Below are 56070 nucleotides of genomic sequence, written 5' to 3'. Positions count from 1 at the left end.
GGTTGGAGCTGAACGGGTTGTTGCCCGGTGCTCCGCGCCCGGGCAACAACCCGTTCAGCTCCAACCAGGGCATGGGCCGTCGCCCCGCCCCGTCCGCCCCGCCCGCCGGCGGTGCGCCGGCCGGTGGCGCAGGTGCCGGTGACCAGCGTCCGCCGCGGCCCCCGGCCGCGCGCGACGGTGGCGCCCCGGGTCGTCCGGGCATGCCCCGTCCGAACCCGGCGATGATGCCGAAGTCCCCGGCCGCCTTCGGTGGTGGCCCCGGCGGCCGTCCCGGCGGTCCGGGTCGTCCCGGTGCTCCGGGTCGTCCCGGTGGCCCCGGCCGTCCGGGTGCTCCGGGCCGTGGTGGCCCGGGTGGCGCCGGTGCCGGTGCTCCGGGTCGTCCCGGCGGTTTCGCCGGTCGTCCCGGTGGCGGCGGCAACCGCCCCGGCCAGCGTGGCCAGACCCAGGGTGCGTTCGGTCGCCCCGGCGGCCCGTCCCGTCGTGGTCGCAAGTCGAAGCGGGCGCGTCGTCAGGAGTTCGAGGCCATGCAGGCCCCGACCATCGGCGGCGTGCGCGTCCGGAAGGGCGACGGCGAGACCGTGCGCCTGGCCCGTGGCGCCTCGCTGACCGACTTCGCCGAGAAGATCGGTGTCGACGCCGCACAGCTGGTGCAGATGCTGTTCAGCCTCGGCGAGATGGTCACCGCGACCGAGTCGGTCAACGACGCGACGCTCGAGCTGCTCGGCGAGGAGCTCAACTACGTCGTGCAGGTCGTCTCGCCCGAGGACGAGGACCGCGAGCTGCTCGAGTCCTTCGACCTCGAGTTCGGTGAGGACGAGGGCGACGAGGCCGACCTGGTCGTGCGACCCCCGGTCGTCACGGTCATGGGTCACGTCGACCACGGAAAGACCAAGCTCCTCGACGCGCTGCGCAACGCCAACGTCGTCGACAAGGAGGCCGGTGGCATCACCCAGCACATCGGTGCCTACCAGGTCGGCGCCGAGGTCGACGGCGAGCTCCGCCGGATCACGCTCATCGACACCCCGGGTCACGAGGCGTTCACCGCCATGCGTGCCCGTGGTGCCCAGGCCACCGACATCGCGATCCTCGTGGTCGCGGCCGACGACGGCGTCATGCCGCAGACGGTCGAGGCGCTCAACCACGCCAAGGCCGCCGGCGTGCCGATCGTGGTCGCGGTCAACAAGATCGACAAGCCGGAGGCGGACCCGACCAAGGTCCGTGGCCAGCTGACCGAGTACGGCCTGGTCCCCGAGGAGTACGGCGGCGACGCGATGTTCGTCGACGTCTCGGCGAAGTCGGGGCTCAACCTCGACAGCCTCCTCGAGGCGGTCGTGCTGACCGCGGACGCCTCGCTGGACCTGCGGGCGAACCCGAACCAGGACGCCCAGGGTCTCGTGGTCGAGGCGCACCTGGACCGCGGTCGCGGCCCGGTCGCCACCGTCCTGGTCCAGCGCGGCACGCTCCGCGTGGGCGACTCGATCGTCGCCGGCCCGGCCCACGGCCGTGTCCGCGCGATGCTCGACGAGCACGGCAACGAGCTCACCGAGGCCACCCCGGCGCGTCCGGCGATGGTCCTGGGTCTCTCCGCCGTGCCGGGTGCGGGCCAGAACTTCCTGGTCGTCGAGGACGACCGGATGGCCCGTCAGATCGCCGAGAAGCGCGAGGCCCGCGAGCGGGCGGCCATGCAGGCCAAGCGCCGCGTCCGCCGCACGCTCGAGGACTTCATGGCCTCCATGGAGAAGGGCAAGAGCCAGGAGCTCAACCTGATCCTCAAGGGCGACGTGTCCGGCTCGGTCGAGGCACTGGAGGACTCGCTGTCGCAGATCGACGTCGGCGACGAGGTCACCCTGCGGGTCATCGACCGCGGTGTCGGTGCGATCACCGAGACCAACGTCGACCTGGCCGCCGCCTCCGACGCCATCATCATCGGCTTCAACGTCCGCCCGCAGGGCAAGGCGACCGAGATGGCGGACAAGGAAGGCGTCGAGATCCGCTACTACTCGGTCATCTACCAGGCGATCGAGGAGATCGAGGCGGCGCTCAAGGGCATGCTCAAGCCCGAGTACGAGGAGTCGACCCTCGGCCAGGCGGAGATCCGCGCGATCTTCCGCTCGTCGAAGATCGGCAACATCGCGGGCTGCATGGTCACCTCCGGCACGATCCGCCGCAACGCCAAGGTGCGCGTCATCCGTGACGGCTCCGTGGTGGCCGACAACCTCGACCTCGCGTCGCTCAAGCGCGAGAGGGACGACGCGTCCGAGGTCCGCGAGGGCTTCGAGTGCGGTCTGGTCCTGCGCAACTTCCAGGACATCAAGGAAGGCGACGTCGTCGAGGCGTTCGAGATGCGGGAGATCCCCCGCAGCTGATCACGACCGGGTCGGCGGGTCCCCTCCTTCGGGTGGGGACCCGCCGACCCGCCGTTTCGGCACCGCCCGCAGGTCGGCCCGTCCCGGCCTGCGACCCGTTCTGAGAGAGTGAGAGACATGAGTAGTCCCCGGGTGCGCAAGATCGCCGACCGGATCCAGGTCCTCGTGGCCGAGATGCTCGAGCGGCGGATCAAGGACCCGCGGCTCGGGTTCGTCACCGTGACCGACGTGCGCGTCTCCGGTGACACCCAGCAGGCGACGATCTTCTACACCGTGCTCGCCGGCACCGGCGAGGGCGCGCAGGACGACGAGACCGCGCTGGCCGGCACCGCCGCGGCGCTGGAGTCGGCCAAGGGCCTCATCCGCTCCGAGGTCGGCAAGCAGCTCGGCATGCGCCACGTCCCGACGCTGACCTTCGTCGCCGACGCGCTCCCGGAGTCCGCCCGCCACCTCGACGAGGTGCTCGCGCGGGCCAAGGCGCTCGACGAGGAGGTCGCCGCGCGCCGGGTCGAGGCGTACGCCGGCGAGCCGGACCCCTACAAGAAGCCGCGCGACGCCGACGAGGAGGCCGCCGACGCCGCCGAGGCCGCCGACCCGGCCGCCCCCGCGCAGCCGATCGACCCCGTCGACCCGGACGAGGTGTGAGCGCACCCGCTCAGCGACACCCAGTGCGCCCGGGCCTCGTCGTCGTCGACAAGCCCGGCGGGATGACCTCCCACGACGTCGTGTCGCGCGTGCGCCGGCTCGTCGGGACGCGCAAGGTCGGCCACGCCGGCACGCTCGACCCGATGGCCACCGGCGTGCTGGTGCTCGGCGTCGACCGGGCGACCCGGCTGCTCGGTCACCTGATGCTGACCGACAAGGGGTACGCCGCGACCGTCCGCCTCGGCGTCGCCACCACCACCGACGACGCCGAGGGCGAGGTCGTCTCGACCTCCTCCGCGGCGGGGCTGGACGAGGAGACCGTCCGCTCGGTGCTCGGCGAGTTCGTCGGCGAGCTGCAGCAGGTGCCGACCGCGGTCTCGGCGATCAAGGTCGACGGCAAGCGCGCCTACCAGCGGGTCCGCGACGGCGAGCAGGTCGAGCTCCAGGCGCGCGCGGTGACCGTCCACGAGCTGCACGTGCACGACGTGCGCCACCTCGGTGACGTCGTCGACGCCGACATCAGCCTGCGGTGCTCGAGCGGCACCTACGTCCGGGCCGTCGCCCGCGACGCCGGCGCCCGCCTCGGCGTCGGCGGCCACCTCACCGCGCTGCGACGCACGGCCGTCGGCCCCTACGACCTCGAGGCCGCCCGCACCCTCGAGCAGCTCGCCGAGGACGTCGAGGCGGGTGGGGGAGTGCTGCCGATCGCCGACGCGGCCCGGGCGGCGTTCCCGGCCCGCGACCTGGACGAACGCGCGGCCGCCGACGTCCGGGTCGGCCGGAGCCTCGAGGTCGAGCTCGCCGGCACCACCGCGGTCTTCGCCCCGACGGGGGAGTTCCTCGCCCTCTACGAGCCCCGCGGCCCCGTCGCCCGGCCCGTCGCCGTCTTCGTCTGACCAGCGCACCGGCCGGTCGGTCGAGGAAGGCGCGCAGCGCGTGTCTCGAGGCCGGGCGTCGACAAGACCCGGTGACCGTGGTCGTGGCCCTGCGCCCGTCACCGGGTTTCGACACGCTCAGGCCGCGAGACGGCCTTCGCTGCTCAACCAGCGGGGCGCGGCCTTCGCTGCTCGACCAGCGCAGGAGGCTGCGGGGGCACCGTCTAGGGTTCCTCCGTGCAGATCTGGCGCTCGCTCGACGAGGTCCCCGGCGACCTCGGCCGCACCGTGGTGGTGATCGGCAACTTCGACGGCGTCCACCTCGGGCACCGGCAGGTGCTGGCCCGGGCGCACCAGATCGCCGGCGAGCTGGGCGGGCTGCCGGTGGTGGCGGTGACCTTCGACCCGCACCCGATGGCGGTGCTGCGCCCCGAGCACGCGCCCACGACCCTGACCACCATGGAGGTCCGCGCGGACCTGCTGGGCGAGGCCGGCGCGGACGGCGTGCTGGCCGTGCCCTTCGACCGGTCGGTCGCCGCGTGGAGCCCGGAGGAGTTCGTCCGGCGGGTCGTCGTCGACGCGCTGCACGCCCGCGCCGTCGTGGTGGGTGCGAACTTCCGCTTCGGCAGCCGCGCCGCCGGTGACGTCGCCACCCTCGCCGAGGCCGGTCGCGCCCACGACTTCACGGCCGAGGGGATCCCGCTCGACGGGGGACCGATGGTGTGGTCCTCGACGTACGTCCGCACCTGCCTGGCCGCGGGCGACGTCGCCGGCGCCGCCGAGGCGCTGGGCCGGCCGTACGCCGTGCGCGGCGAGGTGGTGCGCGGCGACCAGCGGGGCCGCGAGCTCGGCTACCCGACCGCCAACGTGCCGACGACCGGCCTGCTCGCCGCCCCCGCCGACGGTGTGTACGCCGGGTGGTTGCGCCGGCTCGACACCGGCGAGACGTTCCCGGCGGCGATCTCGGTCGGCACCAACCCGACCTTCGACGGGGTGCGGGAGCGCCGGGTCGAGAGCTACGTCCTGGACCGCACCGACCTCGACCTCTACGGCGTCGAGGTGGAGGTGTCGTTCGTGGACCGTCTCCGCGGGATGACCGCCTTCGAGTCCGTCGAGGCGCTCGTCGAGCAGATGGACGACGACGTCCGCCGCGCCCGCGAGCTGCTCGTCCCGTGAGCCTGGGACACCAGCAGGCGGGTCGGTCCGCGGCGCCGGACCCGCTCGCCGCGACCGAGGCGTGGTTCCTCCAGCACGGGCTGGCCTACTTCGTGCCCGAGCAGCGGCGCCAGGCCCGGGAGGCGCTGCGGCCGCGGCGGTTCCTGCCGCTGGCCGTGCTCACGGTGGTCGTCGCCCTGGCCGGCGGCGTCGCGGTGGCGTGGCTGTCCGACGAGGTGACCGCCGCCCCCGCGCTGCTGCTGACGATCGGCGTGCTGGGCGCGGCGGCGTACGCCCTGACCGCGCTGCGGACCCGCCCGATCGTCGTGTGGGCGCTGCGCCGTGGGGTGGGCAGCCTGCGCACCCTGCTGCCGATGATGAGCCGGGCGCTGCCGCTGCTCCTGCTCTTCGTGACGTTCCTCTTCGTCAACGCCGAGGCGTGGCAGCTCTCGGCGAGCCTGTCGACCGGCACGCTGTGGCTGGTCGTGCTGCTCTTCAGCCTGCTCGCCGTCGCGTTCCTGCTGGTGCGCCTGCCCGAGGAGGTGGACCGGACCGACGACGACGTCGACGACGACTTCCTGCTCAGGGCCTGTGACGGCACGCCGCTGGAGGAGGAGTGCCGCGCGCTGGTCGACGACCCCAGCGCCGACCCGGCGGCGTACGCCACGGTCGCGGGCTTCGAGCGGTGGAACCTCGTGCTCGTCCTCGTGGTCATCCAGGCCGTGCAGGTGCTGCTGCTCGCCGCGACGGTGCTCGTGTTCTTCCTGGTCTTCGGCGGCCTGGTCATGGACATCGAGGTGCAGTACGCCTGGACGGGCATCGAGGAGGGCGAGATCCGCAACCTGCCCTACCCCGACCAGGTGTCGGTGCCGCTCTTCCAGGTCTCGCTGTTCCTCGCCGCGTTCTCGAACCTCTACCTGACGGTCTCGACGGTCACCGACGAGACCTACCGCGAGCAGTTCTTCGGCAGCGTGCTGCGCGAGATGGAGCGCGCCGTCGGGGTGCGCGCGGTCTACCTGGCCCTCCGCGACCGCCTGCGCTGAGGTCGCGCACGGTTTCCTCGTCCGTCCGGACGGGCACCGGGTCCCTCGACCTGACGTCACCCCTGCGACGTCACCTGAGAAAGGACAGTCATGGGCTACGGACTCGGAGTCTTCCTCCTCGTCGTCGGACTCATCCTCGCGCTCGCCGTCGAGGACGCGATCAGCGGCGTGGACCTCACGATGGTGGGCTGGATCATGACGATCGGCGGCATCCTCGTGCTCGTCCTGACCGCCGTCACGCTCAACAGCCGCCGCGCCCGCGGTGGCGCGGTCGCGACCACGACGCACGCCGACGGCTCGCAGACCGTGCAGCGCCAGGAGCCGCCGGCGGTCTGAGCACGACCCGGCACCATCCAGCAGGCAGCACCCGGCACGACCACCGGGACACCCGGTCGGCCCCCGCCGACCGGGTGGTCCGCGTTTTGGGGGCGGTCCGCGCCCCGCGGTAGTCTGCTCCGGTTGCCCGAAGGAGGGCGACCGCCGTCAGAACGGCCGCGGAACCATAGTGCCCGGGTGAACAGGCCCCGGCGCGCCGCGCAGCGACCAGGCCCTCGTGGCCGGAAGGAGCCCGCATGTCGATCGGTACCGACGCGGAGACCAAGAAGCGGATCATCGCCGAGTACGCCACGACCGAGGGCGACACCGGCTCGCCCGAGGTGCAGATCGCGCTGCTCAGCCACCGCATCTCCCACCTGACCGAGCACCTCAAGCAGCACAAGCACGACCACCACAGCCGGCGCGGCCTGCTGCTGCTGGTCGGCCAGCGCCGCCGCCTGCTGAACTACCTGCAGAAGACGGAGATCGACCGCTACCGGTCGATCGTCGAGCGTCTCGGCCTGCGCCGCTGACTCGGAGAGGGCCCACCACTGGTGGGCCCTCTTGCTTTTCCGGGGTCCGCCCCGGGCAGCGCGGCCACGCGGCCGCCCTGCGCTAGATTCTCCAACTGAACACCTCCACCAGGAGCGACCCGCCGTTCTGGCCCGGTCCTCGGTAGTGGCCCTCAGGAAGGACGCCCCGCGGGGCGCGCCTGCGGGCCTCGATCGAAGATCGGCCTTCTGAAGCGGGACGCTGCGGATCGCTCCGCGACAGACAAGGGACACACCTCTTGACCGACCCCGTCATCTCCGCCGTCGAGACCGTTCTGGACAACGGCACGTTCGGCACCCGCACCGTCAAGTTCGAGACGGGCCTGCTGGCCCGCCAGGCCGCCGGCTCCGTCACGGCGTACCTCGACGACGACACGATGCTGCTCTCGGCGACCACCGCCGGCAAGCAGCCCAAGGACCACTTCGACTTCTTCCCCCTGACGATCGACGTCGAGGAGCGGATGTACGCCGCGGGCAAGATCCCCGGCTCGTTCTTCCGGTCCGAGGGCCGCCCGGGCGAGGACGCGATCCTCACCTGCCGCCTCATCGACCGCCCGCTGCGCCCGACCTTCAAGAAGGGTCTGCGCAACGAGGTCCAGGTCGTCATCACCGTCCTCGCGCTGAACCCCGACACGCCGTACGACGTGCTCGCCATCAACGCGGCCTCCATCTCCACCCAGCTCTCCGGCCTGCCGTTCTCCGGCCCGGTCGGCGGCGTGCGCGTGGCCCTGATCGACGGCCAGTGGGTCGCCTTCCCGACGCACAGCCAGCTCGAGGACGCCGTCTTCGACATGGTCGTCGCGGGTCGCGTCACCGACACCGGCGACGTCGCGATCATGATGGTCGAGGCCGAGGCCACCGAGACGACCTTCGCGAAGGTCCAGGGCGGTGCCCAGGCGCCGACCGAGGAGGTCGTGGCCAGCGGCCTCGACGCCGCGAAGCCCTTCATCAAGCAGCTGTGCGAGGCCCAGGCCGAGCTGGCCGCCGCCGCCGCGAAGCCGGTCCAGGACTTCCCGGTCTTCCTCGACTTCGAGGACGACGTCTTCGCCGCCGTCGAGTCCGCCGCCAAGGCCGACCTCGCCGCCGCGATGAAGATCGCCGACAAGACCGAGCGCAACGACCGCACCGACGAGCTCAAGGACTCGGTCCTCGAGAAGGTCGGCGCGCAGTTCGAGGGCCGCGAGAAGGAGATCGGCGCCGCGTTCCGCGCGCTGAACAAGCAGCTGGTCCGCGAGAGCATCCTGCGCGACAAGATCCGCATCGACGGCCGCGGCCTGGCCGACATCCGGCCGCTGCACGCCGAGGTCGGCGTGATCCCGCGCGTCCACGGCTCGGCGCTGTTCGAGCGCGGCGAGACCCAGATCCTGGGCGTCACCACCCTCGACATGCTCAAGATGGAGCAGCAGCTCGACACGCTGTCGCCGGAGAAGTCGCGCCGGTACATGCACAAGTACGTCTTCCCGCCGTTCTCCACCGGCGAGACCGGCCGCGTCGGCTCGCCGAAGCGCCGCGAGGTCGGCCATGGTGCGCTCGCGCGCCGCGCGATGCTGCCGGTGCTGCCGGACCGCGAGGAGTTCCCGTACGCCATCCGCCAGCTGTCGGAGGCCATGGGCTCCAACGGCTCGACCTCGATGGGCTCGGTCTGCGCCTCGACGCTGTCGCTGCTGCAGGCCGGCGTGCCGCTGAAGGCGCCCGTCGCCGGCATCGCGATGGGCCTGGTCTCCGGTGAGGTCGACGGCAAGACCGAGTACGTCGCGCTGACCGACATCCTCGGCGCCGAGGACGCCTTCGGCGACATGGACTTCAAGGTCGCCGGCACCCGCGAGTTCGTCACCGCGCTGCAGCTCGACACCAAGCTCGACGGCATCCCCGCCGACGTGCTGGCCGCCGCGCTGAAGCAGGCCCGCGACGCCCGCCACACCATCCTCGACGTCATGGCCGAGGCCATCGACGCCCCCGAGGAGATGTCGTCCACCGCGCCGCGGATCATCACCATCAAGATCCCCGTGGACAAGATCGGCGAGGTCATCGGCCCGAAGGGCAAGGTGATCAACCAGATCCAGGACGACACCGGCGCCTCGATCTCCATCGAGGACGACGGCACCATCTACATCGGTGCCACGAACGGCGAGGCCGCCGACGCCGCCCGGTCCGCGATCAACGGCATCGCGAACCCGACCATGCCCGAGGTGGGCGAGCGCTACCTCGGCACGGTCGTCAAGACGACCAACTTCGGTGCGTTCGTCTCGCTGCTGCCCGGCAAGGACGGCCTGCTGCACATCAGCAAGCTGCGCCCGCTCGCCGGCGGCAAGCGCGTCGAGGCCGTCGAGGACGTCCTGTCGGTCGGCCAGAAGATCCAGGTCGAGATCGGCGAGATCGACGACCGGGGCAAGCTCTCGCTCGTCCCCGTCGTCGAGGAGACCGAGGGGTCCGCGGACACCGAGGGCGCCGACACCGAGGCGACCGAGGAGGACTGACCTCCATCGTGGCTCCACGGACCACGGCGACCGGCCGGCAGACTCCTGCCGGCCGGTCGTGCCGTTCTGACGACACTGCTGAGGCCACCGGCCCCAGCGCCCGGACCGAGACCCTGCAGGTGGTGCGCGACGCCGCCGGCCAGGTGACCTCGACCGTGCGGCGTACCGTCCTGCCGGGCGGGCTGCGGGTCATCTCCGAGGAGATGGCCGGCGTCCGCTCCGCCGCGGTCGGCGTGTGGGTCGGGGTGGGCTCGCGCGACGAGTCCGCGACGCTGCACGGCTGCTCGCACTTCCTCGAGCACCTGCTGTTCAAGGGCACCGCCGAGCGCTCGGCGTTCGACATCTCGATCGCGCTCGACGCGGTGGGCGGGGAGTTCAACGCCTTCACCGCGAAGGAGTACACCTGCTTCCACGCGCGGGTCCTCGACGAGGACCTGCCGCTGGCCGTCGACGTCCTCGGCGACATGATCACCGGCTCGCTGCTCGCCGACGACGACGTCGAGGCGGAGCGGGACGTGATCCTCGACGAGATCGCGATGCACGACGACGACCCCGACGACGTCGTGCACAACCTCCTCGCCGCGCAGGCGTGGGGGAGCGACGCGCCGCTGGGCCGCGACATCGCCGGCACCGAGGAGTCGATCACCGCGCTGACCGCCGACCAGGTGCGGGCGTTCTACGCCGAGCACTACCGCGCGCCGCGGATGGTCGTCTCGGTCGCCGGCGCGGTGCAGCACGACGTGCTGGTCGCCCAGGTCGCCGAGGCGTTCGGCCGCCACGGCTTCCTCGACGGCGACGACGAGCCGGTCGGCGCGCGCGCCGCCGAGCCGTGGCTGCCGGTCACGCCGGGCACGGCCAGCACGACCCGGCCCTTCGAGCAGGTCAACGTCGTGCTGGGAATGGAGGGGCTCGGTCGCAACGACGACCGTCGCTTCGCCCTCGGGGTGCTCAACATCGCGCTCGGCGGCGGCACGTCCAGCCGGCTCTTCCAGGAGGTGCGCGAGCGCCGGGGCCTGGCGTACTCGGTCTACTCCTTCGCCAGCAGCCACGCCGACTCCGGTCTGGTGGGCGTCGCGGTCGGCTGCCTGCCCGCGAAGTACGACGAGGTGCTCGCCACCGTGCGCGCCGAGCTGGCGCGCGTGGCGGCCGAGGGGATCGACGCCGAGGAGCTCGCCCGCGGCAAGGGCCAGCTCCGCGGTGGGCTCGTGCTGGGCCTGGAGGACTCCGGCTCACGGATGTCGCGGCTGGGCAAGGCGGAGCTCGTCTACGACGAGCTGCTGTCCATCGACGAGGTGATGACCAGGATCGACGCCGTCACCCTCGACGACGTCCGCGCGGTGGCTGCCGAGGTGCTCACCCGCCCCGAGGTCCTCGCCGTCGTCGGGCCCGCCTGAGGTCGGCCCCCGGAGCGCCGGCCCGCGGGCCGGCGCTCCGGCGCTCCGGGTGGGGTTCCGGGTCGGGCTCAGAGGCGGACGAGCACCACGACGGCCGCGCACGCGGCTGCCCACAGCACCGAGGCGAAGGTGCCGATGATGAACCGCTCCGCCGTGCCCTCGCCCTGGGTCTTCAGCTCCGAGTAGCGCCCCAGCCCCTTGAGGGCCAGCACCACGGCCAGGCCCTCCGGCCACCCGGCGACGAGCGTGGCGTAGACCGCCGCCCGCTCCAGGGCGCCGATCCACGCCCCGCCGCGCAGGACGGCACCGGCGCTGCGTAGCGACGCCCCGGTGTCCTCGCGGTCGACCAGCGTGAAGACGCGCGCGGTGACCGGTCCGCCGCCGGCGACCGCCAGGACGCCGGCGAGCAGGACCAGCAGCGCGGTCTCGGTGTGGTTCTCGATGACGACGTCGGTCGGCACGGCGGCCAGGACGGCCGTGACCGCGAGCAGGAGTGCGGTGACCGGCACGAAGACGCGCTCGCCCGGGCGCGTCCACCCGGCCAGCGCGGCGGCCGTCGCGAAGGCGACGAGCACGACGACCAGGTGGCCGAGGTCCGCCCCGCTCACGCCTGTGCCTCCGGCCCGAGCGCCCGGTCGGCGAGGGTCGCGACGAGCTCCTGTGCGCGCCGCGACTCGACGATGCCGGCGGCCTGGGCGCGCTGGCTCACCGCGGACTGGCTGATGCCGAGGCGCCGGCCGACCTGCTCGTAGGTCAGCCCCTCCGCCACGAGGTCGGCGACCTCCCAGCCCCGCTGGGTACGCCGGGCGAGGACCGCCGCCCACAGCCACAGCGTGGTCTCGAGCGACCGGGCGTCGGGGTGGTCGCCGACGACGCGGAGCCCCCAGGGACTGTTCTTCGCCGCGGTGACGGCCTCCCGGGCGCAGAGGTACGCCGGCCCGCGACCGGCCCGGGCGCTCGGGGGCAGGGGCTGCTCCACCGGACCGAGCCCGATGCCGACGTACCAGCCGTCCTGGCGGAGGAGCGCGCCGGCGAGGGCGGCGAGGGTGGCGGGGCGGTCGACGACACCCTGGAGCTCGTCGCCGGCGGTGCGCTCGAACGGCCGCAGCAGCGGCGCGTCGTCGAGGGCCTCGACCGCGGCGAGCAGCTCCGGGACCCGGTCGACGCCGGCGCGGCTGCGCTGCTGGTCGATCGTGAGAACCGCGACCGTCTGCGCCATGCCCGGAGCCTACATTAGGGAATTGCCTAATGTCGACCGGTCATCAGGCCACAGCCTTCAGCCACGCGTCAGCGGCGGCCGATGATCCCCACGACGGCCGGCTGCTTCTGCTCGACGACCGAGACGCGGAAGCCGACCTCGGCCAGCGACGCGGAGGCCTTCTCGATCATCTCGGGGACCTGCTCGGGGAAGCGGACCTCGTAGAAGAGGAAGACCGCGCCGCCGGGCAGCAGCCGCTCGTGCAGCAGCGCGACCTCGTCGTGGCAGGAGCGGACCCAGAAGAGGTTCACGTTGAACGCGAAGACCTTGTTCAGCCGCTTGACCGGCACGCGGAGCGTGGCGAGGTCGATCTGCCGCACCGTGAGGCGGCCGGCGTCGACGTGCTTCTGGTTGCGCCGCTTGGTGCGGTCGACGCCGGACTCCGAGCGGTCGATCGCGAACATCTTGCCGGACTCGAGCTTGCCGCAGATCGCCTCGACGCCGGCCCCGGGTCCGCACCCGATCTCCAGCACGTGGTCGGAGGGCTGGACGTCCATGAAGTCCACAGCCCAGCGGATACGCGCCGGGATCGCCTGCACAGCCATGTGGCCAACCTTGCCAGAACGGGCCGACCGGTGGGTGCGCCGGTCGGTCCCACTAGCGTGGACGCGTGAGCAAGGACATCGAGGTGGGCGTGCAGGTGGGCGTGCTGGGGGCACGCGGCAAGGTCGGCGCGGAGGTGTGCCGGGCCGTCGAGGAGGCGCCCGGGACCGACCTCGTCGCGCAGGTCGACGCGGGTGACGACATCCGCGCGCTGGTCGACGCCGGCGCCGAGGTGGTCGTCGACTTCACCCACCCCGACGTGGTCATGGACAACCTGCGGTTCTGCATCGAGCACGGGATCCACGCGGTCGTCGGCACCACGGGCTTCGACGACGAGCGCCTCGAGACGCTGCGCGGCTGGCTCGACGACGCGCCCGGCGTGGGCGTGCTCATCGCGCCGAACTTCTCGATCGGGGCGATCCTGATGATGCGGTTCGCGGCGGCCGCCGCCCCGTTCTACGAGTCGGTCGAGATCGTCGAGCTCCACCACCCGGACAAGGCCGACGCGCCGTCCGGCACCGCGCGGCGTACGGCGCAGCTCGTCGCCGCCGCCCGCCGCGATGCCGGGCTGGGTCCGGTCCCGGACGCCACCAGCACCTCCCTCGACGGCGCCCGCGGGGCGGACGTCGACGGCATCCGGGTGCACGGGCTGCGCATCCGCGGGCTGGTCGCCCACCAGGAGGTCGTGCTCGGCGGGGTGGGGGAGACCCTCACCATCCGCCACGACTCTCTCGACCGCTCCTCCTTCACCCCCGGCGTCCTCGCCGGCGTCCGCGCCGTCGGCGACCACCCCGGCCTCACCGTCGGCCTCGAGCACTTCCTCGACCTGGCCTGACCGTCGGCTGGTTCCTCGCTGGTTCCTCGCTGGGTCCTCTCGGTCCTCTGGGTCCTCTGGGTCCTGGTCCGGGGGCCGGTGCCGCTGTAGTCCGTGACGTTCGGGTGCTGATCCGGGCACGAACCCCTGCGGAACGTCACGGACTATCCCGCCACCGCCCCGCCGGCTGTGGATGAGTGCGACCCGGGCGGCGCGCGGGTCAGGTGAGCAGGCGGGCGAGGGCGGCGACGAGGGCCGAGCCGAAGACGACCAGCAGGAACGGCGCGCGGAGGACCAGCAGGACCACGGCCGCGCCGAGGCCGACGAGCCGGGCGTCGGCGACCAGCGACCGGCCGTCGCCGACGACCTGGACCGCGACGAGGGCGGCGAGCAGGGCGACCGGGATGAGGTCGGCGACCCGGGCGACGACCGGCCGGTCGAGGACGCTCGCGGGCACGGACAGGCCGGCGAGCTTGAGCAGGTAGCAGCCGATGCCCGCCACGAGGACGGCGGCCCAGACGGTCACCGGCCGACCTCCGGACGCTCGACGCGGGTGCGGAGCACGCCGGCCAGCAGGGCGACACCGGCCGCGACGAGCACCGGCACGCCCGCGGCCGTGAGCGGCACGGCGCCGATGGCGACCGCGGCTGCCGCGACGGCGACGACGCGGTTGCGCGTCGTGTCGAGCCGGGGCCAGAGCAGCGCGAGGAACGCCGCGCCGACGGCCGCGTCCAGGCCGTAGTCGCGCGGGTCGCCGATCACGGTGCCGGCGAGCGCGCCGACGAGGGTCGCGAGGTTCCACAACAGGAACACCGAGCCGCCGGTGACGAGGAACCCCAGCCGCGCGGCCGGCCGGCTCTCGCGGGTCACCGACATCGCCGTCGACTCGTCGATGACCAGGTGCGCCGCGGCCGCGCGGCGCCACCCGGCGTACCCCAGCAGCGGGGCGAGCCGAAGGCCGTAGAGCGTGTTGCGGGTGCCGAGCAGCAGGGCGGTCAGGGCGCCGGACATCGGGGCGCCGCCGGACGCGACCACACCGACGAGCGCGAACTGCGAGGCGCCGGTGAACATCAGCAGTGACAGGACGCAGGTCTGCCAGACGTCCAGGCCGGCCGCCACGGAGACGGCGCCGAAGGACGTGCCGTACGCCCCGGTCGCGATCCCCACGCCGAGGCCGTCGCGGACGATCCCCGTCCGCTCGGCCGGGTCGAGCTGCTCGGCCACGGTGCCCTCAGTCGAGCCGGGTGTGCAGGCGGACCTGCTTGACCGTGGTCGTGCCGTCGCCGTCGAGGTCCAGCTCGCGGTGCGCGCCGTCGGCCGCCCACCCCGCCGAGGTCAGGAACGCCCGCAGCCGGTCGTCGGAGGCGACCGACCACAGCACGGCCCGGCCGAACCGGTCCGCGCGCATGGTGTCGACCGCCGCCTGGAGCAGCCGGGACCCGTGGCCGCGGCCCCGCTCGGCCGGGTCGACGGTCAGCTCGGCCAGCTCGGCGTCCGCGACGGGATCGCAGTCCGGGTCGCCCGCGGGGCCGGTCACCGCGAAGCCGACGACCCGGTTGTGCTCGAGCGCGACGAGCGCCCGGTGGCGGGCATCGGCCGGCCGGGTGAGCGAGGCGTGCCAGGCCGCGGCCGCCTGCTCGACCGCCTCCGGGCCGGAGGGGAACGCGTTGGGCGGCAGCACGGCCGCGTACGTCTCGGGCCAGGTGCGCAGCTGCAGCGCCGCGATCGCCGCGGCGTCGTCCGCCCACGCGACCCGGACGCTGACGTCGGCCGTGCTCATGCGCGCATCCTCGCAGCCCGCCCGTCGTGTGACACCGCGGACGTCGAGGTGCTGTGACCTGTCACACATCGGTGCTAGCGTGCCGGCATGGAGCCGGCCACCGACCGCAGCGCGACCGTGGAGCCGCGCGACCCGATGCCGGACGGCTACCGGCGCACCCTGGTGCGGCAGATCGCCCAGCACGCGCACTCCGAGATCATCGGCATGCAGCCCGAGGGGGAGTGGATCGCACGCGCGCCCAGCCTGCGGCGCAAGGCGATCCTCATGGCCAAGGTGCAGGACGAGGCGGGCCACGGCCTCTACCTGTACGCCGCCGCCGAGACGCTGGGGACGCCGCGCGAGGAGCTCCTCGACGCGCTGCACACCGGCCGGCAGAAGTACTCCTCGATCTTCAACTACCCGACGCTCACCTGGGCCGACGTCGGCGCCATCGGCTGGCTCGTCGACGGCGCCGCGATCGTCAACCAGGTCCCGCTGTGCCGGTGCTCCTACGGGCCGTACGCCCGCGCGATGGTGCGGATCTGCAAGGAGGAGTCGTTCCACCAGCGGCAGGGCTTCGAGATCCTGCACACGCTCAGCCACGGCACGCCCGCGCAGAAGGCGATGGCGCAGGACGCCGTCGACCGGTTCTGGTGGCCCTCGCTGATGATGTTCGGCCCGCCGGACGCCGACTCGCCCAACACCGTGCAGTCGATGGCGTGGGGCATCAAGCGGTTCACCAACGACGAGCTGCGCCAGCGGTTCGTCGACATCGCCGTGCCGCAGGCCGAGGCGCTCGGCCTGACGCTGCCCGACCCCGAGCTGCGGTGGAACGAGGAGCGCGGCCACTGGGACTTCGGGACGCCGGACTTCGCCGAGCTGGCCGAGGTCGTCGCCGGCCGGGGCCCGTGCAACGCCCAGCGGCTCGCGCACCGCGTCCGGGCCCACGAGGACGGCGCGTGGGTGCGCGAGGCCGCCGCGGCGTACGCCGCCAAGCGGGCCGCCCGCACCCCGACCCGGGAGCCGGCGGCATGACCACGCGCGCGGAGTGGCCGCTGTGGGAGGTCTTCGTGCGCGCCCGGCGCGGGATGGCGCACGTGCACGTCGGCTCGCTGCACGCCCCGGACGCCGAGATGGCGCTGCGCAACGCCCGCGACGTCTACACGCGCCGCCAGGAGGGCGTCTCGTTGTGGGTGGTGCCTGCGACCGCGGTCGTCGCCTCGACCCCGGACCTGCAGGGCGCGTTCTTCGAGCCGGCCGCCGACAAGGACTACCGCCACCCCACGCACTACTCCGTACCCGAGGGGGTCGACCACCTGTGAGCACCCCACCGCGTTCTTCACCTCCCCCGCTGCGCTGCTCCGGCGAACAACGCGGCGAGGGCCCCGCTGTCGCAGGCGGGACGACAGAGCTTCTCGTCGGGCTCGCCGACGACGCGCTCGTGACCGCCCAGCGGCTCGGCTGGTGGGTCAGCCGCGCCCCGGAGCTCGAGGAGGACGTCGCGCTCGCCAACATCGGCCTCGACCAGCTCGGGCAGGCCCGCGGGCTCTACGCGGTCGTCACCGACCTCGAGGGCCTGGGCCGCACCGAGGACGACCTGGCTTACCTCCGCGACGCCCCCGACTTCCGCAACGTCCTCCTCGTCGAGCGGCCGCAGGCCGACTTCGCGGTGTGCGTCGTCCGGATGCTGCTCCTGGCCGCCTGGCAGTCCGAGGTGTACGCCGTGCTGGCGGCGCGCGAGGGCCCGGCACGGGGCGTCGCGGCGAAGGCGGTCAAGGAGGTGGCCTACCACCTCGACCACGCCGCGCAGTGGGTGCTGCGGCTCGGTGACGGCACCGAGCTCTCCCACGAGCGGGCCCAGGCCGCGCTCGACGCGGAGTGGCCCTACCTGCCGGAGCTGCTTGAGCCCGACCCGGCCGCGGCGGTCGACCCGGCCGCGCTCCGCGACGCGGTCCTCGGGCGCGTCCGGCCGGTCCTCGACGAGGCAACCCTCGTCGTCCCCGGGCTGCCCGCCGACCCGCCCACCGGCGGCCGCGCGGGTCGCCACACCGAGCACCTGGCCGCCCTGCTCGCCGAGATGCAGCAGGTGGCCCGAGCCCACCCGGGAGCGGCCTGGTGAACGACCTGACCCTGCGCCCGAGCCCGGTCCGCGCGCGCAGCGCGTGGGAGATCGCGGCGGCCGTGCCCGACCCCGAGCTGCCGGTGGTGACCATCGGCGACCTCGGCATCCTCCGCGACGTCACCGAGAACGACACCGGCTGCGTGCACGTGCAGATCACGCCGACCTACTCCGGCTGCCCGGCGGTGGAGACGATCCGGGCCGACCTCGTCGAGCGCCTCACCTGTGCCGGCTTCCGCCGGGTCGACGTCGAGCTGGTGCTGTGGCCGGCGTGGACGACCGACTGGATCACCGAGCAGGGCCGGTCCCGGCTGGAGGCGCACGGCATCGCGCCGCCGGCACCCGTGCGCACCGCCGCGCCCGGCACGACGGGACCCGTCGACGTCGAGATCGCCGTGCGCTGCCCGCGGTGCGGCAGCCCGGACACCCGCGAGGCGAACCGGTTCGGGTCGACCGCCTGCAAGGCGCTGCGGGTGTGCCGGTCGTGTCGCGAGCCGTTCGACCACGTCAAGCCGATCTGAGGCGCGAGTGCCCTTCCACGCACTCGAGGTCGCCGAGGTCGAGGAGCTGACCGACGAGGCCGTCGCGATCAGCCTCCGGGTGCCGCCCGACCTGGCCGGCGCCTACGCCGCGACCCCGGGCCAGCACGTCTCGGTCCGCACGCCCGGCGACGCCGAGCGCCGCTCCTACTCGCTCTGCACGCCCCCAGGGCCAGACCTGCTGCGCATCGGGGTCAAGCGGCTGCCCGGCGGTGTGTTCAGCGACGGCGTCGTCCGGAGCCTCAGGCCGGGCGACCGGCTGGAGGTGATGACGCCGACCGGGCGCTTCACGGTCACGCCGGACCCGGCCGCGCAGCGGTGGTACGGCGCGGTCGCGGCCGGCTCCGGCATCACGCCGGTGCTGCCGATCGTCGCCGCGCTGCTCGAGGGGGAGCCGCGCTCGCGGGTGACGCTGGTGCGGGTCGACCGGACCCAGCGGTCGGTGATGTTCCTCGACGAGGTGCACGACCTCAAGGACCGCTTCCCCGACCGGCTCCAGGTGCTCCACGTGCTGACCCGGGAGGAGCAGGACGTCGAGCTGCTCACCGGCCGGCTCGACGCCGACCGGACGAGGCGACTGGTCGACGCGTTCGGGCTGCACGACGTCGAGGAGTGGTTCGTGTGCGGGCCCCAGCCGCTGGTCGCCGACCTGCGGGCGGTGCTGCCGGGTCGGGTGCACGCCGAGCTGTTCCACGCCGACGCGCCACCGCGGGCACCCGTCGCCGCGCCGGCCGTCGCGGGCGCGGCACGCGTCGTCGTACGACGGGACGGGCGCAGCACCCAGCTCGACCTGCGCCCCGACGGCCCGCCGGTGCTCGAGGCGGCGCTCGCGGTCCGCGGCGACCTGCCGTGGGCCTGCCGCGGGGGAGTGTGCGGGACCTGCCGGGCCCGGCTGGTCGAGGGCACCGTCGCGATGGACGCCGACTGGGCGCTCGAGCCCGAGGAGGTCGCCGCCGGGCACGTGCTCACCTGCCAGGCGCACCCGACCTCGGACCGGGTGGTGCTGGACTTCGACGGGTGACCCGGTCGTCCGGCGGCGCGGTGGGTACCTTCGCGCCATGGAGATTCGCAACCTCGGAGCGAGCGGCCTGAAGATCTCGGCCATCTCGTACGGCAACTGGCTCACCCACGGCTCCCAGGTCGAGGAGGACGCCGCGCTCGCCTGCGTGCGGCAGGCCCTCGACGAGGGCATCACCACCTTCGACACCGCCGACGTCTACGCCAACACCGCGGCCGAGACGGTCCTCGGCAAGGCGCTGGCCGGCGAGCGGCGGGAGGGCCTGGAGATCTTCACCAAGGTCTACTGGCCCACCGGCCCCGGCAAGCACAACGACCACGGCCTGTCCCGCAAGCACATCATGGAGTCGATCGACGGCTCGCTGAAGCGGCTCGGCACCGACTACGTCGACCTCTACCAGGCCCACCGCTACGACTACGAGACCCCGCTCGAGGAGACGATGGAGGCCTTCGCCGACGTCGTCCGCTCGGGCAAGGCTCTCTACATCGGCGTCTCCGAGTGGCGTGCCGAGGAGATCCGCGCCGCCCACGCGCTGGCCCGCGAGCTGCGGATCCCGCTGGTCTCCAGCCAGCCGCAGTACTCCATGCTCTGGCGCGTCATCGAGGCGGAGGTCGTCCCCACCTGCGAGGAGCTCGGCATCGGCCAGATCGTCTGGTCGCCGATCGCGCAGGGCGTCCTGACCGGGAAGTACCAGCCCGGCCAGGCCCCGCCGGAGGGGTCCCGCGCGACCGACACCAAGGGCGGCGCCGACATGATCGGCCGCTGGATGCAGGACGACGTGCTCACCCGCGTCCAGCAGCTGCGCCCGATCGCCGACGACGCCGGGCTGTCGATGTCGCAGCTCGCGATCGCCTGGGTGCTCCAGAACGACAACGTCTCCTCCGCGATCATCGGCGCCAGCCGGCCCGAGCAGGTCACGGAGAACGTCAAGGCCGCCGGGGTGTCCCTCGACGACGCCGTCCTCAAGGCGATCGACGAGGTCCTGGACCCGGTCGTCGAGCGGGACCCGGCGAAGACGCAGTCGCCGCCGCGCCGGCCGTCCTGATCCCGGGCCGCCCGTCCTGCTCCGCACGACGGCGGGGCGCCGCGAGCCACGCGGCCCCCGCCGTCGCCAGCACCAGCCCGGCCGCGACCGCCGCGCCCCAGCCGTCGCGGACACCGTCGCCGAGCAGCAGCACGCCGACGAGCGCCGGCACGAACGTCTGGCCCACGATCATCGGCGCGGTCGTGGCCGACACCTCGTCGGAGTGCAGGCCCAGGCTGTAGAGCCAGAACGCGACCAGGCTGTACGCCGGCACGGCCAGCGCCGCCGCGACCACCGCGAGGTCGAGCGGGGTGCCGATGCCGCGCACCGCGACCGCGGACCCGGCGTACCCCAGCCCGGCCAGGGTGCCCAGGACACCGCCGGCCAGTGCGCCACGACCGAGCCGGCGGCCGACCAGCGCCAGCAGGGCCAGCGCTGCGACACCGGCCCAGACCAGGGCGACGAAGGCCCCGGAGGTGACCAGGCCGCCGGGCTCGCCCGAGCCGACGCCGAGCAGCACCAGGCCGGCGGTCACCACCGTCACGGCACCCCAGCCGGCGGGGCCCAGCCGCTCGCCGACCAGCGTCGAGGCCACCGCGGTCACGGGGAACGACATCGCGGTGACGGCCTGCGCGAGGTAGAGCGGCAGCAGCCAGATCGCCACCGCGTGCAGCACGAAGCCGGCGAGGTACGCCGCCACGACCCCCATCGTCCACGGGTCGCGCACGGCGAACCGGACGAAGTCGAGCAGGTCGTCGGGGCGTTGTGCCCGGCGGCGTACGCCGGAGGCCTGGGCGACCGCGCCGAGGCCGAACAGCACCGCCCCGGCCAGGCCGGCGACCAGCCCGAGCCAGCTCACCGGCTGGTCACCGGGCGCTCACCGGGCGCTCATCGGGGGCTCATCGGTACTGCTCGGGGAGCTCCTGGCCGATCTTCACCTGGGCCTTGGGCAGCCGCATGAACTTCATCTGCATCGCGCGGGTCACGGCGTAATACGTCGTGCCCTTCGTGCTCTCGTCGGGGAAGCGGCGCGCGAGCTCGCGGCGCAGCCGGAACCGCAGGAACACCATGTCGAGCACGACGAGCAGCACCGTGCCGAAGAGGATCGAGTTGCCGATGCCGGCGAGACGCTGGTTGCCCGAGTAGCCGAGGACCATCGTCACGATGAGCAGCGGGATCATCAGCTCGATGATCGAGAACCGGGTGTCGACGAAGTCGCGGACGAAGCGCCGCACCGGGCCGCGGTCGCGCGGGAGGTAGTAGCGCTCGTCGCCGGCCTTCATCGCCGCGCGCACCTGCTGGCTGGACTCGGCCCGCGCCTTGCGCTGGGCACGGGCCATCTCCCTGCGGGTGCGCGGGACCTTCGCCCGGGCACGCGCGGCAGCCTCCGCCTCCTTGCGGGTGGGCGTGGGACGGCCCTTGCCGCCGACCTTGGTCGGCACGGGCTCGGGGGAGACGACGGTCTCGGGCTTGCTGCGACGGAACACGGGGGACACGGGGGCCTTTGCGTACGACGGACGGGCGGACCCAGCCTACCGGCGCCCCGCCTGGCCTCGCGGGCGGTTGCCGTCGAGCCGTAGGGTGAGGGACACACTGCAGGTCGTCCCCGAAAGGCCGTACCCGATGAGCTTGATGAAGCGCCTGAGCATGATCTTCCGCTCGAAGGCCAACACCGCCCTCGACCGCGCCGAGGACCCCCGCGAGACCCTGGACTACAGCTACCAGCGCCAGCTCGACCTGCTGTCCAAGGTCCGCCGCGGCGTGGCCGACGTCGCCACCAGCCGCAAGCGGGTCGAGCTCCAGGTCAACCAGCTCGAGCAGCAGGCCGCGAAGCTGCAGGGCCAGGCGCAGAAGGCCCTCGACATGGGCCGCGAGGACCTCGCCCGCGAGGCGCTGACCCGCAAGTCCGCGCTCTCCGGCCAGATCAACGACCTCAAGACGCAGCACGCCCAGCTCCAGGGCGAGGAGGAGAAGCTGACCCTCGCCCAGCAGCGGCTCCAGGCGAAGGTGGAGTCCTTCCGCACCCGCAAGGAGACGATCAAGGCGACGTACACCGCCGCCGAGGCGCAGACCCGCATCGGCGAGGCGATGTCGGGCATCGGCGAGGAGATGGGTGACGTCGGCCTGGCGATCCAGCGCGCCGAGGACAAGACCGCGAACATGCAGGCCCGCGCCGGCGCCATCGACGAGCTCATCGCCTCCGGTGCGCTCGACGACGCCAGCTCGCTGAACCGTGGCGACGACATCAGCCGCGAGCTCGAGGCGATGAGCTCGCAGTCCGACGTCGAGGCCGAGCTCGCCAAGCTCAAGGGGCTCTCCGCGCCGTCGCAGCCGCAGGCGCTCGAGGGCGGCGACATCCTCGCCGCCGAGCCGGAGAAGACCGCCGAGCCCGGCAGCGAGGGGACCCGATGATCGTCCGCATCCTCGGCGAGGGCCAGCTCGACGTCCCCGAGAGCGCCCTGGACCGGCTCAACGAGCTCGACGCGGCCGTCGAGGCGGCGGTCGAATCCTCCGACGAGGCCGGCTTCGCGACCGCGCTGGCCGCGCTGCTCGACGGGGTCCGTGAGGTCGGCACCGCGCACCCCGCCGACGCGCTGGACGAGTCCGACATGATCCTGCCGCCCGCGGACGCCACGATCGACGAGGTGCGGGCCATGCTCGGCGACGACGGGCTGATCCCCGGCTGATGGCACGCACTCGGTTCGTCCCGGACCGCGGGCTGACCACGCGGATGACGCTGGTCATGTTCCTGCTGGGGGCGCTCTTCGTCGCACTCATCGGCGCCCTGATGGGCATCTTCGCCCAGTACGGCGGACCCGGGCTGGCGGTGCTCATCGGGATCGGCGGCCTCGGCGTCGTCTGGTACCAGTGGTGGTCCTCCGACAAGGTCGCGATGCGCGCGATGCGGGCCCGCGAGGTGACCCCGGAGGAGGCGCCCGAGCTGCACGGCATGATCGACCGGCTCTGCGCCCTCGCCGACATGCCCAAGCCGCGCGTGGGCGTCGCCGACATGGCGATCCCGAACGCGTTCGCCACCGGCCGCTCGCCGGACCGCTCGGTGGTCTGCGTGACCACCGGCATCCTCGGGACCCTCACCGCCGAGGAGCTCGAGGGCGTCCTGGCCCACGAGCTCTCCCACGTCGCGCACCGCGACGTGCTGGTGATGACGGTGGCGTCCTCCGCCGGCATCGTGGCGGGCATGCTCGCCTCGGGCTCGCGGTACGGCGCGTTCCTCGGTGGCAACCGGCGCGACAACAACAACGCGCTGCCGCTGTGGCTGGTCGTGATGCTGGTCAGCCTGATCACCTACGCGATCAGCTTCGTGCTGCTCAAGGTGCTCTCGCGCTACCGCGAGCTGGCGGCCGACCGGGCCGGTGCCTACCTGACCATGCAGCCGCAGGCGCTCGCCTCCGCGCTGCAGAAGATCACCGGCGAGATGAACGCCATCCCGGACCGCGACCTGCGCGCCTCGAAGTCGATGAACGCCTTCTTCATCGCCCCGGCGATCAAGGGCGTCTCGCTGCGCACGCTGACCTCGACCCACCCGTCCCTGGAGCAGCGCCTCGAGCAGCTCGCGCGGATCCAGGCCGAGCTCGGCCGGCCGGGCGCCTGATGGGGTTCCTCGACTCGATCCTCGGTCGCTCCAAGCCGAAGCAGGCCAACCTCGACGCGCTGTTCCTCGTGCCGAGCGCCGCGATCACGCTCCAGACCACGCTCGGCCTGACGCCGACCGGCGACGGCTCGGTCTGCTACCGCGCCGCCGCCGGGGCCGGGTTCTCCCAGACCCAGGGCGACGTGCTCGAGCTGCTGCGGGACGCCGCCGACGCGCCCGAGGTCGAGGTCAGCAGCGACTCCTTCGGCTTCACCTGGCTCCAGGTCCACCGTGACGCGAGCGACACGAGCGGACTCTGCACGGACCTGCACGCGGTCAACACCGGCCTCGAGGCCGAGGGGTTCGGGCCGGCGCTGCTGTGCTCGCTCGTGCCCTTCGCCGACCCGACCGGGCGCCGCGTCGGGCTGGTCTACCTCTACAAGCAGGGCACGTTCTACCCGTTCGCGCCCCAGCCCGGCGGCGCGCAGCAGCGCGACAACCTGCTGGAGATCCAGGTGCGCGACGTGCTGGCCGCCGAGCTGCCCGTCGAGCGGGAGATGTCGCGCTGGTTGGCGATCTGGGGCGCTCCGGGGTTGTGAGCAGCCCGTGACCGGCGAGACACGGCACACGACGTCACCTCGGCCGGTGGTCGGTCGTTGTCCCGGCGACGGCCGGTCCGGGAGCAGCGCCGTACGACCCCCCACCCCCACGAAGGAGAGCCGCGCGGTGACCGCCACCCACGAGACCGACGAGGTCCGCGTCGCCCAGATCGGCGAGTACCAGGTCATCACGCGGCCACCCCGCAGCGACCTGGTCGCGCTCGTCGAGATCGCAGCGCAGGTCGCGCAAGTGCCGCTCGCGACGATCAACCTGATCACCGACACCCACCAGCACCAGATCGCGACCGCGGGTTTCGACGCCGCGGTCTGCACCCGCGAGGACTCGATGTGCAACGCGGTGCTGCACGAGCCGGCGCCGGTGATCCTCGAGGACGCCAGCAAGGACCCGCGCTTCGCCGACAACCCCTTCGTGACCGGCGAGATCGGGGAGGTGCGGTTCTACGCGACTCACCAGCTGCGCACCCCCGCGGGCGTCGTGATCGGCACGCTCTGCGTCTTCGACACCGAGCCGCGGACCATCACCGACGACCAGGAGCACGCGCTGAAGGCGCTGGCCGACCGGGTCGTCGACCTGCTCGAGCTCGAGCTGCGCACCCGTGAGCTCAGCGCCTCGGTGCAGCGGCTCGAGGAGGTCCAGACCGAGCTGCGCCGCTCCAACGAGCAGCTGGGCGCCTTCGCCGGCCAGGTCAGCCACGACCTGCGCAACCCGCTCACCGCGGTCACGATGGCGCTGCGGATGCTCTCCGACGAGATCGCCGACGGTGAGGAGGAGCGCGAGCCCGGGCTGCAGTACCTCCTCGCCCGCGCCATCAGCGGCGCCGGCCGGATGCAGTCCCTCATCGACGACCTACTCGCCTTCGCCCGGCTCGGCGGCGAGCTGCAGCGACGCCCGGTCGACCTCGACGCCACCATGCGCGAGGTGGCCGAGGACCTCACCACCGCGCTCGAGGGCGCGACGCTGGTCGTCGACCCGCTGCCGGTGGTCACCGGCGACCCCGTGCAGCTGCGGGCGGTGCTGCAGAACCTCGTCGCGAACGCCGCGAAGTTCGCCCGGCCGGGCGAGAAGGCGCACATCACCGTCTGCGCGCACCAGCGCGCCGGCAAGTGGCGGATCGAGGTCGTCGACCGTGGCATCGGGGTCCCTGCCGAGCAGCGCAGCCGCGTCTTCCAGCCCCTGGCCCGCGTCGACGAGTCGGTCGAGGGCTCCGGCATCGGCCTGACCACCTGCCGCCGCATCGTCGAGGCCCACGGCGGCCGGATCGGCCTCGACGAGTCGCCGTACGGCGGCACCACCGCGTGGTTCGAGCTCCCTGCCGCCGGCTGAGCGGGCGGAGGTCTCGGGACGGTTGCCGGCGCAGCCTCCTCGCCCGGCCGGACAGCTAGCGGGCGGGGAGGGCGAGCATCCGCTCGAGGGCGACGAGGGCCCACTTCTCGGTCTCGGGGTCCACGGTGATCTGGTTGGGGACCGTGCCGGCGACGAGGGACTCCATCGCCCAGACGAAGTGCGGCAGGTCGATCCGGTTCATCGTCGAGCAGTAGCAGACCGTCTTGTCGAGGAAGACGATGTTCTTGTCCGGGTGGGCGTTCGCGAGCCGCTTGACCAGGTTGAGCTCGGTGCCGATCGCCCAGCTCGAGCCGGCCGGGGCCGCTTCGATCGTCTTGATGATGAACTCCGTCGACCCGACCAGGTCGGCCTTGAGCACGACCTCGTGCTGGCACTCGGGGTGGACCAGGATGTTGATGCCGGGGATGGTCGCGCGCAGCTCGTCGACGACGGCGGGGGAGAAGCGGCCGTGGACCGAGCAGTGGCCCTTCCACAGGATCATCCTCGCGTCGCGCAGCTGCTCGGGGGTCAGCCCGCCGTTCGGTCGCAGCGGGTTCCACACGACGCAGTCGTCGAGGGTGAGCCCCATCTTCTGCACGGCCGTGTTGCGACCGAGGTGCTGGTCGGGCAGGAAGAGGATCTTCGCGTCCGGCTTCTGGTCGAAGGCCCAGCCCAGCGCGACCTCGGCGTTGCTGGAGGTGCACACCACGCCGCCGTTGCGGCCGCAAAAGGCCTTGATGTCGGCGCTGGAGTTCATGTACGTCACCGGGACGACCGAGTCGACGACGCCGGCGTCGGCCAGCGCGTCCCAGGCGTCCTCCACCTGGGCGAGGCGCGCCATGTCGGCCATCGAGCAGCCGGCGGCGAGGTCGGGCAGGATCACCTTCTGGTCCGGGCCGGTGAGGATGTCGGCGGACTCGGCCATGAAGTGGACGCCGCAGAAGACGACGAACTCCGCCTCCGGGCGGGCCGCCGCGTCGCGGGCGAGCTTGAAGGAGTCGCCCGTGACGTCGGCGAAGGCGATGACCTCGTCGCGCTGGTAGTGGTGGCCGAGCACGAACACCCGGTCGCCGAGCGCCTCCTTCGCGGCGCGGGCGCGCGCCACCAGATCCGGGTCGGAGGGCGCGGGCAGGTCGCCCGGGCACTCGACGCCCCGCTCGGAGGTGCGGTCCACGCCACGGCCGAGGGGGAGGAGGGGGAGGTCGACGGTCGTCATGGGCCGAATCCTATTCGCGCGAGGTGTCAGCGCTCACAGGAGCGCACCCGAGTGGACGTACGGCGCCGGGGGCCTCATGCCACGCAGGGCGAGGTAGCCCTCCTGGTGCAGCTCGAGCCCGGCGGCCAGACCGACGTCGATCGCCCACTGGTTCGCCGCGGTCACGTGCGGGACCGTGACCTCGCCCGGCGACTGGGCCAGCGCGGCCCACAGCAGCCGGGTCGCGGTCCGCCGGTCGGAGGCGGCCAGCAGCCCGGGGCGGCCGCGCTCGTCGACGTACACGTAGCCCCGCCCGGTCGAGGTGTCGGAGACCAGCAGCCGCCAGGTGCGCAGCATCAGCTCGTGGTCGGGACCGTGGCCGGCCCCGCGTGCCAGCCGGTCGAGGGAGTCCATGAGGTCGACGTCGCCGGCGGAGCCGTCGCGGACCTTCTCCACGACCGGGATCGCGTTGCGGTCGACCGTGCCGGTCAGGTGCATCTGCGGGTGCAGCTCGAAGCCGGCCCGGTGGTAGGTCCGCACCGCCCGCGGGTCCGTGGAGGAGGAGAGCATGCCGCGTAGGCACGCCCGCCCGTGGTGCATCGCCGCCGCGAGGAGCGGCCGCCCGATGCCCTGCCCCTGGCGGTCCGGCGAGACGGCGTACGTCGCCAGGCACCACAGGGTCTCGCGGCGCAGCGAGGTCGCGATGCCGACGACGCCGGTGCGGTCCTCGGCCACCCAGCAGCCCTCGGGATCGGTGCGGACCAGGTGGCGCGTCCGCTCCGCCCACGTGGCGGCGTGGACGGGCGTGCGGGGGCTCGGCTCGGGGTCGGCCGCCCGCCGGACCCGCCGGTCCACCTCCAGGAACGCCGCGCCGCTGACCTGCTCCGCCGCCTCGGCGTCGTCCTCGGTCATCGGCCGGATGATCAGGTCCTCCACGCCGCCGACCCTAGGTCGGCCAGGATGGGCGCATGCGCATCCTCGTGGCCCCGGACAAGTTCGCGGGCACGCTCACCGCGGTCGAGGCCGCCGACGCGGTCGCGGCCGGCTGGCGGCGGCAGGCGCCGCTCGACGAGCTCGACCTGTGCCCGATGGCCGACGGCGGGCCCGGGTTCGTCGACGTGCTGCACGCCGCGCTCGGCGGCGAGCTGCTCGCGGTGACGGTGCGTGGGCCGTTCGGCGAGCCGGTGCCGGCGACGCTGCTGGTCGCCGGCCCGACGGCGTACGTCGAGAGCGCGCAGGCGTGCGGCATCCACCTCACGGGCGCGGAGCGAGCCGAGGAGGCGACGACGTACGGCGTCGGCGAGCTCGTCGCCGCGGCGGTCGCGGCCGGCGCCGAGGAGGTCGTGGTCGGCCTCGGCGGCAGCGGCACCAACGACGGGGGAGCCGGGCTGCTGGCCGCCCTGGGCGCGACCGCCGACCGGCCGCTCGACGCCGGCGCGGCCGGCCTCGCCGGGATCACCCGGGTGGACCTGCCGACCGTGCCGGTCCGGCTGGTGGCGGCCACCGACGTCGACAACCCGCTGACCGGGCTGTTCGGCGCGACCAAGACGTTCGGTCCGCAGAAGGGCGTGCCGGAGGAGCGGCTGCCGGCGCTCGACGGACTGCTCGAGGAGCTCGCGACCGCCGTCGACCGGCGCACGTCGCTGGAGAAGGGCGCGGGGGCCGCCGGCGGGCTCGGCTTCGCGCTGCTGACGCTCGGCGCGCGGCGCGAGCCCGGGATCGAGCTGGTCGCCGAGGCCGTCGGCCTGGCTCGGCGCGCGCGGGCCGCCGACCTGGTCCTCACCGGCGAGGGCGCCTTCGACTTCTCCAGCCGCTCGGGCAAGGTGCCCTACGGCGTCGCCGCGACCGCCGCCGAGGCGTTGCGGCCGTGCGTGGCGCTGGCCGGTCAGGTGCTCGTCGGCGCGCGCGAGATGCGCGCCCTCGGCGTGGAGTCGGCGTACTCCCTCGTGGACCTCGTGGGGGAGGAGCGGGCCTTCGCCGACCCGGCCGGGTCGCTCGCCGACCTCGCCGCCCGGGTCGCCCGGACGTGGTCCCGGGAATAACCGTGGGTGTGCGACGATTGAGGAGTTCGACTGAGCAGCACCGTCCCCGCTATCCCTGGGAGCATTGACATGACCGAGCAGGTGGACACCCCCACTGAGCGCCGCACCGACCAGATCAACCTGAGCCCGGTCGCGGCGTCGAAGGTGAAGAGCCTCCTCGAGCAGGAGGGCCGCGACGACCTCGCGCTGCGCATCTCCGTGCAGCCCGGTGGCTGCTCGGGCCTGCGCTACCAGCTCTTCTTCGACGAGCGCACCCTCGACGGCGACGTCACCACCGACTTCGACGGCGTCACCGTCGTCGTCGACCGGATGAGCGTCCCCTACCTCAACGGCGCGATGATCGACTTCGTCGACAGCATCGAGAAGCAGGGCTTCACGATCGACAACCCGAACGCCACCGGCTCCTGCGCGTGTGGAGACTCCTTCCACTGACGCACCAGGCACCGCAACGGCCCCCGCAGGACACTGTCCTCGGGGGCCGTTCTGCGTGTCGGCGCGAACCGCTGGTCGAGCAGCGAAGGCCGCCTCCCGCTGGTTGAGCAGCGAAGGCCGCCAAGGCCTGAGCGTGTCGAAACCCCGTGAGCCGACTGCGGCCTCGGGACGCGGACCGCCCGACCGTGGTGCCGCCCTGCGACTCTCACCGGGTCTCGACACGCCGGTCGCGACCTCGTTCCTCGGTCGCGCGCGGCTTGCTCGACCACCATCGGCGGGTCCGCTGGCGCGGCCCCGCTCAGTCCAGGTGCAGGTGCAGCGCGTTGGCGAGCCGCTGGGCGGCCTCGTCGACGCGGATGTCGCGCTTGGGGACCTCGCGGGGGAACTCGTCGAAGTGCAGGCTGGGGACCGGCGAGGTGGCCGCGCGGCGCACCCGGTCCAGGGGCAGGTTGCGGCCCACCGCGAGGCAGTCGTCGCGCATCTCGGAGAGCGTGGCGGCGTCGTCGTACGCCCGGCGCGACGGGGAGCTCGGAGCGGGGCTGGGGGTCGTCATGCGATCGACGCTAGGGGCTACCGCAGGGTAGTCCCACGGGTACCGATCGGTAGTGTTCCGTGTCATGCCTTCACCTCGGCCGCTGCTCATCGCCGGCTCGATCGCCACCGACCACCTGATGACCTTCCAGGGCAAGTTCGAGGACTCCCTGGTCGTCGAGCAGCTGCACAAGCTCTCGGTCTCGTTCCTGGTCGACGACCTCGAGATCCGCCGGGGTGGCGTCGCGCCGAACATGTGCTTCGGGCTGGGCCGGCTCGGGCTGCACCCGGTGCTGGTGGGGGCGGCCGGCGAGGACTTCGGCGACTACCGCTCGTGGCTGGAGCGGCACGGCGTGGACTGCTCGCACGTGCGGATCTCCGAGACCAAGCACACGGCCCGCTTCGTGTGCACCACCGACTCCACGATGGCGCAGTTCGCCTCCTTCTACCCCGGCGCGATGGCCGAGGCGCGGCACATCGAGCTGGCGCCGATCGTCGACGTGGTCGGCGAGCCGGAGTACGTCCTCGTCGGCGCCGACGACCCCGACGGGATGCTGCGCCACACCGACGAGTGCCGCCAGCGCGGCTACGCCTTCATCGCCGACCCGAGCCAGCAGCTCGCCTTCGGCGAGGGGGACCTGATCCGACGGCTCGTCGACGGCGCCGCGCTGCTGTTCTCCAACGAGTACGAGTCGCACCTGATCGAGCAGAAGACCGGCTGGTCGGCCGACGAGGTGCTCTCCCGCGTCGGGGTCCAGGTCACGACGCTCGGCGCCGACGGCGTGCGGGTGCGCCGCAGGGGCGAGGCCGACATCGTGCTGCCCGCGGCCAAGGACGTCCGCGCCGTCGAGCCCACGGGCGTCGGCGACGCGTTCCGCGCGGGCTTCCTCGCAGCGCTGGCCTGGGACGTCGGCCTCGAGCGGGCCGCCCAGGTCGGCTGCGTGCTCGCGGCGTACGTCGTGGAGACGGTCGGCACGCAGGAGTACTCCTTCACCGCCGAGCAGTTCCTCGGCCGGCTCGAGCACTCCTACGGTCCCGAGGCCGCGGCCGACGTCCGGCCGCACCTGGCCTGAGCCACCCGTCCCGGGTCAGCTGCTGCGTCGCACCAGGTAGCGCGGCGACCCGTCGGTGGCGGTGTCCTCGCCGACGTACTCCTGGCCGCGCATGCGGCACCACGCCGGCACGTCCGTGCGCGCGGCCACGTCGGTCGCGACGACCGCCAGCACCTCGCCGACGGCGACCTCGCCGACCCGCCGGCCGAGGTGGATGACCGGCAGCGGGCAGAGCATGCCGCGGCAGTCGAGCTCGAGGGCGACGTCCGCGGCGCTCACAGGCCCACCTCGGCCCGGATGTCGGCGACCACCTCGGGCAGGGCGGCCAGGAAGCCCGCCACCTCCGCCTCGGTGGTGTCCCAGGTGAGGGAGACCCGGACGTTGCCGTGGGTCAGGACGCCCATCGCGGCGAGCACGTGGCTCGGCTCGAGCGTCGAGGCGGTGCACGCGGACCCACTGGCGACGCCGAAGCCGCGGCGGTCCAACCCGTCCACGAGCGCCTCGCCGTCGACGTAGAGGCAGGAGAACGTCACGAGGTGGGGGAGCCGGTCGACCGGGTCGCCGACCACCTCGGTGTCGGGCACGGCGGCCGCGGCGGCGCGGATCCGGTCCACCAGGGCGGCCTGGCGCCGCCCGACCCCCTCGCGCTCGGCCACCACCGCCTGGAGTGCGGCGGCGGCCGCGAGTGCGGCCGGGACGTTCTCGAAGCCGGTCGTGCGCTCGTCCACGCGGTCGTCGCCGGGGAACGGGTTGCGCCACCGCGCGCCCTTGCGCACCAGGAGCACCCCGACGCCCGCGGGTCCGCCCCACTTGTGGGCGGACGCGGCCGCGGCGTCCCAGCCGTGCGGCAGTGGCAGCCGACCGACGGCGGCGCAGGCGTCGACGAAGAGCGGCACGCCGGTCCCGGCCAGCGCCGCGGCGACCTCACCGACCGGCTGCACGGTGCCCACCTCGTGGTTGGCCGCCTGCACGGCCGCGACCGCGACGCCGGGGGCCGTGGCGGCTTGCGCCACGGCAGCGGGGGAGACCCGTCCGGACCGGTCGACCTCGACCGTGACGCGGTCCCCAGGCGCCCAGGCGGCGGCGTGCACGACCGCAGAGTGCTCCACGGCGGAGTGCACGACGGCGTCGCCGTGCCGGGCTCGGCCGGCTCGCAGGCCGAGCAGCCCGCGGTGCACCGCGTCGGTGCCGGAGGAGGTGAAGGTGACCTCGTCGGGACGCACCCCCAGGCAGTCCGCGACCACCTCGCGCGCGTTGTCCAGCAGCAGGCGCGCCGACCGTGCCGAGCGGTGTCGACGACGGGGGTCGGCGTACCCCTGGTCGAGCGCCGCGAGCAGCGTCTCCCGGGCCGCGGGGTGGAGGGGCTCGGACGAGGCGGCGTCGAGGTAGCCCCGCGTGGCGGGCCCGCCGGGCGCCGCGGTCCCGGAGGCAGAGGTCACAGGCCGAAGATAGACGACCCCGGAGCGCGTCCCGCCAGTGGTTGAAGTAGTGTTCGACCTACTCGTGACCACCCAAGAGGAAGGCTCGTTCGTGGGTCTGCAACTCCCCCCGCGAGGGGTCGGGAAGGCCAGGCGCGGCCGCCGGGCGCCCCTGCTCGCCGCCGTTCTCGGCGTCGCCGTCGTGCTGCTCGCCGGGTGCTCCTCGGAGAACCGTGACGACTGGAAGAACCTGGCGATGCCCTCGCCCGCCACGGAGCAGGGTGAGTCCACCCTCGCGCTGTGGCAGGGCGCCTGGGTCGCCGCGCTCCTGACCGGTGTCCTGGTCTGGGCGCTGATCTTCTGGGTCGTGTGGCGCTACCGCCGCCGCAGCGACGACGAGATCCCGATCCAGACGCGCTACAACCTGCCGCTCGAGATCTTCTACACGGTGGCGCCGATCATCATGGTGATCGTGTTCTTCTCGCACACCGTGCGGGTCCAGAACATCGTGCTCGACGACCCGACCCCGGACAACACGATCGAGGTCGTGGGTCAGCAGTGGTCCTGGACGTTCAACTACGGCGTCGGCGAGCAGGACCCGTCGGCCAACGACGTCCTGGACGACGACGAGTACGCCTACGACCAGTACGCCTACACCGTCGGCACCGCCTCCGACATCCCCACGCTCGTGCTCCCGGTCGACCAGACGACGCGCTTCAACCTCTACTCGCCCGACGTCATCCACGACTTCGGCGTGCCCGCGTTCCTCATCAAGATGGACGTCATCCCGGGCCGGGTGAACCACTACCAGGTCACCCCGACCGAGATCGGCACCTACTCGGGCAAGTGCTACGAGCTCTGCGGCGTCTACCACTCGCGGATGCTCTTCAACGTGGAGGTCGTGAGCCAGGAGGAGTACGCCGCGTACGTGGACGAGCTCGCCCAGACCGAGAACACCAGTGACGGTCCGCTGATCGGTGGGGAGAATGCCGACAGCCAGATCGGCCTCACCGACGAGGCGGACGAGTACGCCGAGGGAGACGCAGAATGACCGCCACAGCAGCACGCTCGGCCGACGTCACGGTCGCGCGCAAGCCCCTGGGGCAGCAGCTGGTCCGGATCATGACGACCACCGACCACAAGCTGATCGGCAAGCTGTACCTCGGCACGTCCTTCATGTGGTTCATCCTCGGCGGCCTGATGGCGCTGCTGATCCGCTCCGAGCTGGCCTTCCCGGGCCAGCAGGTCGTCAACGACGAGCTGTACAACCAGCTGTTCACGATGCACGGCACGATCATGCTGCTGCTGTTCGCGACGCCGCTGTTCTTCGGGTTCGCGAACGTGATCATGCCGATCCAGATCGGCTCGCCCGACGTGGCGTTCCCCCGGATGAACATGTTCAGCTACTGGCTGTTCCTGTTCGGCGGCCTCATCGCCGCCTCCGGCTTCCTCACCCCGCAGGGTGCGGCCGACTTCGGCTGGTACGCCTACACCCCCCTCAGCGACGCGGTCCGCTCGCCCAGCGTCGGCGGCGACCTGTGGATCATGGGTCTCTACCTCGCCGGTCTGGGCACGATCCTCGGTGCGGTCAACTTCATCACCACGATCATCTCGATGCGTGCGCCGGGCATGACCATGTTCCGGATGCCGCTGTTCACCTGGAACACGCTGATCACCAGCCTGCTGGTCCTCATCGCGTTCCCGATCCTCGCCGGCGCGCTGCTGATGCTGGAGGCGGATCGACAGCTCGGTGCGCACGTCTTCGACACGTCACACGGCGGATCGATCCTGTGGCAGCACCTGTTCTGGTTCTTCGGGCACCCAGAGGTGTACATCATCGCGCTGCCGTTCTTCGGCATCGTGACCGAGATCCTGCCGGTCTTCAGCCGCAAGCCGATCTTCGGCTACGTCGGCCTCGTCGGCGCGACGCTGGCGATCGCGGTGCTCTCGGTGGCGGTGTGGGCCCACCACATGTTCGTGACCGGAGCCGTCGACCTGCCGTTCTTCTCCGGCATGACGTTCCTGATCGCGGTGCCGACAGGAGTGAAGTTCTTCAACTGGATCGGCACGATGTGGGGCGGGTCGGTGTCCCTGGACACCCCGATGCTGTGGAGCTTCGGCTTCCTCATCACCTTCCTCTTCGGTGGCCTGACCGGTGTCATCCTGGCCAGCCCGCCGCTGGACTTCCACGTCACCGACTCCTACTTCGTGGTCGCGCACTTCCACTACGTCGTCTTCGGCACCGTGGTGTTCGCGATGTTCGCCGGCTTCTACTTCTGGTGGCCGAAGTTCACGGGTCGGATGCTCGACGAGCGCCTCGGCAAGGTCCACTTCTGGCTGCTGTTCGTCGGCTTCCACACCACCTTCCTCGTCCAGCACTGGTTGGGCGTCGAGGGCATGCCGCGCCGGTACGCCGACTACCTGCCCGAGGACGGCTTCACCACGCTCAACCAGGTCTCGACGATCGGGTCGTTCCTGCTGGCCGCCTCGACGCTGCCGTTCCTCTACAACGTCTACGTGTCCGCCCGCGGACCCAAGGTGCTGGTGGACGACCCGTGGGGCTGGGGACGTTCGCTGGAGTGGGCCACGAGCTGCCCGCCGCCGCGCCACAACTTCGTCTCGATCCCGCGGATCCGTTCGGAGTCGCCGGCCTTCGACCTGCACCACCCGGAGGTTGCGGCCATCGAGATGGAGCAGAACCAGGCAGCGCGTGACGGCGGCTTCGCCGACGCGCCGGACATGGAGGGCCGTGCGGGCCTGATCGACGACCGCACGCCGAACGACGAGGGGAACGACCGATGAAGTCCGAGGCCTGGATCTTCGCGATCTGCACCGCCTTCCTGGTTCTGGTCACGCCGGCGTACTGGTTCGTGACGGCCGCCGGTGACGAGGGCGGTGACTGGACCGGCACCTCTGCGCTGGTGATGACCACGCTCCTGGTCGCCATGGTCACCCTCTACCTGGGCTTCCACGCCCGGAAGATGGACGCCCGCCCGGAGGACCGCAAGGACGCGGAGATCGCGGAGGGAGCCGGCGAGCTCGGCTTCTTCCCGCCCTACTCCTGGTGGCCCCTGTGGTGCGCCGCCACCCTCGCGGTGTGCATGATCGGCATCGCCACCGGTGAGTGGTGGCTGTTCATCATCGGCCTGGCGTTCGGCGCGATCGCGCTGTGCGGCTTGGTCTTCGAGTACTACCGGGGTGAGCACGCCCACTGAGGGCAGCAACGCCGCACTCTCGACGAGACCCCGCGACCCGGACGCAACCCGGGCGCGGGGTTTCGCGTCTCCTCGGTGGAAGCCCTTAACCTCGAGGCGCCGGCCGCGCGCCGGCGCCCTCGACCCGAACCGCCGTGGAGCCTGCATGTCCGAGCGTCCCGCCCGCACCCCTCGTCCGCGCACCCGCCGCGGAACGGCCCTCGTCGCCCTGGCCGTCTCGCTCCCGTTGCTGGCGGCCTGCGACGGCGCAGCCGGCGGAGCGGGCGCCGGAGCGGCCGGTGGCGCAGGGACGACGGCCGCCGCGGGGGAGTCCGCGCCGCAGGCCCGGATCGCCACCAACGTCCGCGGCGGCCGCCCCGTGCCGGTCGACCGGCTCGTCGAAGTCACGGCGACCGAGGCCGCCCTGCGCTCGGTGACGCTCGTCCCGGTCGGCGGTGCCACCGAGGAGGCGGGTCGCGTGACGGGGCAGGTGTCCGAGGACGGCAGCACCTGGCGGGCGGAGGACCGGCTCGAGCCGGGGACGGCGTACGTCCTCAGGACCCGGGCCGAGGACGCCGCCGGCGACCGGGTCATGCAGGCCACGAGGTTCCGCACCGTGGACCTGACCCTGGACCAGCAGACCTACCCGTCGCTGGCGCCGTTGGACGGCGAGACCGTCGGGGTCGGCATGCCGGTCGTCCTCACCTTCGACGTCCCCGTCACCGACCGCGCCTCGATCGAGGAGCACCTGTCCGTCGACGCCCGCCCGGCGCAGCCGGGCACGTGGCACTGGCTGAGCGACACCGAGGTCCACTACCGGCCGAAGCGCTACTGGAAGCCGGGCACGGAGGTCAGCGTCGACGTCGACGTCAACAGCGTGCCGGCCGGGGGTGGCGTCTACGGGCAGCTGAGCCGGACGATCGGCTTCACGGTCGGCGACGCGCACGTCTACCGTGTGGACGCGCGGTCGCACCAGATGAAGGTCTTCTCCAACGGAGAGCTGCTGCGCACCATCCCGGTGACCACCGGCAAGCCGGGCTTCACCACCCGCTCCGGCACCAAGGTGATCATGGAGAAGTTCGACGTCAAGCGGATGAACAGCGAGACCGTCGGCATCGCCGCCGGGAGCGCCGAGGCCTACGACATCGACGACGTGCAGTGGGCCATGCGGCTCACGCACTCCGGGGAGTTCATCCACGCCGCCCCGTGGTCGGTGGGCTCCCAGGGGTACGCCAACGTGAGCCACGGCTGCACGGGACTCAGCACCGCCGACGCGGGTTGGCTCTACGCGATGAGCCGTCGCGGCGACGTGGTGGAGTACGTCGGCACCGACCGACCGATGACGCTCGACAACGGCTACGGCGACTGGAACGCCTCCTGGGCCGACTACCGCAAGGGCTCGGCCCTGGGCTGAGTGCCGCCCTCAGGCGAGCAGGTCGCGCACCATCGGCGCGACCTGGGTGCCGTAGAGCTCGATGCACTCCATGAGGTGGTCGTGCGGCAGCGGGCCGTGGGAGTACTTCAGGTCGAAGCGGTCGATGCCGAGCGCCTGCACGGTCGCGGCGATCTTGCGCGCGACCGTCTCCGGTGACCCGACGAAGAGCGCCCCGTGGTCGGCCTCCGCGTCCAGCTGGGCGCGGGTCGCGGGCGGCCAGCCGCGCTCCCGGCCGATCCGGTCGCGGTTGACCTTGAAGTGCGGGAACAGCCGCTCGCGCGCCTCCGCGTCGGTCCGGGCGACGAAGCCGGGGGAGTGCACCCCGACGGGCAGCCGCGGCTGGCCCAGCTCGTCGAGCGCGCGGGAGTAGAGGTCGACGTACGGCGCGAAGCGGGCGGGCTCGCCGCCGATGATCGCCAGCATGAGCGGCAGGCCGTACCGGGCGGCCCGGACCACCGACTCCGGTGACCCGCCCACCGCGACCCAGGAGCGCAGTGGCTGCTGCTCGGGCCGCGGCCACACCTGCGCCTCCACCAGCGGCCGCCGGGTCGAGCCCTCCCAGGTCAGCGGCTGGCCCTGCGCGGTCGCGACCCGGAGCCGCGCGAACAGGTCGAGCTTCTCGCTGAAGAGCACCTCGTAGTCCGCGAGGTCGAAGCCGAAGAGCGGGAAGGACTCTGTGAACGAGCCGCGCCCCAGGGTCACCTCCGCCCGGCCGCCCGAGAGCGCGTCGATGGTGGCGAACCGCTCCATGACGCGCACGGGGTCGTCGGAGCTCAGCACGGTGACGGCCGAACCGAGCAGGATCCGCTCGGTGGTCGTCGCCAGGCCCGCGAGCACGACGTCCGGCGCGGAGACCGCGTAGTCGTCGCGGTGGTGCTCGCCGATGCCGAACGCGTCGACGCCCACCTCGTCGGCCAGCCGGCCCTGGGCCACGACGTCCCGCACGACCTGCGCGTGGGGGAGGAGCGTGCCGTCCGGGCCGACGGTGACGTCGCCGAAGGTGTCGAGGCCGAGCTGCAGGTCCATGGGTGCTCCTGGTCGGTGGGCGGATGGGCCGAGGGCCCCGGCCGCGTCGCGGTCCGGGGCCCTCGGGCTGTCCGTGCTGGTGCTGCTGTGCTGGTGCTGCTGAGCTGGACTCAGTGGTCGCCGCGGAGCGACTCGCCCTCGACGGCGTGGTGACCGTCGAACTGGTGACCGTCCGCCGACACGCCCTCGAGCTCGCCGTGCGCCTCGTGCGCGGCGTGGTGGTGCGCCTCCTCGAGCTCGGCCGCGGTCGGCTTCTGGATGTTGTCGGCGAACCAGAGGTTCTGGAGTCGTGCGCGCAGCTTGCTGCCGCGACCCGTCGGCGCCGGGACGCCGTTCGGGTCGACCCCGTTGGTGCCGACCGGGACGTAGGAGGCCTCGTCGCGGTCCCGAGCCGTGACGGCGTACGCCTTGGCGGTGTCGAGCGGCAGGTGCCGCTCGCTGTAGCCGCCCTCGGGCGAGCGCATGATCACGCCCGTCTCGTAGCCGTGCAAGAGCTTCTCGTTGTCCTGGCGCTGCAGCGAGATGCACCAACGACGCGTGATCATGAAGGCGATCACGGGTCCGATGAACACCGCGGCCCGCATGAAGTACGTGATCTGGTTGATGCTCAGGTGCAGCCTGATCGCGATGATGTCGTTGCCGCCCGCGGCCCACATCAGGCCGTAGAAGGTCATCAGCGCGACCATCAGCGCGGTGCGGGTCGGAGCGTTGCGCGGGCGCTGGAGCAGGTGGTGCTCGCGCTTGTCACCGGTGACCCAGGCCTCCAGGAAGGGCAGGAGGAGCAGGATCGTGAACATCAGGCCCGGGAGGACGATGATCGGCAGGAAGACGTTCCAGGACCACGTGGTGCCCCAGAACTCCGACTCCCAGCCCGGCATGATCCGCAGCGCACCGTCGGGCCAGCCCATGTACCAGTCCGGCTGCGAGCCGGCGGTCACCTTGGTCGGGTCGTAGGGGCCGTACTTCCACACCGGGTTGATCGTCAGCAGGCCACCCATGAGGGCGCAGACGCCGAACACGATGAAGAAGAAGCCGCCCGCCTTCGCGGCGTACACCGGCAGCATCGGGAAGCCCACGACGTTCTGCTCGGTGCGGCCGGGACCAGGCCACTGGGTGTGCTTGTGGTAGACGAGCAGCAGCATGTGCGCGGCGATCAGCGCCAGCAGCAGGCCCGGGATCAGCAGGATGTGGATCATGTAGAGGCGCGGGATGATCGCGTCGCCGGGGAACTCGCCACCGAAGAGGAAGAACGACAGGTACGTGCCGACCACCGGGATCGACTTCATGAAGCCGTCCGCGGCGCGGACGCCGGTGCCGGAGAGCAGGTCGTCGGGGAGCGAGTAGCCGGTGAAGCCCTCGAGCGTGCCCAGGATCAGCAGCAGGCAGCCGATGACCCAGTTCATCTCACGCGGCTTGCGGTGCGCGCCGGTGAAGAACACGCGCAGCAGGTGGATCATCATCGAGGCGATGAAGAGCATCGCGGCCCAGTGGTGCATCTGCCGCATCAGCAGACCGCCGCGGACGTCGAAGGAGATGTCCAGCGTCGAGGCCATCGACTCCGACATCGCCACGCCGCGCAGCTGGTCGTAGGAGCCCTCGTAGTGGATCTCGCCCATGCTGGGGTTGAACCACAGCGTCAGGAAGACACCCGAGAGCAGCAGGACGACGAAGCTCCACAGGGCGATCTCGCCCAGCATGAAGGACCAGTGGTCCGGGAAGACCTTGCGCAGGTTCTTCTTCATCGCCGTGCCGAGGCCCAGGCGCTCGTCGGCCCAGTTGGCGACGACGCCGGCACGACCCGGCTTCTTCGCGACGGCCGCCGAGGAGTTGCTCGTGGCGACCTTGCTCGTGTCGATGCTCATTGTCAGCCACGCTCCCAGTAGCTCGGGCCCACCGGCTCGGTGAAGTCGCTCTGTGCGACCAGGTAGCCCTCGTCGTCCACCGCCAGCGGGAGCTGGGGGAGGGCGCGGGCGGCCGGGCCGAACACGACCCGCGCGGAGTCCGCGAGGTCGAAGGTGGACTGGTGGCACGGGCACAGCACGTGGTGCGTGGTGCGCTCGTACAGGGAGATCGGGCACCCGACGTGGGTGCAGATCTTGGAGTAGCACAGGACGCCGTCGACGGTCCAGTTGTCGCGGCCCTCGCCGACGATGATCTCGTCGGGCTCCATCCGCACGACGATGACCGCCGCCTTGGACTTCGCGATCTGGAGCTCGATGCCCTCGATGAGGTGCTCGCCCTCCTCGTCGACCTCGAAGAAGGCCTCCGGGACGGCGTTGACCAGGTCACCGATCTCGAGGTCGGCGGCGCGGATCGGGGTGCCGATGACGTCGCGGACCACGCGCATGCCCTTGGTCCACACGGTGCGCTCGAGGCCGGCGCCGGGGTACTCCTGGTCGTCCTGCACGTCGCCGGGCAGGGGACCGAGGTCACGCAGCAGCACGATCGCGGGCAGGCCGAGGAGGCCGACCGCGCCGAGGAGCGAGTTGCGGACCAGCGGGCGGCGGCCGATGCCGGACTCCTCGAGACCGGCGTTCAGTGCCGCCAGGGTCGCCGTGCGGTCCTCGTCGGAGGAGCGGGCCGGGTGGCGCAGCTCGCTGATCTCGTGGTCACCCATGAGCTTGCGGGCCCACTGGATGATGCCGACGCCGATGAGCAGCAGCGCGAGGCCGAAGGTCGTGCCGAGCGCGACCGTCGAGGCGCCGAAGCCGGCGAAGGTGTCGTGGTTGTCGCCGATCTCGAGGGTGAAGTAGGCGACGAGGAACAGCAGCACGCAGACCGCGGACAGCCCGAAGAGGGCGGCGACCTGGCGCTCGGCGCGCTTCTCCTGGCGCTCGTCGACGTCGGTGGGACGCCAGACGTGCGCCGGCAGGCCCGGGTCCGCGATGGGCTCGGCCGACTCCGGCACGGCGCCGGCCGAGCCGGCGGGGCTGTCGGGGAGGTTCTGCGACGACTCGCCCTCGTGCGGGTCGTTCTCGTGCGACTCGTGGTCGCGGGCGTCGGTCACGCCGCCTGTCCCTTCTTCTTCGTGGAGCGCGTGGTGTGGGCCGCGATCCAGATCGCGAACCCGACGAGGCCGCCGATGCCGACGAGCCAGGCGAACAGGCCCTCGCTCACGGGGCCGAGGCCGCCGAGGCCGAAGCCGCCGTACTCGGGCTGCTCACGGAGCGACTCGAGGTAGGCGATGACGTCGCGCTTCTCCTCCGGCGGCAGGTTGCCGTTGGAGAAGTTCGGCATCTGCTGGGGGCCGGTGAGCATGGCCTCGTAGATGTACTTGGGGTCGGTCTCGTGCAGCGCGGGGGCGTAGCCGCCGCGCGGCATCGCGCCGCCGCTGCCGTTGAAGTTGTGGCAGGCGGTGCAGTTGGTGAGGAAGATCTGGCCGCCGCGGACGATGGCCTCCTCGCGCTCCTCCTCGGACAGGCCCTCGAGGGTGTACTCGCCCTCGTCAGGGACGGCCGGGCCGGGGCCGAGCGACGCGACGTACGCACCGAGGGCGTCGATCTCCTCCTGGGAGTAGACCGCCGGCTTGTCGGGGGCCTGCTGTCCCGGCTGGACCATCGGCATCCGGCCGGTGCCGACCTGGAAGTCGACGGCGGCGGCGCCGACGCCGGCCAGCGGCGGGCCGAGCTGGGTGTCGCCGCGCTGGGTCAGGATGCCCTCGCCGTTCTGCCCGTGGCAGAAGGCGCAGCCGACCAGGAAGAGCTCACGGCCCTTCGCGACCTGGGCGGTGTCGCTCTCGGCGGAGGTGGCCTGCGCCGGCGCGAACGCGGCGTACAGGCTCCCGGTGAGCACCAGGCCGAGCAGCAGCAGCACGACGCCCGCGAGCGGGCCCCGGCGGTGCCGGGAGAGTCGACCTGCGGAACGGTTCAGGAGACGCACGTTGTGATCCTCGGGGTCCTTGCGGGTGGGCGGGCTGCTGGTGGTGCCAGGTGAGGCTGCGGACTACTTGACGAGGTAGATCGTCGCGAACAGACCGATCCACACCACGTCGACGAAGTGCCAGTAGTAGGAGACGACGATCGCGCTGACGGCCTGCTCGTGGGTGAACTTGCGCGCCAGGTAGGTGCGTGCGAGGACCAGCAGGAAGGCGATCAGGCCACCGACCACGTGGATCCCGTGGAAGCCGGTGGTCAGGTAGAACACCGTGCCGTAGGCGGACTGCTGGATGGTGACGTCCTCCTGCACGAGGTTCGCGTACTCCACCGCCTGGCCGGCGACGAAGACCGCGCCCATCACGAACGTGAGGATGAACCACTCGCGCAGGCCCCAGAGGCGGAAGTTCAGCAGCGACCCGGTGCGCCCGACCTGGCCCCGCTCGGCGGCGAAGACGCCCAGCTGGCAGGTCAGCGAGCTGAGCACCAGGATCGTGGTGTTCACCGAGGCGAAGGGCACGTCGAGGATCGCGGTGTTCTGGTCCCACAGCTCCGGGCTCACCGAGCGGATCGTGAAGTACGCCGCGAACAGGGCCGCGAAGAACATCAGCTCGCTCGAGAGCCAGATGATGGTCCCCACGCTGACCATGCTGGGACGGTCGTGATGCCCGTGGAGGCGGGAGGCCGGGATGGTTGCTGTGGTCGCCACGGCGCCATTATGTCCCGCCCTGCCTACGAGGGCACCCCGACCCCCTCCTGGGTGCGGGTCATAAAGTTCACAGCGTGTCCGGCGCTCCTGTCCTGGTGGCCCTGACCTCTGTCCCGAACCTCCCCGAGCCCTCGTTCGCGGCGTTCTTCACGCAGTGGTCCCTGGCCCCCGTCCCCACCGTGCTGACGGTCTGGGTCGCGGGTCTCTACCTGCTCGGCGTCGCGAAGCTCCGCGCCCGGGGCGACCGCTGGCCCGTGGGGCGGGCCGTCGCGTTCGTCGGGGTCGGGATGGGGTCGTTCTACGTCGCGACGGCGTCCGGCCTGGCGGCGTACGACACGACGCTGGTGAGCGCGCACATGGTGCAGCACATGGTGCTGTCGATGCTGGTGCCGCTCGCGCTCGCGCTGGGCGCCCCCGTGACGCTCGCGCTGCGGACGCTGCCGGCGACGCCGCGCCGGTGGCTGCTGGCGGTGCTGCACTCACGGGTCGCCGCGGTGCTGTCGTTCGCGCCGCTGGCCTTCGCGCTCTACATCCTCTCCCCGTGGGCGCTCTACTTCACCGGTTGGTACGACGCGTCGCTGTCGTCGACCTACGTGCACGAGGTCATGCACCTCCACCTGGTGCTGGTCGGCGCGCTGTTCTTCTGGCCGCTCATGGGCATCGACCCGGTGCCGGGCCGGGTGGGCTACCCGTTCCGCGTGCTGATGACCGTGCTGACGCTGCCGTTCCACGCGTTCCTCGGCGTGACGATCATGGGCCAGTCCGAGCTGATCGGCGAGGAGCACTACCTCGCGCTGCGTGAGGGCCCGATGGCCTCCTGGCTGCCCGACGCGCTGGACGACCAGCACGTCGCCGGCGGGATCCTGTGGGCCTCGGGCGACCTGATCGGCCTGGTCTTCTTCGGCGTGCTCTTCGCGCAGTGGGTGCGGTCCTCGATGCAGGAGGCCCGGCGGGAGGACCGCCGGCTCGACCGCGAGGAGGAGCGGGCGCGGACCCGCGAGCTCAGCCCGCGTCCGTAGGCCTCGTGACCTCCGTCGCCTCGGCTGCCGCGGGCTCCTCAGGCGGGACCTCCACGGCGACTCGGGTGATCCGGGCGCCGTCGGTCTCCGCCACCCGCAGCCGCACGTCGCCGACAGCGACCGCGTCGTCGGGCTCGGCGATCCGGCCGAGCCGCGCGACGACGTACCCCGCAACGGTCTCGTAGTCACCGTCCTCGAGCTCGACGCCGGTGCGCTCGGCGAAGTCCTCGATGCTCAGCCCGCCCTCGAGCAGCAGCGTCCCGTCGGCGGCGCGCAGGTCCGGCTCGGGCGCGTCGTGCTCGTCGCGGATCTCGCCGACGATCTCCTCGACGAGGTCCTCGAGGGTGACGATGCCGTCGGTGCCGCCGTACTCGTCGACGACGACGGCGAGGTGGACGCCCTCGCGGCGCATCTGCGTGACGGTGGGCAGGACGTAGTTGGTCTCCGGCACGATCAGCACGTCGCGCTGGACGTCGCAGACGCGCCGCTCGCGGGCGTCCCCCACCTCGAGCAGGTCGCGGATGTGGAGGAACCCGGTGATGTCGTCGAAGCCGCCCGGGCCGGTCACCGGGTAGCGGGAGAAGGGCCGCTCGCGGATCTCGGCGACCGCTTCGCCGAGCGGCAGGTCGCCCGCCAGGAACGCCACCTCGGGCCGCGGCCGCATGACCTCCTTGACCGTCGTGCGGGTGGCGGCGAACACGTCGGCGAGGATCCGCCGCTCTTGCTCGTCGAGCCCTTCGTGGGTCGCGACGATGTCGCGCAGCTCCTCCTCCGAGAGCTCGTCGTTGGTGGCCGACGGGTCGCCGCCGAGCAGCCGGACCAGGGCGTTGGTCGAGCGCGACAGCAGCCAGATGACCGGCCGCATGACCGTGGCGAAGCGGTCCAGCGGCGGGCCGACGAGCAGGGACAGCTGCGCGGAGCGCTGGAGGGCGAGCCGCTTGGGGACCAGCTCGCCGAGCACGAGCGAGAAGTAGGCGATGAGCAGGGTCATGCTCGCCAGCGCGACGGTGTCGGCGGCGCCCTCGGGCAGGCCCAGGTCGACGAAGTACGGCGCGACGTCGGGCGCGAGGGTCGACCCGCCGTAGGCGGCGGAGAAGAACCCCGCGACGGTGACGCCGATCTGCACGGCGGCCAGGAAGCGGTTGGGGTCGCGCGCGATGGCCGCGACCCGGGCACCCCGCGCGCTCTCGCGCTCCATCCGGGACACCTGGCTGTCGCGCAGCGAGACCAGCGCGATCTCGGTGGCCGCGAAGACGCCGCCCGCGAGGACGAACAGCAGCACCAGGCCGAGGTTGACGAAGGTCTGGGAGTCCACGCGGTGAACCTAGCGATCGTGTCCTGAGCGGCCGGGTCCTGAACGGCCGGGTACTGGACGGCGGGCCCAGGCGCGGAGTCGACGGTGCCGGTGGGCGAACAGCAGGGCGACGACGTGGTGGGACGCGGGCAGGCGGGGGACGAAGGTGAGCCGGTCGGTCACGGTGCACGCCCCGCCGCCTGCGGGTGCGACGGTCCGCTCGTGCTCCCACCGCGGGAACAGCAGCATCCGCGAGCGCTCGTGGAAGCGGCGGCCGGGCTCGAGCGCCACCAGCACCATGTCGTCGAAGTCCACCGGGACGAGACCGCCCGCGAGCAGCCAGGCCTTGCCGAGCGGCCGGCCGAGGAGCGGGGCGGCGTCGTCGATCGTCGCGCCGCGGAGCCGGGGCGGCATCGTCATCGACAGCCAGGGCCGCAGCTCGTGGCGGATGCCGGCCGGGCTGGTCACCCGCGCCCACACCTCCGGCGCCGGCCGCGGCACGGTCGACGTGCGGGTGAGGGTCCTCTGCGATGGCATGCGGGGATCGTAGGGAGCCGCCGGTCCGGGTGTGCGTCGACGACGCGGGGGACGACGTGTGGAGGGTCATGGGCAGCGGCCCGCCCGGCGTCGTACGATCCCCGACGTGACCGACTCCAAGCCCGCTCCGCTCAAGGTGCTCGTCTACAGCGACGACGTGAACACGCGCCAGCAGGTGATCCTGGCGCTCGGGCGTCGGCCGCACCCGGACCTGCCCGAGGTGGAGTACGTCGAGGTCGCGACCGAGCCCGTCGTCATCCAGAACATGGACGCCGGCCACGTCGACCTGGTCATCCTCGACGGCGAGGCGGTCCCGGCCGGCGGCATGGGCATCGCCAAGCAGCTCAAGGACGAGATCTACCAGTGCCCGCCGGTGGTCGTGCTGACCGGTCGCCCGCAGGACGCATGGCTCGCCACGTGGTCGCGGGCCGAGGCGGCGGTGCCGCACCCGCTCGACCCGATCCAGCTCGCGGAGACCGTCGTGGGCCTGCTGCGCCCGCGGGTCCCCGCCCCCACGTCGTCCTCCGCCTGAGGTGTCGACCTGGCCTGACGTCCTCGGCGCGCTCGTCGCCGGGGAGGACCTGGGCGCGGACCAGACCGCGTGGGCGATGGGCGAGGTGCTCGCCGGGCAGGCCACGCCCGCCCAGGTCGCCGGTTTCGCGGTCGCGCTGCGCGCCAAGGGCGAGACCACCGACGAGCTGCGCGGGCTCGCCGAGGCGATGCTCGCCGAGGCCAACCCGATCTCCGTGCCCGGCCGGCTGCTCGACGTGGTCGGCACCGGCGGCGACCGGTCGTTCTCGGTCAACATCTCGACCATGTCGGCGATCGTGGCCGCGGGCGCCGGTGCGCCGGTCGTCAAGCACGGCAACCGCTCGGCCTCCTCGAAGTCCGGCTCGGCCGACGTGCTCGAGGCGCTCGGCATCCGGCTCGACCTCTCGGTCACCCGGGTCGCCGAGGTCGCCGTCGAGGCGGGGATCACGTTCTGCTTCTCGGCCGCGTTCCACCCGGCGATGCGCCACGCGGCCGTGCCGCGCCGCGAGCTCGGGATCGGCACCTCCTTCAACCTGCTCGGCCCGCTCACCAACCCGGCCCGGCCCGCGGCGCAGGCCATCGGCTGCGCGGACGCGCGCGTCGCGCCCGTGATGGCCGGCGTGTACGCCGCGCGAGGCGTCGACGCCTGGGTCTTCCGCGGCGAGGACGGGCTCGACGAGCTCACGACCACGAGCACGTCGAGGCTGTGGCGGGTCCACGCGGGCGAGGTCGTCCCCGAGACCGTCGACCCGACGGCGTACGACCTGGCGCCGGCGACGGCCGAGGACCTGCGCGGCGGGGACGCTGCGCACAACGCCGAGGTCGTACGTCGCCTGCTCGCCGGCGAGCGCGGACCCGTCCGCGACGCGGTGCTGCTGAACGCCGGTGCGGCCCTGGCCGTCCACGGCTCGCCCGACCTGCCCGCCGCCGAGGCCCTGCCCGAGGGCATCCGCCGCGCCGCGGACGCCATCGACTCCGGGGCCGCAGCCGCCACGCTCGAGCGCTGGGTCGCCGCCTCCTCGGCCTGAGCGGCTAACGCTCGCCGAGGTCGAGCACGAACCGCGGTCCGTCGGCGCGGAAGCCGAGGTGCTCGTAGTAGGCGCCGACCATGCCCGGCGGGGTCAGCACCCGGCGCAGGCCCAGGTCGCGCAGCACGCCGCTGCGGCGCCACAGGAACTCGCCGGGGGCGAAGTCGCGGTAGCGCGGCGTGACGTAGTCCAGCTGCACGTGCGCCACGTCGCCCTCCTTGCGCAGCACCACGACGCCGACCGTCTCGTCGCCCTTGAGCACGACGAACGCGTGCTGGCTGCCGGCCGGCGCCGGATCAAAGTCCGGCTGGAACCGGCGGATGTCGTCGGCGTGGGTGCGCAGGACGTGCCGGAGGTAGGCGTCCTCCGGGCGGACCTCGACGACCTCGAAGACGGCCTCGTCGTGCCGCTCGCGAGTCAGCCGGACGATCCAGTAGACGTTGATGACTGCCAGCACGACGTTCATGCCCACCATCGGCCACACCCCGATGAGCGCGTTGAACGTGAGCAGCACCAGGCAGCCCAGCAGGTTGAGCGTGCGGAACCGCAGCACCCGCGCCTGGAGCAGCGAGTAGACCAGCAGCCCGCTCCCGCCCCAGCCGACGACGTCGAGCCAGTGGTCGGCGAGCCAGCTCATCGCGACGGCGTCAGTCGAGGCCGAGCGAGAACGCCGACTCCAGGTCGTGCTGGGAGTAGGCGCGGAACGCGATGTGCGTCTCGGTCGCGGTCACGCCCTCGACCTTGTTGAGCCGGTCGGCGACGACGTTGGCGACGTCCTCGTGGTTCCGCACGCGCACGAGCGCGATCAGGTCGATCTGGCCGGTCACCGAGTAGACCTCGCTGACCCCGTCGAGGGCGGCGATCGCCTCGGCCACCTCGGGGATGCGGGCGACGTCAGCCTTGACGAAGACGATGGCGGTGATCATGGGCGAGACCCTAGCCGGGTCGACGCCCGCGCCGGGTCGGTCACCGCACCGGCTGGTGGACCGGCGCGAGGTCGCGGCGGTCGGCGAACGGGACGAGCTCCTCACGCGACCTGCTCACCGCGTCGTGGATCGCGAGGTGCCGGGTCGCGCCCTCGATCGGGCAGGTCCACTCGCCCTGCACGTCGACGAGGCGGATGCCGGCGGACTCGAGCCAGCGCAGGATCTTCTCGGTCTCCTCGGCGGTCGCCACGGGCACCGGCCCCGGACCTCCGGTGACGGTCTCCGCGGACGCGCGCAGCGACTCGACGTAGGCGTGGGCGTCCGCTCCGGGCGGGATGATGCCGGCGGCGGCGAGGCGTCCGTGCCGCACGACATGGACCGCCCACCTGCCGTCGTCGCCGCGGCGGGCGGCCACGACCTCGGGACACCGGGTGAGCGCGCTCAGGCGCTGCGTGCGGCTGGCGGCGCGGATGAACGCCGCGAGCCGGTCGCGGTGCACGCCGGCCTCCTCGAACCGCTCGTCGGCGGCGAGTGCCTCCATCCGGGCGTTGATCTGCTCGACCACCCGGTCGGGACGGCGCAGCAGGGAGTCGCGCAGTTGGCGCACGACCGCGGCGTACGTGTCGTGGTCCACGGTGCCGTCGCAGGGGGAGAGGCAGCGGCCGAGCTCGGCGAGCACGCAGGGCGTGCGCGAGGGCGCCTTGCCGAAGCGGTCCGAGCACTGCCGCAGCGGGAAGGTGTCGTGCAGGGCGGCGAGGCACTTCTCGGCGACCTTGCGGGAGGAGAACGGACCGAGGTAGTCGGCGTCGTCGTCGAGCACCCGCTTGACCAGGGACAGCCGGGGCCACGGCTCGCGGGTGAGCTTGACGAAGGTGGTCTTCTCCGGGAAGCGCGACCGGCGGTTGTAGCGCGGCTTGTGCTCGGCGATGAGGCGCAGCTCGCGCACCTCGGCCTCCAGCGGGGTGGCGCACTCGATGCCGGTCACGCTGTCGGCGATGCCGACCATCTCGCCCATCCGCGACCGGGTCTCCGAGGCGGTGAAGTAGGTGCGGACCCGGGTGCGCAGGTCCTTCGAGGTGCCGACGTACAGCACCCGCCGCTCGTGGTCGCGGAAGAGGTAGACGCCCGGCGCGTGGGGGAGGCCCTCGGCGAGGTGGCGCTTGCGGCGCTGGGCCGTGCTCACCCGCCCCGAGAAGGTCTGCAGCTCCTCGAGGGTGTGCACGCCGAGACCGCCGAGCCGCTCCATCAGCCCGTGCAGCACGTCGACGGTCGCCCGGGCGTCGGAGAGGGCGCGGTGGTTGGGCGTGGTGGTCGAGCCGAACGCGCGGGCGAGCGAGGAGAGCTTGCAGTTGGGCGCGTCGTCCTTGGTGATGACGCGGCGCGCCAGGCGAGCGGTGTCGAGCACCTCGAAAGCAGGCCAGGGTCGGCCCTGCTGCTCGCAGAAGTACTTGAGGAAGCCGATGTCGAAGGGCGCGTTGTGCGCGACGAGCACGGTGCCAGCGGCGAACTCCAGGAACGCCGGCAGGGCGGCCTCGACGGGCGGCGCCGTCGCCACCATCGCGTTGCTGATGCCGGTCAGGACGGCGATGAACGGCGGGATCGGCTGGTGCGGGTTGACCAGCGTCTGGAACTCGCCGAGCACCTCGCCACCGCGCACCTTGACCGCCCCGATCTCGGTGATCATCGAGCCGCCCTCGGCCGAGCCGCCGGTCGTCTCGAGGTCGACGACGGTGAAGGTGATGTCGCGCAGCGGCCGGCCGAGCTCGTCGAAGCTCCGCTGGGACTCCCACCGGCCCGGACGCTGCGGGGAGCTCCCGGCGTGCTCGGCGTGGAGGGTGCTGCTCATGCGGGGGACGGTAGGCGCGGGCGCCGACAATCCCGTGACGGCTCGCGGAATAGGCTCCTCGACGTCCCTCACACCTCCTCTGGGAGCCGCGTTGTCCACCTCGTCCTCGCCGCCGTCGCTGGCGCAGCTGCCCGAGCCGGTGCGCGCCCGGGTCGTGGCGATGACGGCCGACGTGCTGCCGGCGCTCGGGCAGCTGCCGCCGGCGCTGCGCCGGGTGGCGACGTTCGCGCCGGCCCGGCGGGCGAAGCTGGGCACCACCGCCATCACCACGGCGCTGCGGGACGACGACCTGCGCGGCCGGATCGCCGCTCACCTGGCCGTCGAGCCGCCGACCGTCTCCTCGCCGGCCGACCGGGCCGCCGTCGCGTGGCTGCTGCGGACGGGCGCGTGGGAGGAGGAGCTGGCCGCGGCGCTCGCCGAGGTCGCTCCCGCCGGCCCCACCCGGGAGGAGACCGAGGCCGCCCGGCTGCGCGGCAAGCTCGACGCCGCCGACCGGGCCACCCGCGAGCTGCGTGCCCTGCACCGGGCGCAGCTCGACGAGCTGAAGGCCGAGAACGCCACGCTGCGACGCCGGCTCGGCGAGTCACGCACGGCCGAGAAGGCCGCCCGCGCCGCGGGGGAGCAGGCCGCTGCCGAGGTCGACCGCCTGCGCCGCGAGGTGGAGGCGCTGGCATCGACCCAGGACCGGGAGGTACGTCGCCTCCGCGCCCGCGTCGCCGAGCTCGAGGCGGACGCGGCGACCGGGCGGCGCGCCGTACGTGCGGAGCGCGACGAGGCGACCGTGCGCGCCCGCGTGCTGCTGGAGACCCTCATGGAGTCCGCCGCCGGGCTCCGCCGTGAGCTCGGCCTGCCCTCCGCCTCGGGCGCGCCCGCTGACCGCGTCGAGGCCGGCCTGTCCGCCGGCGTCGCCGACGGCGCACGACTGCTGACCGGCGCGTCGGCCGGACTTCTCGAGCAGTACCTCGCGATGCCGCGGGCCCGGCTCATCGTCGACGGCTACAACGTGAGCAAGAACGTCTGGCCTTCGTCACCGCTCGAGGCGCAGCGGATCCGGCTCGTCAACGGCCTCGCCCCGCTTGTTGCCCGGACCGGGGTCGACACCACGGTGGTCTTCGACGCGGCCCAGGCCGGCCTCGGCGCCCGGCCGGTCGTCGCTGCGCCCCGCGGCGTACGGGTCTACTTCAGCCCCGAGGGGACGATCGCCGACGACGTCATCCGCGACCTCGTCGCTGCGGAGCCTCCTGGTCGCGTCGTCGTCGTCGTCACCGCCGACCAGGCCGTCCTCGCCGACGTCACCCGTGCCGGCGCCCGCGGCGCTTCCGTCGACGCGTTGGCGGCCCTGATCAGCTGACGGGCTCCGGGGTCGCGGGCCCGGTCGCAGGCGCACCGGCCGGGGCGGCCGCACGGTCCAGGCCGCGCTCGTGCCAGACGCGGACCGCGAGGTGGCCGACGAGCGCCATGAGGGCGAGCCAGAGCCAGAGCAGCGGGAAGGTGCGCAGGGCGAGTGCCAGGGAGTTGTCGGTCCAGGCGTGCTCCTCCAGCACCAGGAAGCCCTCAGACGTCGCCCCGATGGCCATGGCAGCGACGGACACGCCGAGCACGGGTCCGATGAGCGCAGCAGCCACCCGGCCGGCGCGGCGCGCGGCGAGGGCATATGCCGGGAACAGGCACGCGACGGTCTCGAGGGTCAGCCGGTAGCCGTAGTAGCCAGAGCCGCCGTCGAACTCGTTGAGCTGGCCTTGGACCAGGCAGTAGGCGAGCCCGCCGACGGCGAGGACGCGGGTCCAGCCCGGGAGGTCGCGCCACGAGCGCACGAGCGCGGGGAGCAGGAGCAGGAGCACCGGGCTCCAGACCAGCAGCCCGCGGTCTGCCGAGACCCAGAGGCCGAGCTGGTTCACAAGCCCGTCCCAGGGACTCGACTCGACGGTGTCGGCCGTCCGGGCGGCGTACTCGGTCGGCGAGGCGTAGGGACCTTGCGGCTCCCAGCCGCCGCCGTACATCCAGCTGCTCCACATCCCGGCGAGCACCAGGAACGTCCCGCTGACGGCGCCGACCACCAGCGCGATGGCCGGCTTGCGGCGCCAGATCGCCAGGCCGAGCCCCAGGAGGGCGACGATCAAGGCGACATGGAGGCGGCCCCACAGACCGATGCCGCCGACGAGACCGACGAGCCACCACCGTCCCGTCGCGGCGCCCCAGGCCATGCCGGCGATGCCGAGCACGGTGAGCGTGTGGGTCCAGAGGCCGTTGGCGTTGATGGTCCACACGGGTGTCGCGAAGCCGAGCACGCCGACGGCAGCAGTCGCCCACGCCGCGGGCAGGTGCGCCCGCAGCGCGCGCCAGAAGAGAGTGAGCATGAACGCTGTCAGCAGGGCCGCCCAGACGGCGCCGGGCCAGCGGACGAAGTCCTCGGGTTGCGCACCGGTGCGGGCCAGGAGGTACGCCGGGACACCCATCGCGATCGCGCCGGGCGAGCGGAACACGGCGGTGTGGCCGTTCTCGGCCTCGCCGACCCAGAGGTACTCGTCCCTGAAGTCCAGCGCCGACAGGTCGACGCCGTCGAGCCACGGCGTCCCGCTCGACGCGATGCGCCAGGCGCCGACCGCCGCCGACGTGACGTCGTTCATCCCGATCGACCGGTCCGCCGTCGCGGCGTAGACGGCGGCCGCGAGGCCGGCCAGGGCCGGCGGCGCGAAACGGGTGAGAGCGGTGGGGGGCACGCGCGGCACCGTAGTTCGCAGCGCGGGCGACGGCAGGCGAACGGCCCCCGACTGCCCGATCGGGCGACCTCGACCACCCGGGTGGACACCCGTTGTCGGTGGTCGCTGCCACGGTGTGCCCATGACGACACGGATCGACTGCGACACCTGCGTGGTGCGAGGTCTGGCCTGCCACGACTGCGTGGTGACGGTGCTGCTCGGGCCGCCGCCGGAGCTGACGTTCGACGACGACGAGCGGCGCGCCCTCGAGCTGCTCGCCGAGGGAGGGCTGGTGCCACCCCTGCGGCTGGTGCGCCCGATGGACGGGTACGACGTCGAGTCGGCCTGACCGTCCGGGGAGCGCTGTGCTGTGACTGGTGTGACTGCTGGGGCGGACTTCGGTAAAGACTGTGGAGTCGTCCCCAGAAACACCGACGACATACCGCGGAAGATTCGCGGGAGCGCGGACGCGCGACTAACCTGTCGTGCTCAGGTGCCCGTGGCAGTGGACCAACCGGTCTGCGCGGGCACCGCGTCGAGTCTCGGCCCGCTCCGGCGGACCGGGAACCGGGGAACCACCGGCGCTGCGCGCAGCGTCACTGGGGTGAATCGCCCGCAAGGCACCGCACAGCGGTGAGGAGCGGGCGTAGGGCCTGTCGTGCCCGAACCCGTCAGCTCACCCGGTAGACGTACGACACCGAGGAGACCGTCCGCTCGTGCTCAACGGCCGGAAGCGCATCATCCCCGCCCTCACCGGGCTCGCCGTGATCGGCGCCATCGGCATCGGACCCTCGGTCCCGGCCCAGGCCGAGCCGGACATCGAGGACGTCCAGACCCGCGTCGACCGACTCTTCCACGAGGCCGAGCAGGCCTCCGAGCGGTTCAACGACGCCCGGATCGAGCTGCGCGAGCTCAACCGCGACCTGCGCTCGCTGAAGGCCGACGAGGACCGCCAGGGTGACCGGCTCGAGGGCGTCCGCGAGCAGGTCGAGCGGTCCGTCGTGCGGCAGTACCAAGGCCAGGGCCTCTCCGCCGTCGGCCAGGTGATCGTCTCCGACGACCCGCAGGGCTTCCTGTCGGAGCTGTCGACGATGTCGGCCTTCGACGACCTGCAGGACCAGATGTACGGCGACTACACCGCCGAGCTCAAGGCGCTCGACATCCGCCGCGAGGCGACCGAGGACCGCGCCGAGCAGGTCGCCGAGGTCAAGGACCAGCTCGCGGACGAGAAGGCCGAGATCGACGAGAAGCTGGCCGAGGCCGAGAGCCTCCTCAACCGGCTCGAGGAGAAGGAGCGCGAGTCGCTGCTCTCCCGTGACAGCACCCGCGCGCCGGCGTCCGTCCCGGCTTCCGGTCGTGCCGCGGCCGCCATCTCCTACGCCATGGCCCAGGTCGGCGACGCCTACGTCTACGGCGCTGCCGGGCCGAGCGCGTTCGACTGCTCCGGCCTCACGATGAGGGCCTGGGGCGCCGCGGGCGTGGCCCTGCCGCACTCCTCGAGCGCGCAGTACTCCTCCGGTCCGCGCGTTGCCGAGGGCGACCTCCAGCCCGGCGACCTCGTCTTCTACTACAGCCCGATCAGCCACGTCGGCATGTACATCGGCAACGGCATGATCGTCCACGCCGCCAACCCCGGCTCCGGCGTCACCACCGCGGCGCTGCACTCCATGCCGTACGTCGGCGCGGTGCGCCCTGGCTGAGCCGAGTCCCCCGACCGAGGCCGGTCGCCCACGACGGTGGGTGGCCGGCCTCGTCGTCTCGGTGCTCGTGATCGGCGTGGCGGTCGTGTGGCTCGTCCTGCGTGACGAGGCGTACGTCGCGACGCCGGACCGCACGACCAGCTCCGCGATCGGTCCGGCTGCCCTCGACGAGGCGCTCGACCGGGTCGAGGAGGCCGTCCGCACCGGCGACAGTGCGGCGCTCGAGGACACCGGCGTGGGCTACCTGGTGACCAATGCCGATCGGCTCCGGGTGCGCGACCTCGACCTCCGGTACGTCGAGCAGACCGGCCGCACCGTCGATGGGGTGCGCGCCACCGTCGACGTGACCTGGCGGTTCGCGGGCTTCGACGGCGAGCCGGCGCGGACGGAGGTCGCGATGACCTTCCGGCTCGACGAGGACGGAGCGGTGCTGGCTGCTGTCGGCGGAGGTGAGGGACGGAGCCCGCTGTGGCTGACCGGTCCGGTCGAGGTGCGGCGCACCGACCGCGTGCTGGTGCTCGGCGCCGAGGGCGCCGACCTGCCGAGCGTGACCGCGCGCGCCGAGGCCGCCGTGCCGGTGGTTCGACGGGTGCTCGACGCGTGGCGTCCGCGTCTCGTCGTCGAGGTGCCCGCCTCGGCCGCCGGGCTCGGCGACGTCCTCGGAGCGGAGGACGGGCAGTACGACGGTGTCGCGGCGGTCACCGCCTCGCCGGACGGCTCCACGGCCCCCGACGCACCGCTGCACGTCTTCGTGAACCCCGACGTGCTCGGGACCCTGCGGTCGCGGGGTGCGCAGGTCGTGCTCAGCCACGAAGCGACCCACGTCGCGACCCGGGCGCCGGTGAGCGCCCAGCCACTCTGGCTGCTCGAGGGCTTCGCCGACTACGTCGCACTGCGCGACGTCGACCTGCCGCTCAGCACGACCGCCAGCCAGGTGATCGAGCAGGTGCGCGAGGACGGGCCACCGCCCGCCCTGCCGGGACCGGTCGAGTTCGACACGGGCACCAGCCACCTGGGCGCGGCGTACGAGGCTGCCTGGCTGGCCTGCGTCGTGCTGGCGGACCGGGTGGGGGAGCAGGGCCTCGTGGACCTGTACCGCGCTGCCGGCTCGGACGGTGTCGAGGCCGCGCTGCGGGACATCGCCGGCTGGACCGAGACGGAGCTGACGCAGGCATGGCGGGCCCGGCTGACCGAGCTTGCCGGCCTGCCAGACTGACCCGTGTGACGCCCACCGCCCGCCGCCTCTCCTGGGCGCTCGTTGCCGTTGGGGGCACGTCGTTCGTCCTGCTGGCGTGGTGGCTCGTGCCCTGGGACCCGGTCCCGGGCGGTCCGGTCGAGCCGGTGCGGGCCGAGGACTACTTCAGTGCCGAGCACATCGCCCGCGCCGAGCAGTACTCGCAGTGGGCGCGCACCTGGAGCTACTCGTCGCTCGCTGTCTCGATCCTGGTGGCGTGCTACCTCGGCTTCAGCAGGCGCGGCCGGGCCTGGGCCCAGCGGGCGCCCGGCCTGTGGTGGGTGCAGGTCGTGGTCCTGGTGGCGTTCGTCGAGCTCACCCGTCGGGTCGTGACGCTGCCGTTCGGGATCGCCTTCGAGGAGCACCGGCGGAACTACGGGTTGTCCACGCGCTCGTGGGGCGGGTACGCCGCCGACGTCGTCCGCAACGAGGTGCTCGGCATCGTCGTCGCGTCTCTGGCCCTAATCGTCGTCATCGGCCTGGCCCGACGGCTGCCGCGGGCCTGGCCGGCGGTGGCCGGGCTGCTCGTCGCGGCGATGGTGGTGCTCGGGTCGTTCGTCTACCCGGTCGTCGTGGAGCCGGCGTTCAACTCCTTCGAGCCGCTCGAGGACGGCCCGCTCCGCCAGGGGGTCGTCGAGCTGGCCGAGAAGGAGGACGTCCAGATCGGCGACGTGCTCGTCGCGGATGCGTCCCGGCGTACGTCGACGTTGAACGCGTACGTGTCCGGTTTCGGGGCGAGCCGCCGGGTCGTGCTCTACGACACCCTGGTCGAGGACCTGCCGGTCGACCAGGCGTTGTCGGTCGTCGCGCACGAGCTCGCGCACGCGAAGAACGACGACGTGCTGGTGGGTACGACGCTTGGTGCCGTCGGGTCGGCGGCCGGCGTCGGGTTGCTCGCCCTGTGTCTCGGTCTGTCGTC

General features: G+C 72.8%; 60 protein-coding genes and 1 riboswitch (1 of these 61 cut by a window edge). Of the genes, 36 read left to right on the top strand and 24 right to left on the bottom strand.

Translation table 11 applies throughout. From position 1 onward, the window contains the following. The 9 genes from infB to G6553_RS05555 form a co-directional block, all read left to right on the top strand. The coding region (gene infB, locus G6553_RS05595) for a translation initiation factor IF-2 (protein WP_207619384.1) at window positions 1–2366 on the top strand (2366 nt) is incomplete at its 5' end. Window positions 2367–2483: 117 nt separating this feature from the next. Next, entirely contained in the window at window positions 2484–3011 is a 528-nt protein-coding gene (rbfA, locus tag G6553_RS05590; RefSeq protein ID WP_166189914.1) for a 30S ribosome-binding factor RbfA, read from the top strand. Window positions 3012–3034: 23 nt separating this feature from the next. Continuing rightward, the gene (truB, locus tag G6553_RS05585; RefSeq protein ID WP_166189912.1) at window positions 3035–3907 is read left to right on the top strand and encodes a tRNA pseudouridine(55) synthase TruB; all 873 of its coding nucleotides are present in this window, start codon (window positions 3035–3037) and stop codon (window positions 3905–3907) included. Window positions 3908–4123: 216 nt separating this feature from the next. After that, window positions 4124–5062, top strand: a complete 939-nt coding sequence (locus G6553_RS05580) for a bifunctional riboflavin kinase/FAD synthetase (protein ID WP_166189910.1) — start codon at window positions 4124–4126, stop codon at window positions 5060–5062. Then, window positions 5059–6084, top strand: coding sequence for a hypothetical protein (locus tag G6553_RS05575; RefSeq protein WP_347565523.1), 1026 nt, complete (start codon window positions 5059–5061; stop codon window positions 6082–6084). The genes G6553_RS05580 and G6553_RS05575 overlap by 4 nt, the downstream gene beginning before the upstream one ends. Before the next feature lie 90 nt (window positions 6085–6174). Then, complete coding sequence (locus G6553_RS05570) at window positions 6175–6420, top strand: DUF6458 family protein (RefSeq protein WP_166189908.1); 246 nt, start codon at window positions 6175–6177, stop codon at window positions 6418–6420. Between the two features lie 236 nt (window positions 6421–6656). After that, window positions 6657–6932: a 30S ribosomal protein S15 gene (gene rpsO / locus G6553_RS05565; RefSeq protein WP_166189906.1), complete on the top strand. Its 276-nt coding sequence runs from the start codon at window positions 6657–6659 to the stop codon at window positions 6930–6932. A gap of 257 nt (window positions 6933–7189) precedes the next feature. Further along, on the top strand, window positions 7190–9427 hold the full coding sequence (locus G6553_RS05560) for a polyribonucleotide nucleotidyltransferase (RefSeq protein WP_166189905.1): 2238 nt from the start codon (window positions 7190–7192) through the stop codon (window positions 9425–9427). Between the two features lie 122 nt (window positions 9428–9549). Next, complete coding sequence (locus G6553_RS05555) at window positions 9550–10821, top strand: pitrilysin family protein (protein WP_347565522.1); 1272 nt, start codon at window positions 9550–9552, stop codon at window positions 10819–10821. Between the two features lie 68 nt (window positions 10822–10889). Here G6553_RS05555 and G6553_RS05550 read toward each other — a convergent pair whose 3' ends face one another. From G6553_RS05550 to G6553_RS05540, 3 genes are all read right to left on the bottom strand, one after another. After that, entirely contained in the window at window positions 10890–11429 is a 540-nt protein-coding gene (locus G6553_RS05550; protein WP_166189903.1) for a hypothetical protein, read from the bottom strand. Then, window positions 11426–12040 (bottom strand): sigma factor-like helix-turn-helix DNA-binding protein, encoded by a 615-nt coding sequence (locus G6553_RS05545; protein ID WP_166189901.1) that lies wholly within the window; start codon window positions 12038–12040, stop codon window positions 11426–11428. Before G6553_RS05545 ends, G6553_RS05550 begins: the two co-directional genes overlap by 4 nt. 68 nt (window positions 12041–12108) lie before the next feature. After that, window positions 12109–12624, bottom strand: coding sequence for a class I SAM-dependent methyltransferase (locus tag G6553_RS05540; protein ID WP_166189900.1), 516 nt, complete (start codon window positions 12622–12624; stop codon window positions 12109–12111). A gap of 89 nt (window positions 12625–12713) precedes the next feature. Here G6553_RS05540 and dapB point away from each other — a divergent pair, with 89 nt between their 5' ends. Continuing rightward, a complete protein-coding gene (gene dapB, locus G6553_RS05535; protein WP_347565525.1) occupies window positions 12714–13457 on the top strand; it encodes a 4-hydroxy-tetrahydrodipicolinate reductase in 744 nt (247 codons plus the stop codon). A 199-nt stretch (window positions 13458–13656) separates the two neighbouring features. Here the strand turns inward: dapB and G6553_RS22060 are convergent, their stop codons facing one another. From G6553_RS22060 to G6553_RS05520, 3 genes are read right to left on the bottom strand one after another with little or no spacing between them, the layout of a single operon-like run. Then, window positions 13657–13962, bottom strand: a complete 306-nt coding sequence (locus G6553_RS22060; protein ID WP_166189898.1) for an AzlD domain-containing protein — start codon at window positions 13960–13962, stop codon at window positions 13657–13659. After that, on the bottom strand, window positions 13959–14660 hold the full coding sequence (locus G6553_RS22055; RefSeq protein ID WP_166189896.1) for an AzlC family ABC transporter permease: 702 nt from the start codon (window positions 14658–14660) through the stop codon (window positions 13959–13961). The genes G6553_RS22060 and G6553_RS22055 overlap by 4 nt, the downstream gene beginning before the upstream one ends. 7 nt (window positions 14661–14667) lie before the next feature. After that, window positions 14668–15216 carry a GNAT family N-acetyltransferase gene (locus tag G6553_RS05520; RefSeq protein WP_166189894.1) on the bottom strand — a complete coding sequence of 183 codons (549 nt, stop codon included), beginning with the start codon at window positions 15214–15216 and terminating at the stop codon, window positions 14668–14670. Between the two features lie 87 nt (window positions 15217–15303). Between G6553_RS05520 and paaA the strand changes: the two genes are divergently transcribed. From paaA to G6553_RS05490, 6 genes are all read left to right on the top strand, one after another. After that, window positions 15304–16230 carry a 1,2-phenylacetyl-CoA epoxidase subunit PaaA gene (paaA, locus tag G6553_RS05515; RefSeq protein ID WP_166189892.1) on the top strand — a complete coding sequence of 309 codons (927 nt, stop codon included), beginning with the start codon at window positions 15304–15306 and terminating at the stop codon, window positions 16228–16230. After that, the gene (gene paaB, locus G6553_RS05510) at window positions 16227–16517 is read left to right on the top strand and encodes a 1,2-phenylacetyl-CoA epoxidase subunit PaaB (protein WP_166189890.1); all 291 of its coding nucleotides are present in this window, start codon (window positions 16227–16229) and stop codon (window positions 16515–16517) included. Before paaA ends, paaB begins: the two co-directional genes overlap by 4 nt. Window positions 16518–16636: 119 nt before the next feature. Continuing rightward, the gene (paaC, locus tag G6553_RS05505) at window positions 16637–17314 is read left to right on the top strand and encodes a 1,2-phenylacetyl-CoA epoxidase subunit PaaC (RefSeq protein ID WP_347565521.1); all 678 of its coding nucleotides are present in this window, start codon (window positions 16637–16639) and stop codon (window positions 17312–17314) included. Continuing rightward, window positions 17311–17835, top strand: a complete 525-nt coding sequence (paaD, locus tag G6553_RS05500; RefSeq protein ID WP_347565520.1) for a 1,2-phenylacetyl-CoA epoxidase subunit PaaD — start codon at window positions 17311–17313, stop codon at window positions 17833–17835. The genes paaC and paaD overlap by 4 nt, the downstream gene beginning before the upstream one ends. Before the next feature lie 7 nt (window positions 17836–17842). Then, window positions 17843–18874, top strand: coding sequence for a 2Fe-2S iron-sulfur cluster-binding protein (locus G6553_RS05495; protein WP_166189888.1), 1032 nt, complete (start codon window positions 17843–17845; stop codon window positions 18872–18874). A 37-nt stretch (window positions 18875–18911) separates the two neighbouring features. Beyond that, window positions 18912–19916, top strand: a complete 1005-nt coding sequence (locus G6553_RS05490) for an aldo/keto reductase family protein (RefSeq protein WP_166189886.1) — start codon at window positions 18912–18914, stop codon at window positions 19914–19916. Here the strand turns inward: G6553_RS05490 and G6553_RS05485 are convergent. Both G6553_RS05485 and G6553_RS05480 read right to left on the bottom strand, forming a co-directional pair. Further along, the gene (locus G6553_RS05485; RefSeq protein ID WP_166189884.1) at window positions 19834–20754 is read right to left on the bottom strand and encodes a hypothetical protein; all 921 of its coding nucleotides are present in this window, start codon (window positions 20752–20754) and stop codon (window positions 19834–19836) included. The two genes, G6553_RS05490 and G6553_RS05485, sit on opposite strands and share 83 nt — an antisense overlap. A 40-nt stretch (window positions 20755–20794) precedes the next feature. Then, window positions 20795–21391, bottom strand: a complete 597-nt coding sequence (locus G6553_RS05480) for a DUF3043 domain-containing protein (protein ID WP_347565519.1) — start codon at window positions 21389–21391, stop codon at window positions 20795–20797. A gap of 127 nt (window positions 21392–21518) precedes the next feature. Between G6553_RS05480 and G6553_RS05475 the strand changes: the two genes are divergently transcribed. The 5 genes from G6553_RS05475 (at window position 21519) to G6553_RS05455 (ending at window position 25431) form a co-directional block, all read left to right on the top strand. Beyond that, window positions 21519–22307 (top strand): PspA/IM30 family protein, encoded by a 789-nt coding sequence (locus G6553_RS05475; RefSeq protein ID WP_207619383.1) that lies wholly within the window; start codon window positions 21519–21521, stop codon window positions 22305–22307. Then, on the top strand, window positions 22304–22582 hold the full coding sequence (locus G6553_RS05470; RefSeq protein ID WP_166189882.1) for a hypothetical protein: 279 nt from the start codon (window positions 22304–22306) through the stop codon (window positions 22580–22582). The genes G6553_RS05475 and G6553_RS05470 overlap by 4 nt, the downstream gene beginning before the upstream one ends. Beyond that, on the top strand, window positions 22582–23508 hold the full coding sequence (htpX, locus tag G6553_RS05465) for a zinc metalloprotease HtpX (protein ID WP_166189880.1): 927 nt from the start codon (window positions 22582–22584) through the stop codon (window positions 23506–23508). The genes G6553_RS05470 and htpX overlap by 1 nt, the downstream gene beginning before the upstream one ends. Next, window positions 23508–24086, top strand: coding sequence for a hypothetical protein (locus tag G6553_RS05460; protein WP_166189878.1), 579 nt, complete (start codon window positions 23508–23510; stop codon window positions 24084–24086). The genes htpX and G6553_RS05460 overlap by 1 nt, the downstream gene beginning before the upstream one ends. Window positions 24087–24213: 127 nt before the next feature. After that, window positions 24214–25431, top strand: a complete 1218-nt coding sequence (locus G6553_RS05455; RefSeq protein WP_207619382.1) for a GAF domain-containing sensor histidine kinase — start codon at window positions 24214–24216, stop codon at window positions 25429–25431. Between the two features lie 55 nt (window positions 25432–25486). Here the strand turns inward: G6553_RS05455 and nadA are convergent, their stop codons facing one another. Both nadA and G6553_RS05445 read right to left on the bottom strand, forming a co-directional pair. After that, entirely contained in the window at window positions 25487–26647 is a 1161-nt protein-coding gene (gene nadA / locus G6553_RS05450; RefSeq protein ID WP_166189877.1) for a quinolinate synthase NadA, read from the bottom strand. 33 nt (window positions 26648–26680) lie between these two features. Continuing rightward, window positions 26681–27562 carry a GNAT family N-acetyltransferase gene (locus G6553_RS05445; protein ID WP_347565518.1) on the bottom strand — a complete coding sequence of 294 codons (882 nt, stop codon included), beginning with the start codon at window positions 27560–27562 and terminating at the stop codon, window positions 26681–26683. A gap of 32 nt (window positions 27563–27594) precedes the next feature. Between G6553_RS05445 and G6553_RS05440 the strand changes: the two genes are divergently transcribed. Further along, complete coding sequence (locus G6553_RS05440) at window positions 27595–28668, top strand: glycerate kinase (RefSeq protein WP_166189875.1); 1074 nt, start codon at window positions 27595–27597, stop codon at window positions 28666–28668. Window positions 28669–28737: 69 nt separating this feature from the next. Then, window positions 28738–29100 (top strand): iron-sulfur cluster insertion protein ErpA, encoded by a 363-nt coding sequence (gene erpA / locus G6553_RS05435; RefSeq protein ID WP_166189873.1) that lies wholly within the window; start codon window positions 28738–28740, stop codon window positions 29098–29100. Between the two features lie 298 nt (window positions 29101–29398). On the opposite strand, the gene G6553_RS05430 is transcribed toward erpA, so the two are convergent. After that, entirely contained in the window at window positions 29399–29653 is a 255-nt protein-coding gene (locus G6553_RS05430) for a hypothetical protein (protein ID WP_166189871.1), read from the bottom strand. Window positions 29654–29717: 64 nt separating this feature from the next. Here G6553_RS05430 and G6553_RS05425 point away from each other — a divergent pair, with 64 nt between their 5' ends. Then, window positions 29718–30704, top strand: coding sequence for a carbohydrate kinase family protein (locus tag G6553_RS05425; RefSeq protein ID WP_166189869.1), 987 nt, complete (start codon window positions 29718–29720; stop codon window positions 30702–30704). 15 nt (window positions 30705–30719) lie between these two features. Here G6553_RS05425 and G6553_RS21615 read toward each other — a convergent pair whose 3' ends face one another. Together G6553_RS21615 and G6553_RS05415 are read right to left on the bottom strand one after the other, a co-directional pair. Further along, window positions 30720–30962 carry a sulfurtransferase TusA family protein gene (locus G6553_RS21615; protein ID WP_347565517.1) on the bottom strand — a complete coding sequence of 81 codons (243 nt, stop codon included), beginning with the start codon at window positions 30960–30962 and terminating at the stop codon, window positions 30720–30722. Beyond that, on the bottom strand, window positions 30959–32122 hold the full coding sequence (locus G6553_RS05415) for an aminotransferase class V-fold PLP-dependent enzyme (RefSeq protein ID WP_166189867.1): 1164 nt from the start codon (window positions 32120–32122) through the stop codon (window positions 30959–30961). Before G6553_RS05415 ends, G6553_RS21615 begins: the two co-directional genes overlap by 4 nt. Before the next feature lie 91 nt (window positions 32123–32213). Between G6553_RS05415 and coxB the strand changes: the two genes are divergently transcribed. The 4 genes from coxB (at window position 32214) to G6553_RS05395 (ending at window position 36709) form a co-directional block, all read left to right on the top strand. Beyond that, window positions 32214–33152: a cytochrome c oxidase subunit II gene (gene coxB / locus G6553_RS05410; protein ID WP_347565516.1), complete on the top strand. Its 939-nt coding sequence runs from the start codon at window positions 32214–32216 to the stop codon at window positions 33150–33152. Continuing rightward, the gene (ctaD, locus tag G6553_RS05405; RefSeq protein WP_166189865.1) at window positions 33149–34903 is read left to right on the top strand and encodes a cytochrome c oxidase subunit I; all 1755 of its coding nucleotides are present in this window, start codon (window positions 33149–33151) and stop codon (window positions 34901–34903) included. Before coxB ends, ctaD begins: the two co-directional genes overlap by 4 nt. Further along, window positions 34900–35316, top strand: coding sequence for a cytochrome c oxidase subunit 4 (locus tag G6553_RS05400; protein ID WP_166189863.1), 417 nt, complete (start codon window positions 34900–34902; stop codon window positions 35314–35316). The genes ctaD and G6553_RS05400 overlap by 4 nt, the downstream gene beginning before the upstream one ends. 145 nt (window positions 35317–35461) lie before the next feature. Continuing rightward, window positions 35462–36709 (top strand): Ig-like domain-containing protein, encoded by a 1248-nt coding sequence (locus G6553_RS05395; protein ID WP_166189861.1) that lies wholly within the window; start codon window positions 35462–35464, stop codon window positions 36707–36709. A gap of 9 nt (window positions 36710–36718) precedes the next feature. Here the strand turns inward: G6553_RS05395 and G6553_RS05390 are convergent, their stop codons facing one another. From G6553_RS05390 to G6553_RS05370, 5 genes are all read right to left on the bottom strand, one after another. Continuing rightward, window positions 36719–37756, bottom strand: a complete 1038-nt coding sequence (locus G6553_RS05390; protein ID WP_166189859.1) for an LLM class flavin-dependent oxidoreductase — start codon at window positions 37754–37756, stop codon at window positions 36719–36721. 110 nt (window positions 37757–37866) lie between these two features. Next, window positions 37867–39618, bottom strand: a complete 1752-nt coding sequence (locus G6553_RS05385; RefSeq protein ID WP_166189858.1) for a ubiquinol-cytochrome c reductase cytochrome b subunit — start codon at window positions 39616–39618, stop codon at window positions 37867–37869. A 2-nt stretch (window positions 39619–39620) separates the two neighbouring features. Further along, window positions 39621–40763, bottom strand: coding sequence for a Rieske 2Fe-2S domain-containing protein (locus tag G6553_RS05380; protein WP_347565515.1), 1143 nt, complete (start codon window positions 40761–40763; stop codon window positions 39621–39623). Further along, a complete protein-coding gene (locus G6553_RS05375; RefSeq protein ID WP_207619403.1) occupies window positions 40760–41626 on the bottom strand; it encodes a c-type cytochrome in 867 nt (288 codons plus the stop codon). The genes G6553_RS05380 and G6553_RS05375 overlap by 4 nt, the downstream gene beginning before the upstream one ends. Before the next feature lie 72 nt (window positions 41627–41698). Further along, window positions 41699–42319 carry a heme-copper oxidase subunit III gene (locus G6553_RS05370; RefSeq protein WP_347565524.1) on the bottom strand — a complete coding sequence of 207 codons (621 nt, stop codon included), beginning with the start codon at window positions 42317–42319 and terminating at the stop codon, window positions 41699–41701. Window positions 42320–42411: 92 nt separating this feature from the next. Here G6553_RS05370 and G6553_RS05365 point away from each other — a divergent pair, with 92 nt between their 5' ends. Then, complete coding sequence (locus G6553_RS05365) at window positions 42412–43356, top strand: cytochrome c oxidase assembly protein (protein WP_347565514.1); 945 nt, start codon at window positions 42412–42414, stop codon at window positions 43354–43356. Here G6553_RS05365 and G6553_RS05360 read toward each other — a convergent pair. After that, on the bottom strand, window positions 43340–44671 hold the full coding sequence (locus tag G6553_RS05360) for a hemolysin family protein (RefSeq protein ID WP_166189852.1): 1332 nt from the start codon (window positions 44669–44671) through the stop codon (window positions 43340–43342). The two genes, G6553_RS05365 and G6553_RS05360, sit on opposite strands and share 17 nt — an antisense overlap. A gap of 9 nt (window positions 44672–44680) precedes the next feature. Further along, complete coding sequence (locus G6553_RS05355) at window positions 44681–45187, bottom strand: hypothetical protein (protein WP_166189850.1); 507 nt, start codon at window positions 45185–45187, stop codon at window positions 44681–44683. Between the two features lie 106 nt (window positions 45188–45293). Between G6553_RS05355 and G6553_RS05350 the strand changes: the two genes are divergently transcribed. Both G6553_RS05350 and trpD read left to right on the top strand, forming a co-directional pair. After that, window positions 45294–45719: a hypothetical protein gene (locus G6553_RS05350; protein ID WP_347565513.1), complete on the top strand. Its 426-nt coding sequence runs from the start codon at window positions 45294–45296 to the stop codon at window positions 45717–45719. 1 nt (window position 45720) lies between these two features. After that, a complete protein-coding gene (trpD, locus tag G6553_RS05345) occupies window positions 45721–46746 on the top strand; it encodes an anthranilate phosphoribosyltransferase (protein ID WP_166189849.1) in 1026 nt (341 codons plus the stop codon). Window positions 46747–46750: 4 nt separating this feature from the next. Here trpD and G6553_RS05340 read toward each other — a convergent pair whose 3' ends face one another. Genes G6553_RS05340 through G6553_RS05330 form a run of 3 tightly spaced genes read right to left on the bottom strand, consistent with a single transcriptional unit; the run spans window position 46751 to window position 49518 of the window. Beyond that, window positions 46751–47383 carry a YgjV family protein gene (locus tag G6553_RS05340; RefSeq protein ID WP_166189847.1) on the bottom strand — a complete coding sequence of 211 codons (633 nt, stop codon included), beginning with the start codon at window positions 47381–47383 and terminating at the stop codon, window positions 46751–46753. A gap of 10 nt (window positions 47384–47393) precedes the next feature. Beyond that, window positions 47394–47672 (bottom strand): Lrp/AsnC ligand binding domain-containing protein, encoded by a 279-nt coding sequence (locus tag G6553_RS05335; protein WP_166189845.1) that lies wholly within the window; start codon window positions 47670–47672, stop codon window positions 47394–47396. 40 nt (window positions 47673–47712) lie between these two features. Beyond that, window positions 47713–49518, bottom strand: coding sequence for a DEDD exonuclease domain-containing protein (locus tag G6553_RS05330; protein ID WP_166189843.1), 1806 nt, complete (start codon window positions 49516–49518; stop codon window positions 47713–47715). Between the two features lie 91 nt (window positions 49519–49609). On the opposite strand from G6553_RS05330, the gene G6553_RS05325 reads away from it, so the two are divergent. Beyond that, complete coding sequence (locus G6553_RS05325; RefSeq protein WP_166189841.1) at window positions 49610–50869, top strand: NYN domain-containing protein; 1260 nt, start codon at window positions 49610–49612, stop codon at window positions 50867–50869. Here the strand turns inward: G6553_RS05325 and G6553_RS05320 are convergent. After that, a complete protein-coding gene (locus tag G6553_RS05320) occupies window positions 50862–52238 on the bottom strand; it encodes a hypothetical protein (protein ID WP_166189840.1) in 1377 nt (458 codons plus the stop codon). The genes G6553_RS05325 and G6553_RS05320 overlap by 8 nt on opposite strands. A gap of 121 nt (window positions 52239–52359) precedes the next feature. On the opposite strand from G6553_RS05320, the gene G6553_RS05315 reads away from it, so the two are divergent. The 4 genes from G6553_RS05315 to G6553_RS05300 all read left to right on the top strand — a co-directional run. Beyond that, window positions 52360–52566, top strand: coding sequence for a hypothetical protein (locus G6553_RS05315; protein ID WP_166189838.1), 207 nt, complete (start codon window positions 52360–52362; stop codon window positions 52564–52566). A gap of 184 nt (window positions 52567–52750) precedes the next feature. Further along, window positions 52751–52909: riboswitch (cyclic di-AMP (ydaO/yuaA leader) on the top strand. Window positions 52910–52933: 24 nt separating this feature from the next. Continuing rightward, window positions 52934–53917 (top strand): C40 family peptidase, encoded by a 984-nt coding sequence (locus G6553_RS22050; protein WP_166189836.1) that lies wholly within the window; start codon window positions 52934–52936, stop codon window positions 53915–53917. Window positions 53918–53957: 40 nt separating this feature from the next. Continuing rightward, the gene (locus tag G6553_RS05305; protein ID WP_166189834.1) at window positions 53958–55133 is read left to right on the top strand and encodes a hypothetical protein; all 1176 of its coding nucleotides are present in this window, start codon (window positions 53958–53960) and stop codon (window positions 55131–55133) included. 5 nt (window positions 55134–55138) lie between these two features. Continuing rightward, window positions 55139–56070, top strand: the 5' portion of a protein-coding gene (locus G6553_RS05300; protein WP_347565512.1) for a M48 family metallopeptidase. Its footprint extends 316 nt past the window's final position; the window shows 932 of its 1248 coding nt (coding positions 1–932); the start codon lies at window positions 55139–55141; the stop codon falls past the right edge of the window.

Source organism: Nocardioides sp. IC4_145 (genome assembly GCF_011250565.1).
Lineage (GTDB): Bacteria > Actinomycetota > Actinomycetes > Propionibacteriales > Nocardioidaceae > Nocardioides.
Note: the sequence above shows the minus strand (reverse complement) of the source record. Positions and strands in the feature narration are given on the sequence as shown.

Excerpts from the sequence above, each read along its gene's own strand:
- rbfA (WP_166189914.1), top strand. The coding sequence starts at position 2,484 with ATGAGTAGTCCCCGGGTGCGCAAGATCGCCGACCGGATCCAGGTCCTC.
- G6553_RS05570 (WP_166189908.1), top strand. The coding sequence starts at position 6,175 with ATGGGCTACGGACTCGGAGTCTTCCTCCTCGTCGTCGGACTCATCCTC.
- rpsO (WP_166189906.1), top strand. The coding sequence starts at position 6,657 with ATGTCGATCGGTACCGACGCGGAGACCAAGAAGCGGATCATCGCCGAG.
- G6553_RS05545 (WP_166189901.1), bottom strand. The coding sequence starts at position 12,040 with ATGGCGCAGACGGTCGCGGTTCTCACGATCGACCAGCAGCGCAGCCGC.
- G6553_RS05540 (WP_166189900.1), bottom strand. The coding sequence starts at position 12,624 with ATGGCTGTGCAGGCGATCCCGGCGCGTATCCGCTGGGCTGTGGACTTC.
- G6553_RS05520 (WP_166189894.1), bottom strand. The coding sequence starts at position 15,216 with ATGAGCACGGCCGACGTCAGCGTCCGGGTCGCGTGGGCGGACGACGCC.
- paaA (WP_166189892.1), top strand. The coding sequence starts at position 15,304 with ATGGAGCCGGCCACCGACCGCAGCGCGACCGTGGAGCCGCGCGACCCG.
- paaB (WP_166189890.1), top strand. The coding sequence starts at position 16,227 with ATGACCACGCGCGCGGAGTGGCCGCTGTGGGAGGTCTTCGTGCGCGCC.
- G6553_RS05490 (WP_166189886.1), top strand. The coding sequence starts at position 18,912 with ATGGAGATTCGCAACCTCGGAGCGAGCGGCCTGAAGATCTCGGCCATC.
- G6553_RS05475 (WP_207619383.1), top strand. The coding sequence starts at position 21,519 with ATGAGCTTGATGAAGCGCCTGAGCATGATCTTCCGCTCGAAGGCCAAC.
- G6553_RS05470 (WP_166189882.1), top strand. The coding sequence starts at position 22,304 with ATGATCGTCCGCATCCTCGGCGAGGGCCAGCTCGACGTCCCCGAGAGC.
- htpX (WP_166189880.1), top strand. The coding sequence starts at position 22,582 with ATGGCACGCACTCGGTTCGTCCCGGACCGCGGGCTGACCACGCGGATG.
- G6553_RS05460 (WP_166189878.1), top strand. The coding sequence starts at position 23,508 with ATGGGGTTCCTCGACTCGATCCTCGGTCGCTCCAAGCCGAAGCAGGCC.
- nadA (WP_166189877.1), bottom strand. The coding sequence starts at position 26,647 with ATGACGACCGTCGACCTCCCCCTCCTCCCCCTCGGCCGTGGCGTGGAC.
- G6553_RS05440 (WP_166189875.1), top strand. The coding sequence starts at position 27,595 with ATGCGCATCCTCGTGGCCCCGGACAAGTTCGCGGGCACGCTCACCGCG.
- erpA (WP_166189873.1), top strand. The coding sequence starts at position 28,738 with ATGACCGAGCAGGTGGACACCCCCACTGAGCGCCGCACCGACCAGATC.
- G6553_RS05430 (WP_166189871.1), bottom strand. The coding sequence starts at position 29,653 with ATGACGACCCCCAGCCCCGCTCCGAGCTCCCCGTCGCGCCGGGCGTAC.
- G6553_RS05425 (WP_166189869.1), top strand. The coding sequence starts at position 29,718 with ATGCCTTCACCTCGGCCGCTGCTCATCGCCGGCTCGATCGCCACCGAC.
- ctaD (WP_166189865.1), top strand. The coding sequence starts at position 33,149 with ATGACCGCCACAGCAGCACGCTCGGCCGACGTCACGGTCGCGCGCAAG.
- G6553_RS05400 (WP_166189863.1), top strand. The coding sequence starts at position 34,900 with ATGAAGTCCGAGGCCTGGATCTTCGCGATCTGCACCGCCTTCCTGGTT.
- G6553_RS05395 (WP_166189861.1), top strand. The coding sequence starts at position 35,462 with ATGTCCGAGCGTCCCGCCCGCACCCCTCGTCCGCGCACCCGCCGCGGA.
- G6553_RS05390 (WP_166189859.1), bottom strand. The coding sequence starts at position 37,756 with ATGGACCTGCAGCTCGGCCTCGACACCTTCGGCGACGTCACCGTCGGC.
- G6553_RS05385 (WP_166189858.1), bottom strand. The coding sequence starts at position 39,618 with ATGAGCATCGACACGAGCAAGGTCGCCACGAGCAACTCCTCGGCGGCC.
- G6553_RS05355 (WP_166189850.1), bottom strand. The coding sequence starts at position 45,187 with ATGCCATCGCAGAGGACCCTCACCCGCACGTCGACCGTGCCGCGGCCG.
- G6553_RS05340 (WP_166189847.1), bottom strand. The coding sequence starts at position 47,383 with ATGAGCTGGCTCGCCGACCACTGGCTCGACGTCGTCGGCTGGGGCGGG.
- G6553_RS05335 (WP_166189845.1), bottom strand. The coding sequence starts at position 47,672 with ATGATCACCGCCATCGTCTTCGTCAAGGCTGACGTCGCCCGCATCCCC.
- G6553_RS05330 (WP_166189843.1), bottom strand. The coding sequence starts at position 49,518 with ATGAGCAGCACCCTCCACGCCGAGCACGCCGGGAGCTCCCCGCAGCGT.
- G6553_RS05315 (WP_166189838.1), top strand. The coding sequence starts at position 52,360 with ATGACGACACGGATCGACTGCGACACCTGCGTGGTGCGAGGTCTGGCC.